At 61.2% G+C, this 55448-nt stretch carries 57 protein-coding genes and 4 pseudogenes (1 of these 61 running past the window's edge); 27 read left to right on the top strand and 34 right to left on the bottom strand.

Going from position 1 to position 55448, the window contains the following annotated elements; genetic code table 11:
* The first annotated feature begins 180 nt into the window (after nucleotides 1-180).
* Complete coding sequence (locus ACUSIJ_RS25160; RefSeq protein WP_449311175.1) at nucleotides 181-1860, top strand: AMP-binding protein; 1680 nt, start codon at nucleotides 181-183, stop codon at nucleotides 1858-1860.
* Nucleotides 1861-1962: 102 nt separating this feature from the next.
* Here ACUSIJ_RS25160 and ACUSIJ_RS25165 read toward each other — a convergent pair whose 3' ends face one another.
* A complete protein-coding gene (locus ACUSIJ_RS25165) occupies nucleotides 1963-2898 on the bottom strand; it encodes a LysR substrate-binding domain-containing protein (RefSeq protein ID WP_449311176.1) in 936 nt (311 codons plus the stop codon).
* Nucleotides 2899-3288: 390 nt separating this feature from the next.
* Between ACUSIJ_RS25165 and ACUSIJ_RS25170 the strand changes: the two genes are divergently transcribed.
* From ACUSIJ_RS25170 to ACUSIJ_RS25190, 5 genes are all read left to right on the top strand, one after another.
* Nucleotides 3289-4035, top strand: coding sequence for an ABC transporter ATP-binding protein (locus tag ACUSIJ_RS25170; protein ID WP_449311177.1), 747 nt, complete (start codon nucleotides 3289-3291; stop codon nucleotides 4033-4035).
* A 45-nt stretch (nucleotides 4036-4080) separates the two neighbouring features.
* Nucleotides 4081-5076 (top strand): ABC transporter substrate-binding protein, encoded by a 996-nt coding sequence (locus ACUSIJ_RS25175; RefSeq protein WP_449311178.1) that lies wholly within the window; start codon nucleotides 4081-4083, stop codon nucleotides 5074-5076.
* Nucleotides 5076-5885 carry an ABC transporter permease gene (locus ACUSIJ_RS25180; protein ID WP_449311179.1) on the top strand — a complete coding sequence of 270 codons (810 nt, stop codon included), beginning with the start codon at nucleotides 5076-5078 and terminating at the stop codon, nucleotides 5883-5885. The genes ACUSIJ_RS25175 and ACUSIJ_RS25180 overlap by 1 nt, the downstream gene beginning before the upstream one ends.
* Nucleotides 5878-6654, top strand: coding sequence for an ABC transporter permease (locus ACUSIJ_RS25185; RefSeq protein ID WP_449311180.1), 777 nt, complete (start codon nucleotides 5878-5880; stop codon nucleotides 6652-6654). The genes ACUSIJ_RS25180 and ACUSIJ_RS25185 overlap by 8 nt, the downstream gene beginning before the upstream one ends.
* A gap of 81 nt (nucleotides 6655-6735) precedes the next feature.
* Nucleotides 6736-8367 carry an amidohydrolase gene (locus tag ACUSIJ_RS25190; protein WP_449311181.1) on the top strand — a complete coding sequence of 544 codons (1632 nt, stop codon included), beginning with the start codon at nucleotides 6736-6738 and terminating at the stop codon, nucleotides 8365-8367.
* A 147-nt stretch (nucleotides 8368-8514) separates the two neighbouring features.
* Here ACUSIJ_RS25190 and ACUSIJ_RS25195 read toward each other — a convergent pair whose 3' ends face one another.
* The 5 genes from ACUSIJ_RS25195 to ACUSIJ_RS25215 all read right to left on the bottom strand — a co-directional run bounded on the left by ACUSIJ_RS25195 (nucleotide 8515) and on the right by ACUSIJ_RS25215 (nucleotide 12372).
* Nucleotides 8515-9513, bottom strand: coding sequence for a SphA family protein (locus ACUSIJ_RS25195; protein ID WP_449311182.1), 999 nt, complete (start codon nucleotides 9511-9513; stop codon nucleotides 8515-8517).
* 92 nt (nucleotides 9514-9605) lie between these two features.
* A complete protein-coding gene (locus tag ACUSIJ_RS25200; protein WP_449311183.1) occupies nucleotides 9606-10088 on the bottom strand; it encodes a flavin reductase family protein in 483 nt (160 codons plus the stop codon).
* Between the two features lie 109 nt (nucleotides 10089-10197).
* Complete coding sequence (locus ACUSIJ_RS25205) at nucleotides 10198-11388, bottom strand: hypothetical protein (protein WP_449311184.1); 1191 nt, start codon at nucleotides 11386-11388, stop codon at nucleotides 10198-10200.
* Nucleotides 11389-11400: 12 nt separating this feature from the next.
* Nucleotides 11401-11805: a nuclear transport factor 2 family protein gene (locus ACUSIJ_RS25210; RefSeq protein ID WP_449311185.1), complete on the bottom strand. Its 405-nt coding sequence runs from the start codon at nucleotides 11803-11805 to the stop codon at nucleotides 11401-11403.
* 138 nt (nucleotides 11806-11943) lie between these two features.
* Nucleotides 11944-12372 (bottom strand): cupin domain-containing protein, encoded by a 429-nt coding sequence (locus tag ACUSIJ_RS25215; RefSeq protein WP_449311186.1) that lies wholly within the window; start codon nucleotides 12370-12372, stop codon nucleotides 11944-11946.
* A 225-nt stretch (nucleotides 12373-12597) separates the two neighbouring features.
* Between ACUSIJ_RS25215 and ACUSIJ_RS25220 the strand changes: the two genes are divergently transcribed.
* Nucleotides 12598-13605: an AraC family transcriptional regulator gene (locus tag ACUSIJ_RS25220; protein WP_449311187.1), complete on the top strand. Its 1008-nt coding sequence runs from the start codon at nucleotides 12598-12600 to the stop codon at nucleotides 13603-13605.
* Between the two features lie 239 nt (nucleotides 13606-13844).
* On the opposite strand, the gene ACUSIJ_RS25225 is transcribed toward ACUSIJ_RS25220, so the two are convergent.
* From ACUSIJ_RS25225 to ACUSIJ_RS25235, 3 genes are all read right to left on the bottom strand, one after another.
* Complete coding sequence (locus ACUSIJ_RS25225; protein ID WP_449311188.1) at nucleotides 13845-14291, bottom strand: cupin domain-containing protein; 447 nt, start codon at nucleotides 14289-14291, stop codon at nucleotides 13845-13847.
* Nucleotides 14292-14314: 23 nt separating this feature from the next.
* Nucleotides 14315-15106, bottom strand: coding sequence for an alpha/beta fold hydrolase (locus ACUSIJ_RS25230; protein WP_449311189.1), 792 nt, complete (start codon nucleotides 15104-15106; stop codon nucleotides 14315-14317).
* Nucleotides 15107-15357: 251 nt separating this feature from the next.
* A complete protein-coding gene (locus tag ACUSIJ_RS25235) occupies nucleotides 15358-16587 on the bottom strand; it encodes an acyl-CoA dehydrogenase family protein (RefSeq protein ID WP_449311190.1) in 1230 nt (409 codons plus the stop codon).
* A gap of 239 nt (nucleotides 16588-16826) precedes the next feature.
* Here ACUSIJ_RS25235 and ACUSIJ_RS25240 point away from each other — a divergent pair, with 239 nt between their 5' ends.
* A complete protein-coding gene (locus ACUSIJ_RS25240; RefSeq protein ID WP_449311191.1) occupies nucleotides 16827-17684 on the top strand; it encodes a LuxR C-terminal-related transcriptional regulator in 858 nt (285 codons plus the stop codon).
* Nucleotides 17685-17811: 127 nt separating this feature from the next.
* Nucleotides 17812-18816 carry an NmrA family NAD(P)-binding protein gene (locus tag ACUSIJ_RS25245; protein ID WP_449311192.1) on the top strand — a complete coding sequence of 335 codons (1005 nt, stop codon included), beginning with the start codon at nucleotides 17812-17814 and terminating at the stop codon, nucleotides 18814-18816.
* A 172-nt stretch (nucleotides 18817-18988) separates the two neighbouring features.
* On the opposite strand, the gene ACUSIJ_RS25250 is transcribed toward ACUSIJ_RS25245, so the two are convergent.
* From ACUSIJ_RS25250 to ACUSIJ_RS25270, 5 genes are all read right to left on the bottom strand, one after another.
* Complete coding sequence (locus tag ACUSIJ_RS25250) at nucleotides 18989-20338, bottom strand: amidohydrolase family protein (RefSeq protein ID WP_449311193.1); 1350 nt, start codon at nucleotides 20336-20338, stop codon at nucleotides 18989-18991.
* Nucleotides 20339-20397: 59 nt separating this feature from the next.
* Entirely contained in the window at nucleotides 20398-21921 is a 1524-nt protein-coding gene (locus ACUSIJ_RS25255) for a tripartite tricarboxylate transporter permease (protein WP_449311194.1), read from the bottom strand.
* Entirely contained in the window at nucleotides 21921-22400 is a 480-nt protein-coding gene (locus ACUSIJ_RS25260; RefSeq protein WP_449311195.1) for a tripartite tricarboxylate transporter TctB family protein, read from the bottom strand. Before ACUSIJ_RS25260 ends, ACUSIJ_RS25255 begins: the two co-directional genes overlap by 1 nt.
* Nucleotides 22401-22449: 49 nt before the next feature.
* Nucleotides 22450-23250: an arylmalonate decarboxylase gene (locus tag ACUSIJ_RS25265; RefSeq protein WP_449311196.1), complete on the bottom strand. Its 801-nt coding sequence runs from the start codon at nucleotides 23248-23250 to the stop codon at nucleotides 22450-22452.
* A gap of 193 nt (nucleotides 23251-23443) precedes the next feature.
* Entirely contained in the window at nucleotides 23444-24400 is a 957-nt protein-coding gene (locus tag ACUSIJ_RS25270) for a Bug family tripartite tricarboxylate transporter substrate binding protein (protein WP_449311197.1), read from the bottom strand.
* A 297-nt stretch (nucleotides 24401-24697) separates the two neighbouring features.
* Between ACUSIJ_RS25270 and ACUSIJ_RS25275 the strand changes: the two genes are divergently transcribed.
* The 4 genes from ACUSIJ_RS25275 (at nucleotide 24698) to ACUSIJ_RS25290 (ending at nucleotide 27782) form a co-directional block, all read left to right on the top strand.
* Nucleotides 24698-25858: a mandelate racemase/muconate lactonizing enzyme family protein gene (locus ACUSIJ_RS25275; protein ID WP_449311198.1), complete on the top strand. Its 1161-nt coding sequence runs from the start codon at nucleotides 24698-24700 to the stop codon at nucleotides 25856-25858.
* 77 nt (nucleotides 25859-25935) lie between these two features.
* Entirely contained in the window at nucleotides 25936-26430 is a 495-nt protein-coding gene (locus tag ACUSIJ_RS25280) for a MarR family transcriptional regulator (RefSeq protein WP_449311199.1), read from the top strand.
* A 479-nt stretch (nucleotides 26431-26909) separates the two neighbouring features.
* Nucleotides 26910-27242 (top strand): hypothetical protein, encoded by a 333-nt coding sequence (locus tag ACUSIJ_RS25285; protein WP_449311200.1) that lies wholly within the window; start codon nucleotides 26910-26912, stop codon nucleotides 27240-27242.
* Between the two features lie 270 nt (nucleotides 27243-27512).
* Nucleotides 27513-27782, top strand: a complete 270-nt coding sequence (locus ACUSIJ_RS25290) for a hypothetical protein (protein ID WP_449311201.1) — start codon at nucleotides 27513-27515, stop codon at nucleotides 27780-27782.
* Here the strand turns inward: ACUSIJ_RS25290 and ACUSIJ_RS25295 are convergent.
* A pseudogene (locus tag ACUSIJ_RS25295) lies at nucleotides 27708-27878 on the bottom strand (hypothetical protein); the annotation flags it as partial. The gene ACUSIJ_RS25290 and the pseudogene ACUSIJ_RS25295 sit on opposite strands and share 75 nt — an antisense overlap.
* Before the next feature lie 118 nt (nucleotides 27879-27996).
* Here ACUSIJ_RS25295 and ACUSIJ_RS25300 point away from each other — a divergent pair.
* Nucleotides 27997-28759 (top strand): annotated as a pseudogene (locus tag ACUSIJ_RS25300) (IS5 family transposase).
* A 192-nt stretch (nucleotides 28760-28951) separates the two neighbouring features.
* Here the strand turns inward: ACUSIJ_RS25300 and ACUSIJ_RS25305 are convergent.
* From ACUSIJ_RS25305 to ACUSIJ_RS25355, 11 genes are all read right to left on the bottom strand, one after another.
* Nucleotides 28952-30058, bottom strand: a complete 1107-nt coding sequence (locus tag ACUSIJ_RS25305; protein ID WP_449311202.1) for a Fic family protein — start codon at nucleotides 30056-30058, stop codon at nucleotides 28952-28954.
* 264 nt (nucleotides 30059-30322) lie between these two features.
* The gene (locus tag ACUSIJ_RS25310; protein WP_449311203.1) at nucleotides 30323-30973 is read right to left on the bottom strand and encodes a hypothetical protein; all 651 of its coding nucleotides are present in this window, start codon (nucleotides 30971-30973) and stop codon (nucleotides 30323-30325) included.
* Nucleotides 30910-31923, bottom strand: a complete 1014-nt coding sequence (locus ACUSIJ_RS25315) for a recombinase family protein (RefSeq protein WP_449311204.1) — start codon at nucleotides 31921-31923, stop codon at nucleotides 30910-30912. Before ACUSIJ_RS25315 ends, ACUSIJ_RS25310 begins: the two co-directional genes overlap by 64 nt.
* 12 nt (nucleotides 31924-31935) lie before the next feature.
* On the bottom strand, nucleotides 31936-32247 hold the full coding sequence (locus ACUSIJ_RS25320) for a hypothetical protein (RefSeq protein ID WP_449311205.1): 312 nt from the start codon (nucleotides 32245-32247) through the stop codon (nucleotides 31936-31938).
* 124 nt (nucleotides 32248-32371) lie between these two features.
* Nucleotides 32372-32884, bottom strand: a complete 513-nt coding sequence (locus tag ACUSIJ_RS25325) for a GNAT family N-acetyltransferase (RefSeq protein ID WP_449311206.1) — start codon at nucleotides 32882-32884, stop codon at nucleotides 32372-32374.
* 6 nt (nucleotides 32885-32890) lie between these two features.
* Complete coding sequence (locus tag ACUSIJ_RS25330) at nucleotides 32891-33172, bottom strand: type II toxin-antitoxin system TacA family antitoxin (RefSeq protein WP_449311207.1); 282 nt, start codon at nucleotides 33170-33172, stop codon at nucleotides 32891-32893.
* A gap of 356 nt (nucleotides 33173-33528) precedes the next feature.
* Nucleotides 33529-34047 carry a hypothetical protein gene (locus ACUSIJ_RS25335; RefSeq protein WP_449311208.1) on the bottom strand — a complete coding sequence of 173 codons (519 nt, stop codon included), beginning with the start codon at nucleotides 34045-34047 and terminating at the stop codon, nucleotides 33529-33531.
* A complete protein-coding gene (locus ACUSIJ_RS25340) occupies nucleotides 33956-35296 on the bottom strand; it encodes a recombinase family protein (protein ID WP_449311209.1) in 1341 nt (446 codons plus the stop codon). Before ACUSIJ_RS25340 ends, ACUSIJ_RS25335 begins: the two co-directional genes overlap by 92 nt.
* On the bottom strand, nucleotides 35241-35468 hold the full coding sequence (locus ACUSIJ_RS25345) for a hypothetical protein (protein ID WP_449311210.1): 228 nt from the start codon (nucleotides 35466-35468) through the stop codon (nucleotides 35241-35243). The genes ACUSIJ_RS25340 and ACUSIJ_RS25345 overlap by 56 nt, the downstream gene beginning before the upstream one ends.
* A 151-nt stretch (nucleotides 35469-35619) precedes the next feature.
* On the bottom strand, nucleotides 35620-36507 hold the full coding sequence (locus ACUSIJ_RS25350; protein WP_449311211.1) for a LysR family transcriptional regulator: 888 nt from the start codon (nucleotides 36505-36507) through the stop codon (nucleotides 35620-35622).
* Nucleotides 36508-36609: 102 nt separating this feature from the next.
* Entirely contained in the window at nucleotides 36610-37206 is a 597-nt protein-coding gene (locus ACUSIJ_RS25355) for an NADPH-dependent F420 reductase (protein ID WP_449311212.1), read from the bottom strand.
* Nucleotides 37207-37281: 75 nt separating this feature from the next.
* Between ACUSIJ_RS25355 and ACUSIJ_RS25360 the strand changes: the two are divergent.
* The 4 genes and pseudogenes from ACUSIJ_RS25360 to ACUSIJ_RS25375 all read left to right on the top strand — a co-directional run.
* A pseudogene (locus tag ACUSIJ_RS25360) lies at nucleotides 37282-38176 on the top strand (dihydrodipicolinate synthase family protein); the annotation flags it as partial.
* A gap of 45 nt (nucleotides 38177-38221) precedes the next feature.
* Entirely contained in the window at nucleotides 38222-38506 is a 285-nt protein-coding gene (locus ACUSIJ_RS25365; RefSeq protein WP_449311239.1) for an antirestriction protein ArdA, read from the top strand.
* A 272-nt stretch (nucleotides 38507-38778) separates the two neighbouring features.
* On the top strand, nucleotides 38779-38994 hold the full coding sequence (locus ACUSIJ_RS25370) for a transcriptional regulator domain-containing protein (protein ID WP_449311213.1): 216 nt from the start codon (nucleotides 38779-38781) through the stop codon (nucleotides 38992-38994).
* Nucleotides 38995-39085: 91 nt separating this feature from the next.
* Nucleotides 39086-39586 carry a DUF2285 domain-containing protein gene (locus ACUSIJ_RS25375; RefSeq protein WP_449311214.1) on the top strand — a complete coding sequence of 167 codons (501 nt, stop codon included), beginning with the start codon at nucleotides 39086-39088 and terminating at the stop codon, nucleotides 39584-39586.
* Here ACUSIJ_RS25375 and pdxR read toward each other — a convergent pair.
* Nucleotides 39563-41032: a MocR-like pyridoxine biosynthesis transcription factor PdxR gene (gene pdxR, locus ACUSIJ_RS25380; protein WP_449311215.1), complete on the bottom strand. Its 1470-nt coding sequence runs from the start codon at nucleotides 41030-41032 to the stop codon at nucleotides 39563-39565. The genes ACUSIJ_RS25375 and pdxR overlap by 24 nt on opposite strands.
* 92 nt (nucleotides 41033-41124) lie before the next feature.
* Here pdxR and grxC point away from each other — a divergent pair, with 92 nt between their 5' ends.
* Both grxC and ACUSIJ_RS25390 read left to right on the top strand, forming a co-directional pair.
* Complete coding sequence (gene grxC / locus ACUSIJ_RS25385; protein WP_449311216.1) at nucleotides 41125-41976, top strand: glutaredoxin 3; 852 nt, start codon at nucleotides 41125-41127, stop codon at nucleotides 41974-41976.
* The gene (locus ACUSIJ_RS25390; protein WP_449311217.1) at nucleotides 41976-42251 is read left to right on the top strand and encodes a hypothetical protein; all 276 of its coding nucleotides are present in this window, start codon (nucleotides 41976-41978) and stop codon (nucleotides 42249-42251) included. The genes grxC and ACUSIJ_RS25390 overlap by 1 nt, the downstream gene beginning before the upstream one ends.
* Nucleotides 42252-42297: 46 nt before the next feature.
* Here ACUSIJ_RS25390 and ACUSIJ_RS25395 read toward each other — a convergent pair whose 3' ends face one another.
* The 7 genes and pseudogenes from ACUSIJ_RS25395 to ACUSIJ_RS25425 form a co-directional block, all read right to left on the bottom strand.
* Nucleotides 42298-42528: a cold-shock protein gene (locus tag ACUSIJ_RS25395; protein WP_449311218.1), complete on the bottom strand. Its 231-nt coding sequence runs from the start codon at nucleotides 42526-42528 to the stop codon at nucleotides 42298-42300.
* Between the two features lie 402 nt (nucleotides 42529-42930).
* A pseudogene (locus ACUSIJ_RS25400) lies at nucleotides 42931-43140 on the bottom strand (alpha/beta fold hydrolase); the annotation flags it as partial.
* A gap of 51 nt (nucleotides 43141-43191) precedes the next feature.
* Nucleotides 43192-44178: an amidohydrolase family protein gene (locus ACUSIJ_RS25405; protein WP_449311219.1), complete on the bottom strand. Its 987-nt coding sequence runs from the start codon at nucleotides 44176-44178 to the stop codon at nucleotides 43192-43194.
* Entirely contained in the window at nucleotides 44172-45095 is a 924-nt protein-coding gene (locus tag ACUSIJ_RS25410) for an amidohydrolase family protein (protein ID WP_449311220.1), read from the bottom strand. Before ACUSIJ_RS25410 ends, ACUSIJ_RS25405 begins: the two co-directional genes overlap by 7 nt.
* Before the next feature lie 48 nt (nucleotides 45096-45143).
* Nucleotides 45144-46109 (bottom strand): Bug family tripartite tricarboxylate transporter substrate binding protein, encoded by a 966-nt coding sequence (locus ACUSIJ_RS25415; protein ID WP_449311221.1) that lies wholly within the window; start codon nucleotides 46107-46109, stop codon nucleotides 45144-45146.
* Nucleotides 46110-46240: 131 nt separating this feature from the next.
* Complete coding sequence (locus ACUSIJ_RS25420) at nucleotides 46241-47743, bottom strand: tripartite tricarboxylate transporter permease (protein WP_449311222.1); 1503 nt, start codon at nucleotides 47741-47743, stop codon at nucleotides 46241-46243.
* Nucleotides 47743-48189: a tripartite tricarboxylate transporter TctB family protein gene (locus ACUSIJ_RS25425; protein WP_449311223.1), complete on the bottom strand. Its 447-nt coding sequence runs from the start codon at nucleotides 48187-48189 to the stop codon at nucleotides 47743-47745. The genes ACUSIJ_RS25420 and ACUSIJ_RS25425 overlap by 1 nt, the downstream gene beginning before the upstream one ends.
* A gap of 423 nt (nucleotides 48190-48612) precedes the next feature.
* On the opposite strand from ACUSIJ_RS25425, the gene ACUSIJ_RS25430 reads away from it, so the two are divergent.
* The 7 genes from ACUSIJ_RS25430 to ACUSIJ_RS25460 all read left to right on the top strand — a co-directional run.
* On the top strand, nucleotides 48613-50274 hold the full coding sequence (locus tag ACUSIJ_RS25430) for a class I adenylate-forming enzyme family protein (protein ID WP_449311224.1): 1662 nt from the start codon (nucleotides 48613-48615) through the stop codon (nucleotides 50272-50274).
* Nucleotides 50234-51049, top strand: coding sequence for a citryl-CoA lyase (locus ACUSIJ_RS25435; RefSeq protein WP_449311225.1), 816 nt, complete (start codon nucleotides 50234-50236; stop codon nucleotides 51047-51049). The genes ACUSIJ_RS25430 and ACUSIJ_RS25435 overlap by 41 nt, the downstream gene beginning before the upstream one ends.
* Entirely contained in the window at nucleotides 51021-51935 is a 915-nt protein-coding gene (locus tag ACUSIJ_RS25440) for a MaoC/PaaZ C-terminal domain-containing protein (RefSeq protein WP_449311226.1), read from the top strand. Before ACUSIJ_RS25435 ends, ACUSIJ_RS25440 begins: the two co-directional genes overlap by 29 nt.
* A gap of 59 nt (nucleotides 51936-51994) precedes the next feature.
* Nucleotides 51995-52633 carry a TetR/AcrR family transcriptional regulator gene (locus ACUSIJ_RS25445; RefSeq protein WP_449311227.1) on the top strand — a complete coding sequence of 213 codons (639 nt, stop codon included), beginning with the start codon at nucleotides 51995-51997 and terminating at the stop codon, nucleotides 52631-52633.
* A gap of 249 nt (nucleotides 52634-52882) precedes the next feature.
* On the top strand, nucleotides 52883-53884 hold the full coding sequence (locus ACUSIJ_RS25450; RefSeq protein WP_449311228.1) for an amidohydrolase family protein: 1002 nt from the start codon (nucleotides 52883-52885) through the stop codon (nucleotides 53882-53884).
* Between the two features lie 24 nt (nucleotides 53885-53908).
* Nucleotides 53909-54772, top strand: coding sequence for an ABC transporter permease (locus ACUSIJ_RS25455; protein ID WP_449311229.1), 864 nt, complete (start codon nucleotides 53909-53911; stop codon nucleotides 54770-54772).
* 26 nt (nucleotides 54773-54798) lie between these two features.
* Nucleotides 54799-55448, top strand: partial view of an ABC transporter substrate-binding protein gene (locus tag ACUSIJ_RS25460; RefSeq protein ID WP_449311230.1) — the 5' portion only. Its footprint extends 370 nt past the window's final position; 650 of the gene's 1020 nt are visible here — the first part of the coding sequence; its start codon is at nucleotides 54799-54801; its stop codon lies off the right edge, out of view.

Here is a 55448-nt window from a genome sequence, read left to right on the forward strand (position 1 = left end):
CCTGGGGGCGCCTGTATCGATAAACTTCAACCATAAAAATAAGTTGATCCATGCAACGGAGGAAGGGTGTGAATGCACCATGGTCGAAATGAAGCCGCAGTCGGCGTCAGACCAGCGGGAACGGCAAGGTCGAACCGGCGTCGGATATGCGGAAAGGATGCGAAAACGGTGGAGATTGACATGTCACAATCAGACATTGCGCCGGGCGGGCGCCTGACTTCCCGTCCTACTTCTCATGTCGATACGTTCGTCCTCGACAGGCTGCCGCCGCCGCATCTCCTGCCAGCCTTCGTCAACCTCGACAAGCTGAACTATCCTGAGCGTCTGAACGCCACCGTCGAATTCGTCGACAGGCATGTGCGCGAAGGCCGGGGAGAGCGGCTGGCCATCCGGGGGCCCGACGTGCGCTGGAGCTATGAGGATCTGGCGCGGATCATCAACCGTCTCGCCAACGTGCTCGTCGGCACGCTCGGCCTCGTGCCGGGCAACCGGGTGCTGCTGCGCTCGGCCAATACGCCGACCATGGTGGCATTGTATCTCGCGGTGATCAAGGCCGGTGGCATCGTCGTCGCCACCATGCCGTTGCTGCGCGCGAAAGAATTGGGGCCGATGATCGACAAGGCCGAGATTTCGCTGGCGTTCGCCGACGAGACCTTGGCTGCCGAACTGGAGGAGGCGGCGCGAGGCAATGCCTTCCTCAAGCGGGTAGTGACGTGGTCGGGCAATCTCGGCGGCGAACTCAGTCAGTTGCTCAACGGCGCACCGGATACGTTCGAGGCCGTTGACACCTACTCGAACGATCCATGTCTGCTCGGCTTCACGTCCGGCACGACCGGCCTGCCGAAGGCCACCATTCACTATCACCGTGACCTGCTGACCATCTGCGACTGCTATGCGAAGGAAGTCTTGCGTCCCGACACGCAAGACAGCTTCATCGGTTCTCCGCCATTGGCATTCACCTTTGGTCTCGGCGGGCTGGTATTGTTTCCCTTCCGCGTCGGCGCCTCAACGGTGCTGCCGGCGAAAACTGCTCCCGACGACCTGGCACGCGCCATCGGTGAATACCGGCCGACCGTCTGCTTCACTGCTCCCACGGCCTACCGGGCGATCCTCAGCCGGATCGGGGAATACGACCTGTCGTCGCTGTGCAAGTGCGTCTCGGCGGGTGAGGCGCTACCCCTGCCGACCTTCAACGCCTGGAAGGAAGCGACCGGTCTCACTCTGCTGGACGGCATCGGCAGCACCGAAATGCTGCACATCTTCATCGCAGCGCCGGAGGAGACGGTTCGTCCCGGCGCCACCGGCAAGCCGGTGCAGAACTATGAGGCGGAAGTCATCGACGAAAATGGCAATCCCCTACCGGCCGGCACCGCCGGGCATCTCGCTGTGCGTGGCCCCACGGGCTGTCGCTATCTCGACGATCCGCGCCAGACGGTCTATGTCCGACACGGTTGGAATATTACCGGCGATACCTACATCCGCGATGCGGACGGTTACTTCTGGTATCAGGCGCGCAGCGACGACATGATCGTTTCCGCCGGTTACAACATCGGTGGACCTGAAGTCGAGGCGAGCCTGCTGTCGCATGAAGCCGTGCTGGAATGCGGCGTCGTAGCTGCGCCCGATCCCGACCGGGGCAATATCGTCAAGGCTTACGTGGTGCTGCGCGACGGCTTCAACGGCGATGATGCCTTGCGCAAGGCATTGCAGGACCACGTCAAGCGGGACCTCGCGCCCTACAAGTATCCGCGCGCCATCGAATTCGTCGACGCATTGCCCAAGACCCAATCCGGCAAGTTGCAGCGCGCTGTTCTGCGCAAGCTTGCCAAGGAAGACACGACGAATTCGGACGCCTCGTGACGGTTGACCGTTCATAACGATGCGGCGAGGGGGCGTCGGCACGGGTGCCCGCCCAGCTGACGGATGTCCGTTGCTGCGGGGCCATTCGGGCCGGCCGCGCCGTCATTCCCTCGCCCCGCGCGGGAGCGCCGCCCCCGAGAGCAGGGGCTGGTAAGTCTGGAGGTGCTGGGAAAGTTCGTCCAGGAAGATCCTGCCCGCCAGCTGCAGCGACCGTCTCGTCCGGTAAATGGCATGAATCGAGATGGTCGGTGGCCGCCAGCCGCGCAGGACATGGCGCAGCCTGCCACTTTCGAGGTCCGACGCGCATTGCGTCACGGGGAGGCGGGTCATCCCCAATCCGCCGAGAGCGGCCTTGCGCGCGACCATGAGGTTGTTGGTGATCATCCGGGTCCGGACATTGATCTCGGCCACCTCGCCCGCGTGCGAGACCAGGCGCCAGATCGACGTGCGCTCCTCCTCCCACCATCCTATGGCGGGCAGGCCGATCAGGTCAGCCGGCTCCCTGATGGGGGGAACGGCTTGCAACCAGGCATCGCTGGCGACAAGCGCATATTCCGACTGCTTCAGGCGGCGGGCGATCATGTCCGTATCCGGCAATTCCCCCCGCGATGCGATCAGAGCGATGTCATAGGCATCCATCGCCGCGGGCTTGGAGCCGTCAGTGGTGTCGAGGGTAATGGTCACCAGCGGATTGCGAACAGAGAAGTCAACGCAGAAATCCGCGATGACCTGCTCGGTGATGAGCGCGGGACTCGCGATGCGCAGTGCCCCTGTCGGCTTCGACAGGCTTTCCTGGATGATTCTCAACGCATTCTCGCCCTCGGCCCGAATGATCTCGCCGCGTCGGGCCAGTTCGAGCCCAATCGGCGTTGGCGTGAAATGACGCGACGAGCGGTCGATCAGCCGCACGGCGAGCCGTTTCTCCAGTTCGTCGATACGGCGGCTGAGCCGCGACTTCGGAATGCCGGCGTGGGCGCTGGCGCGACTGAATCCGCCAGCGTCGATCACCAAGGAAAGCAAGGCGAGATCGTCATGCATACGGGCTGCCACCTGTGTTTTATTTTCAGGATAGAAAGTTCTGAATTCGAAACGATGTGTCAAGGGACAAGATGCGCGCGCCCCGGTCCGGTTCGGCAGGAAATGGGATGGTGGTCATTAATGATTGTAATCAAATAATATTTTTTAAGGATTCTCTTCGGCGGGATAGTGAAACTGAAACTCTCCGTCCGGGCGGGGGCCTCGATCCGCCTGCCAGATATTATCGAGAATCCTGCTTTACATGTTGGGGAAGCGGTCTAGGATTTGTTTCAAGATTAAAAAAACGAGAGGGGCCTCACCATGTTGCGCACTCCGCTTCCGGGGTGACGGTCTGTCGTCTCATGTCGTTCCTGCAGATCCGCGCGGCTGGCGCGATCACGGAGATGAATCATGCAGCCGATCATCAATTTTTCCAAAGTGGGGCTGAGACTGGGGGGAATGGCGATCTATGACGAGATCACCTTCAATGTCGCCAGGGGCGAGTTTCTCTGTCTTCTGGGGCCTTCGGGCTGCGGCAAGTCGACCGCCCTGCGGCTGATTGGGGATCTACTGCCGGTCCAGACCGGTGTCGTCACGGTGGCGGACAAGACACCCGCCGCCGCGGCCGATCATCTGGCCTACGTGTTTCAGCAGCCGCGTCTGCTGCCCTGGCGCAACGCGCTCGCCAACGCGGCCTTCGGCATCGAGATGCGGAGGCCAGACGTGCCACGGGCCGAGCGCGAGGAGCGCGCCCGGGTACAGCTGGAGCGCGTCGGGCTCGGCAAGGACATGGCGAAGATGCCGCTGATGCTGTCGGGAGGCGAGCGTCAGCGGGTCGCCATCGCGCGGGCGCTTGCGCTGGACCCGGAGATCATCCTGATGGATGAGCCGTTCTCGGCGCTGGACCCCAACACGCGCCTGCGGCTTCGCGACCAGATCATTGAGCTGTGGCAACAGTCCCGCAAGACGGTGATCTTCGTTACCCACGACATGGACGAAGCGCTCTATCTGGCTGACCGGATCGTGGTGTTTTCCGGCAAGCCTTCCCGTGTCGCGGCGGTGATCGAGGTCAATGAGCCGCGTCCCCGCGACATTCTGAGCGACCGCCGCCTGCTCGACAAGCGTGACGAGCTCTTGCGGCTCTTCGCCATGATGTGACCCAACGAAACAGCACGACAACATAAATTCATTCCGGAGGCATACATGATCAGACTTGTCGTCGGCGCCCTTCTGGGTGCAATGGCTGCCACTGGCGCCTTTGCGCAGCAGAAGACGATCACTTTCTCGCATCTTGCCAATCCCAGCCACGAGGCCGCGCTTTACGCGATCAAGCAGGGCATCGTGACTTCCGAACGCATCAAGGTGGAGGTGACGCCGCTCGATATCGCCGCGCTGCAACAGGCGATCGCGGCCCGCACTTTCGATGTGGTCGAGGCCGCGGCCATGGCGCTGCCGCGTGCCAATGCCCGCGGCCTGCCGCTGCAGATCATCGGCATCGCGCAGCGCAGCCACGAGGCGGGGCTGGGAGCCGGCGTCTGGGTCAAAGCCGACAGTGACATCAAGGAGCCTGGGGACCTGCGCGGGAAGCGGCTCGGGGTCTACACGCTGTCCAGCGCCGGCATGACGCTGAACCGCATCGCCCTGAACAGGGCGTGGGGCTTCAATGTCGACGCCCGCAACGGCGACTTCCAGTTCGTGGAATTACCCGAAACCGCGCTGGCAACGGCACTTGCGGCGGACAATGTCGACGCCGCGACACTGCTGCATGCGCAGGCCTACAAGGCCATGCAGTCCGGCGAGTTCCGGCCGGTGGCGCAGACGGGCAAGGCAATCGCCGAGAAATTCGGCGTGCGGCCGGTGACGTCGGTGCTGGTGGGATACGGCGACAAGCTGGCGCAGGATCCTGACAGCTATACCGAGTTCCTGCGGCTGTTCCGCCAGTCGGTGGACTATGCGCTGGCCAATCAGGACGAGGTCTTCGCCGCGGTGGGCAAGGAGGAAAGCATCGATCCGGGCTTCTTCACCACCTGGTTCAACCAGTTCGCCACCATTCCCGTCTTCATCAGTCAGAACGATCTCGACGCGATCGACCTGCTCTGGGAGGAATCCACCGCCCTCGGCGTGCTGGACGTGCCGCACGTCGCGGCCAGGAAGGCGGTCTGGGACAAGGCGGTCTTCGAAGGGCCGATCCGCGAGTGATGACCGGGGCAGCCAATCTCGACGCGCATGATGACCTGCAGGCGCGCAAGCGCGCCCGCAGCCGTCAGAAGTGGGTGGCTAACTGGGCTACGCTGGCCTTTCTGGCCGCCTGGTGGATCTATTCGCTCTTCGTCCCGGCCTATCAGGTGCCGGGTCCCGATCTTGTCGCCCGGCTCATGCTGACCATCATCGCCGAGCCGGACACGCGCCTGCAACTCCTCTATTCGCTTTATCACGTGCTGTCGTCCATCGCGCTGTCCGTCGTGATCGGCTTTGCGCTCGCGCTGCTGTCCCATGGCTGGTGGCCGGTGAGCGGCTTCATCGACGACCGGCTGACGCCGTTCCTGAACGCCTTTTCCGGCATCGGCTGGCTGTTTCTGGCCATGATGTGGTTCGGGGTGACCTCCGGCACCGTGATCTTCGCGGTGACGCTGATCCTGATCCCCTTCGCGATCATCAACATCCGCACCGGTCTCGAGGAGCTGGATCACGAGATCGGCGAGCTCGGCCGCAGCCTGACCCGCGATCCGGTTCGGATCTTCTTCAAGCTCACGGTGCCGATGCTGGTCCCGTATCTGTTCGCGACCCTGCGCACGGCCTTCGGCGTGGCGTGGAAGGTGGTGCTGACGGCCGAGCTGTTCGGCGGCAATTCCGGCGTGGGCTACATGCTGAATGCCGCCCGGCAGGAATTCCACACCGAAATGATCTTCGCGATCATCTGCTTCATCATCCTCTTCGTCTATCTGTCCGAGGTGCTGTTCTTCGCGAAGATCCAGCGACAACTGAAACGGAGGTTCGCGCGTGAATAGCCTGCTTGCCCCCGGCCAGGCGATGACCCGGCGCCTGGTGACCGACGGCGGCGTCGTTCTGGTCATCCTCGGCTGGTGGTTGCTTTCCAGGAACATGCCCGCGTTCGTCATGCCGTCGCCGATGGCGGTATTCTCCAAGGTGCTCGAATTCGGCTACGATCCCCGGCTGATGACCCATGCTGCCATCAGCTTCCTGAGGGTGGGGACGGCGGTCGGTCTGGCCACGGTGATCGCCGTGGCGATCGGGCTGCTGACGCGACGCTTCCCCGTGCTGGAGGAGATGGTGGAGCGGCGGCTGCTGACCTTCCTCAACAGCTTCCCCTCGGTCGGCTGGGCGATCCTGGCGGTGATCTGGTTCCAGATTTCCAGCGGCACCGTGATCTTCATCCAGGTGGTCATCGTCCTGCCCTTCTGCCTGATCAACGTGCTCGAAGGCTTGCGGCAGCTCGACCCGGAACTGATGGAAATGGGCCGCAGCTATACCCGGTCGCGCCGGCGGCTGTTCCTGCGGCTCGTGCTGCCGCTGGTGATGCCCTTTCTGATAGCGGGGCTGCGGGTGGCCTACGGCATCGCCTGGAAGATCGCCCTGGTATCCGAACTGTTCGGGGCGCCGTCGGGTCTCGGGTATCTGCTGATGCAGGCGCAGGTGCGCGCGGACGCGACCCTGGTCTTCGCCTGCTGCCTGGTCATCGTGCTCATCTTCGCGTCGGTAGACCGCCTCGTCCTGCGCCCGCTGGCCCTGCGCTACTCGGTCCGGCGCGGCAGTTGATCTTGTTGTTCCCGAAATGCCATGCACCGGCCGCATCCCGTGCGGCTGGGCAGGAAAACTCAACCTGAACAGGGGGATTCCATGACACGCCAACCCGATACAATCCTGCATAACGGCAACATCCTCACCGTGGACGCGGCCTTTTCGGCGGCGCAGGCGGTATCCATCATCAATGGCCGGTTCGAGCGGATCGGAACCGACGCCGAGGTTCTGGCCACGGCGGGCGCTGATACCCGCATCATCGATCTGGGCGGCAGGACGGTGGTGCCCGGGCTGTTCGATTCCCATCTCCACCTCTACATGATGGCCATGCAGGCGCCCTGCGTTCCGTTGATCGACTGCCGGTCGATCGCGGAAGTGCAGGAGGCGATCGCCGAACGTGCCGCCGTCACACCGCCCGGCGAGTGGATCATCGCCCGGATGGGCTGGCATGAGAGCCTGCTGCGGGAAAACCGCCTGCCGGGCAGGGACGAACTCGATGCCGTGGCGCCCGATCATCCGGTCTTCGTGCCGCGGGGCGGCCATGTCGGCAGCGCCAATTCCCAAGCGCTCGCACTGGCCGGCATTTCCGAGGATACGCCCGACCCTCCGGGAGGGCTGATCGTGCGCGAGATTGGCTCGCCGCGTCCGACGGGCGTGCTGCTGGAAACCGCTTCCTACATGCTGCGCAAGGTCCTGCCACCGCCACCGCCGGCCGAAACCGAGAAGCAACTGCTGCGCGACGCGATGACGCTGCTGAACGGCTACGGCATCGTGGCCACCATGGACCCCGGGCTGAATCCGCATCAGATCGCGGTCTACGAGAGTCTACGCGAGGCCGGCCAACTGACCGTCCGCACCGATCTGATGTACCGCGCCAACAACCTGGCCGAGACGAAAATCGGTATTGGTTACACGGATTTTCGTGATGACGACATGTTGCGCTATGTCGGAGTGAAATTCATGCTCGACGGCGGCGTCGAGGGGGCGCGGCACTACGATCCCTATCGGATCGTCCCCGGCGAACAGAACGATCCCGAATACTGGGGTCTGTCGCTGCTGCCGCCGGGAGGCGAGCCGGAGTTCATCGAATGCCTCAAGCTGGTGGCCGGGGCGCGAATGCAAGCCCAGACCCATGGCGTCGGGGATGATGCGATCGACACCATCGTGCGCTGCTATCTGGCGGCGGCCGAGGAGGTACCAATCCGTGATCTGCGCTGGGTCGTCATGCATCTGCACAACCCGACCGAGGAGGTGTTTGCCAGGATCCGCGAAGGCGGAATTCTGGTCACGGTGCAGGACCAGAGCGTACTGCTGGGCGCCAACAAGGTGAAATGGTGGGGCCGCGAGCGGGCCGAATGGTCGACCCCGATACGGCGGATGATCGACGAGGGACTGCTGGTCGGCGGCGGCACCGATGCGCCGATCCTGCCGGCCGATCCCTTCATCAGCATGTGGTGGATGGTCACCCGCAAGACGCTGCAGGGCGACTGCCTGGGGCCGGATCAGGGTATCACCGCCCGCGAGGCGCTGGAGTTGTACACTGTAAACAACGCCCGCATCATGGGGGTCGAGGACGAGCGCGGCACCATCGAGCCGGGCAAACTGGCCGATCTGGTGGTGCTGAGCCAGAACATCCTGGAGGTACCCGACGATGCGATCCGTGACACGCGGGCCTTGATGACGTTGCTTGGCGGCAAGGTTGTCCACCAGGAACCAAGAATAATATTATAATCCGTATCCGAAGTGATGATGCGATGGAGCGCGTATCAACGCCGATACGCGCTTCCCCGCAAGCCGTTCATGCACGACCGACAAACGAAGACTCTCATGCCTGCAGACATGAGGGCGGGAAACTTAGGGAAGGTATCGGAATGGGTGCTATTCGAAGTGATGGACGTAACGCAGCACGTATCTCTGCCCCTCCGGCCGGTTCCGCGCGGCAAATTCATGGTAACCGTTGACGAACAGAAAATTGTTCTTGTCAAAACCGTAGACGGCGCCGGGGCCGAGCGCCCATACCCGTTCCTTGCTGCCGGACTGGCTCAGGCCGTTCACCCGGGTGTTTGTGGTCTGCTGGAGCCAGTAGCCGTTCAGCCCGATCCGCAACTTGTCCATCACCGCGTACTCGGTGGCGAAGTTCGCATGCACGGCCTGCCCGGCGCGCGTCTTGAACACGCCCGGGCCATGCGAGAGCGCCGGATCGTTGTTGGTGGCGTTCCACAGGTAATGCAGCCGGGCGGAAAGCGTCCATTTCGGCGTGATGAAGAAGGTGCCGGCGATATGGGGATTGAAGGACCAGAAGTTCGCCCCGGGATTAACGGCCGCGCTCCGGTCGTAGTGCCCGGTCGGGGCAATGACCGAGGCTTCGATGCGCGCGATGAAACGCGGGCCGTTTGGTCCCATGACCGGGTCGAACTGGTAGAACGGGCCGATGACGATGTCCGCCAGTCCCCGTTCCGCCCTGAGTGCCGCTCCGCCGAGACCGTCATCGACATCCGCCCCCAGCACATAAGGGACGAGGAGGCTGATGCCGAATGAACCCGGCCCGAGCCTCGCCGGTGACAGGTAAAGGAACTGGGTGAGCCCGGCGAAGACTGAAAGGTCCTGTTTGGGGAGGCCGAGGCGATTCCCTTGGCTGTCGGCAAGCCTGCTCGCCGTGTAATATTGAAAATACTGTGCCGCGTACCATCCCGGCCCGGAGGGCGGCGCGCCGTCCAGAAAGCTCGTCAGGCCGAGGTTGACGGTCGGCAGGTCATAGGCGCGAAGCTCGGTTGCCGCAAGAACCGAAAAGGCGCAGGTCAGGCCAACGAAAAGCCTATGCCGGGGATTCCCTGTGGACCCGATCTGTTTCGCTTCGCGTCTGACATCCAATATCATGGCTTTCCCCTTTTTGATTGATAATTGCTCGCTGATATTGAGAACTTGCGCCGGAAAGGCGCTTGCCGGCCGCGGGCCGTGCCGACTTGCCGTCAGCCCAGGCAGTGCCAGCGCCGGTCCAGATAAACGAGCGCATCGATCCCGGTGCTTTCCGTCTCGGAGGCCACGTTTCCTTCCAGGAGAATGGCGGTGACCAGCGTCGCGCCTTCAACAGGCGTCGTGCTCTGCAATCGGGCGCGGAACCAGGTCTCGACACTCCGGTAGCGCGGCTCTCCGGTGGGCAGACGCTCCCAGTCGATCCCTGGGCCGAAGCGATCGGCGCCGCTGGCGGAGCAGAGCCGGGCCAGATCCTGATCGGCATAGCGCAGGAAGTGGATGACCATCGTCCCTGCCTTCACGATCGCCACCGAGGCGCGCGAAGACGACGACAGTGAAAAGGCGACCACCGGAGGCGAGGCGCTGACCGAAATCAGCGAACTGACGGTCAGCGCGACCGGACCGTTCTCCGTGTCAGCGGTAATGATCGCCACCCCCGCCGGGTGGCGGCGGAACGCGTCGCGGAAGGCATTGGCCATCGGATGTGCATTTGTCATCGGATGTGTCTGGGTCATCGTGGAGGTCCCCGATCATGTGTTGTCCGATCCTGCGTCGGCCCGTCGCCCTCACCATGGGACCTGACGGCCTCTAGACCAGCGGCGTCGGCGGATCGATGCCGAGGACCGCCGCGCCGCCGATTTCGTAGCAGAGGGGGCTCGCGGCGATGGCATGGCGAACGCCCGTGTTCACGTCGCGCCAGAGACGGCCGAGCGGGTTGGCCTCGGCAAACAGCGCGGTGCCGTGCAGCCAGGCGATGTCGTTCATCGCATCGGCCAGGTTGTGGGTGGCGTGGGCGCAGCAGTTGCGGACCAGCGCCCGGTCCTGAAGCGACAGCGGCGTCGTTCCTTGGGCGGCGGCGTCGATGAGGTCGGCGGCGCGCTGCAGGAACATCTCGGCGGTGTCGATCTTCGCCGCCGCTGCGCCGATCCCCTGAACGAACGCGCCGGAGGTGTTCTGCGGCTGGTATTTCGAATAGGTCACCGGCCGTCTGGACGATGCCTGCGCCGTCAGTTCGAGCGCCGCTTTCGCCGCGCCGAGCGGGCCCGAGATGATGACCGTCGGAAACATCGAGACCGGGGCGAGCCGCTGCAGGAAATGCGAGTCCGCGGCCGCCTCGAAACCCGGCCCCAGCAGGACCTCGGCCCGCATGACCTGATCCGCGGGAATCCACTGATCCTCGGCGACGAAATTGTTGCTGCCGGTGCCGCGCATCCCGATCGTGAACCAGGTATCCTTGATGGCGTACTGATCCTTGTGCAGTAGCACGTAGCCGGGCTCGTGCGGCGCATCCGGGCTCTCGCGGATCTGGACGACGCCGATGGCCCATTCCGAGTTCAGGATGTTGGAACCGAACGGCCACTCACCCGTCACGCGATAGCCGTTGCGGTCGCGCACCGCGGTATTGCTCGATCCGACGATGACCGAGGCCATGCGCACCGGCCGGCCGTCGCGAAAGACCCGCTCGCGCACCGGCTGCGGAAAACGCAGCGTCAGCAGCGACGAAACGCTGGAGATGACCGAAATCCAGGCCGCGTTGGTGCAATATCGGCCGATAGCGCTCGTCACGTCGAGCAGCATCCGCGCCCCGCCCTCCTGCCCGCCGTTTGCCATCAGCGTGTTGATGCCGAAGACCCCGGTCGTTTCAAGCGCCGCGAGCGACGCTTCGGGAACGCGCCGCTCCCGGTCCGCCCGTGCCGCATTGTCGCGCAGGAGCGGGCCGATCTCATGCACGCGGGCGATGATCTGGGCCGTCAGTTCGTTCTTGTAAGCACCTGACATCCTGTCCTCCCCTCAGAATCCGAAGGCCTTGTTGACGGCAGCAAGGTCCATGACCTCGCGCACCTCGACGACCTTGCCGTCGCGCACGGTCATCACGTCGACGATCTCGATCGCGATCGTATTGCCGTTCCGCAGCGTGGCGGATTCCTCGATATGCAGGACGCCGACGCCCTTTTCCTCGTCGGCATAAAGCCCCTTGAGCTGCATATCGAGCGTGCCCGGCTCGAAGGCCCGTGCCAGCCCGTCGAGCAGTTCACCGAAGAATCCGTCCCACCCCCGATAGGTTTTCGCGATCGGGCTTGTTCCTCCCACCACGATCCAGGTTAGGTCTTTCGAGACGATTTGCTTCAGCGCATCGCGGTCATCGGTGCTGTGACCTTTCCAGAAGTCCTCGACCGTCTCCCTTACGCTTATCATGCGTTCTCCTCAGCGATTTTTATTATTTCAAGGCACGTGAGGCCGAGACCCGACCATGAGGCTGGACTCGTATCAACGTGCTGTTCCTGTTGGAAACGATTGCGGCGCCCTCGCGGGGGCGCTCCGCCCGAACGGGGTTCAGACGAACCGGATTTCGTGCTCGGCACCCAGCCGGACGACCTCGGCGGGATCGTTCAATCCGCTGATCGCGATCATGTAGTCATACATCCTGCCGCTCGGGGAAACGACCACCAGCGCCCGTGCCACCGCATCCGACCGGTTGTAGAGCGCGTGCGCGATGTCCATCGGCAGGGAGACGGTATCACCGGCGCCTGCCTTGATGGTCCGGCCCTCCAGCTCAAATTCCATCACGCCTTCAAGAATATGGAGGATTTCGTCCTGCGTCTCGTGGATATGCGTCGGCACGAAGCTGCCCGGCCCGAATTCCGCATGCATGAGCAGCGAGGATGGCGCCAGATGCAGGGGCCGATAGGGCTGGCCCAGGATGGTCCATTTCTGACCATTGAGGCCGTCGCCGTGGACAATGATGCCTTTGCTGAAATTCATGACCTTTCCCCTTGTTGATTGTCTTGCGCTGAATCACTTCTGCTCGGGGAACGGGACGCATAAGTCCTCCCGCATCAGGAATTGCTTTCCCGATGTTCCCGATGGCCTGTTTTTTTAGCTTCTTGTCCCCTTGACGAATGTCGCGTTTGAACGTTTCTATATGTTTTAAGCTGAAACTATCTGCTCCCGGCCGTCTATCCGTTCTCCGCAGGGAATGTACGAATTATGCGGGAAAATGTCTCAACATCCCATGGCAGGAATTCAACGCCGATCGCCCGCCATCTCCTCTTCCAGACCACGGATATCGACGAGGCCCGTGAGAAGGTGGGCAGCGTCTTCTGCCGCCACGACATTGATTACGCAGGCCGGAGGCGGCAACTGTCGTGCAGGCAGAATTTTGTGCCCATGGGGCGGCTGGCGCTGAGCTACATCACCTACGGCGAAGACGTGGCGATCGACGCTGGCGAGCCGGAAAACTGGTTCATGGTGCATTCCATCGACCGCAGCCCCTGCGAGATGCGGGTGGGCCGGCGGGACCTCATTGCTGCGCCCGGCATGGATGTCGTCAGTTCCGCGACGCTGGGCCTGAAGATGAAATGGGCCGCCTCTTCGGCACAGCTCGTCCTCAAGGTCGAGCGCCCGGCGCTGGAGCAACACCTCGCATCGTTGCTGAACGATCGTGTGAGGCTGCCGATCGAGTTCCTGCCCGATCCGACCGTCGCCGCGGGACGCGACCCGGGATATCGGCGGTTGCTCGACTTCATCATCACGGAAGCCGAGCAGGACGATACGTTCTTCCGGTCGCAGTGGGGCGGACGGTGTCTTGAAGAAACGATCATGACCCTGCTGCTGACCAGATTTCCGAACAATTATTCGGATGCGCTGGCAGCACCGGCCAGTCCGGCTGCGCCGCGGCATGTCCGTCTGGCCGAGGAGTTCATGGCGGCACGCGCCGGGGACGCCATTTCCGTGGGCGATATCGCCGCTGCCGCCGGCGTGAGCATACGCACTCTGTTCGAGGGGTTCCGGCATTTCCGCGGCACAACTCCCATGGCTTCGCTGCGGACCATCAGGCTGGAGGCCGTCCGGGACGACCTGCTGTCTGCATCGGGCGCGGCGTCCGTCACGGACATCGCTCTGAGATGGGGGTTCACGAACCTTGGCCGTTTCGCCGAGGTCTATCGAAGACGCTACGGTGAGCTGCCATCGCAGACGCTGCGGCGTCTTCCCTGAAGTCTGCGGAATGGACTCATTCTCTCCCGTCATCAGGCCGAGCGCGGCGTCCCAGCATCCGAACTCCTCCAAGGGCTGCGTCAGGAGGTGCTCAAGTACACCCGGCACATCCTTCGCCCGGCGTAGGAGTGACGTATTCACAAGGGCGTCTTCGGCAAGACTTGAGGTGGGTGAGCGGTTCTTTCCGGGTTGGCTGGCCGGAGGTGCCTTTGCTGGGGGCTTCATGACGGCGCAACGGCTCATGACTCGGGCAATGGTAGGAAATCGACTTCGTACTTAGCGGCGATCCGCACGACTTCTTGCGGGTCGGGAACTTGATGGATGTGCTTGAACAGTTCCTTCAGGCTTCTTGTTGGCGAGACCCAGAAAAGGCTCGTGGCGGTGACGTCGCCCTTGTTGAAGATGGCGTGTGGCACTCCCTCCGACATGCGCACCAAATCGCCGGGATTGGCAACCAGTTCGCGTCCATCAAGCCAAATGGTGTACTGTCCACCCAGCACATAAACGAATTCGTCCTGCGTGGGATGGACATGCGGCGGCACAAAAGTGCCGGGAGGGAACTCGGCATGCCATGCCATTGAATGCTCGGAGATCTGTTTGAGCGTATAGGTCTGTCCGAGAATACTCCAGACGACGCCGTTCAGGGCTTCCGACGAGCCGGTAATCCCTGCTGATATCAATGTCATAGTATATTCCTTTATCGTTGTTGTCAGTTTGCGAGAAACGAGGTCACCATGTGGGCACAATCCGGCCGCTCCTCGAACATCAGATGACCGGCGCCCATCACGTATTCCAGTCTGCAGTCGGGTAGCAGCCTCTGCCAGTGCGCTGCGTGCGCCACGGGCATGAGGCGATCATGCTCTCCCCACATAAGCAGCGTTGGCATGCGGATGCGATGGGCCCACGTCGCTAGCCGGGGATTGCCATGCGGGGCTGGCACCAGCGCACGTGCCAGACCCTGCATTTCACGGCCGAGCTTGGCGTTGAACTGTGGATCAGGTTGCTTCGGAAAGAAGCGAAGCGCGATGTCGGGGTCGTGGGTCAGGTACTTCGGCACTTCGTGGATTGACAGATTGAACAGGTCAGGCGCTGGCGCCTCCTCCACCACCAGTCCGGCCGGCGCCGCAAGAACAAGCCTCGTCAAGCGGTCTGGCTGGCGGATGGCGAACTCTGCTGCGATCCATCCACCGAACGAGAAGCCGGCCAGCGCGAAGCCGTCGAGCTTGAGCAGATCGAACAGATCCATATAGTGGAGAACGTGGTCCTCGACGGTCACAACCGTTTCGTTGTCACCGGATTCGCCAAAATTGGCATGGAACGGAATGACAACCCGGTGCGTACGAGCCCATTCCAAAGCCATGTCGAAGCCGGGAAATGTACCTGTTCCATGGAGGAACACCAGCGCGGGCCCCTTTCCGGCTGTCAGCGCGACGACATTCGTCCCGTTGACCTGGTAAGCTATCTTGTCGAAGGGCGAGACTAAGGTGTCGTGATGGTCCATTATCGGAAGCCTCTCATTACGTCGCTGTCGCGATCGGGTTACGGATCAGGGTGGCGAATTGCTCAGCTGCATTGGCCACGCGCGCTCGCAGCAGCTCCGACATGGCCGTGTCCGGTGCCAATTCGTCCGCACTGGCGCAGAAGGCGTCGCTGGAGTATTTTTCGATCACTTTGGATCAGAAGATGCTCTGCGATCCTTAATTCTGAGCGATTTCCTGTCGATCAAATGATTCCATTTGATCGGAAATCGCTCTAACCGTCGATACCGAAGACTGTCCACTTCGCACTTTCCCCGGGCAGGCCAAGAAGAGCACGCCCGCATTCCTCGACAATCTGGTCAGCGAGCAATATGTGCTGGGTGCCCGCATGAATGTCGCGGTAAAAGCGCTGCATGACCGTGTTATGCAGGGAGGCACCGCGAGCTGCGCGGTGCGCGAAGGTGCCTACTTCCGAAATGATGTCGTGCACATGGCGGAGAGCCAGCTTGACAATTGTCATCTGGTCCAGAGACGGGGCATGGCCTTGTGCAACGCTGTCCGAAACCGCATTCCAGCTCTCGTAGACGAGGGCGCGCGCAGCACGATATTTCGCCTGTGCCTGTGCGAACTGGAACTTGAGGCTGGCGCTTTCCGACGATTTCCCGAACGGATCCTGGCGCTGGCGGACCACAAGCGTCAGTTCGTCGAGCACACGTCGCCCGACGCCGGTCGCCCAGGCAGTGTGGACAAGCGCACTATAGCCGGCAAGGCCCAGATTTCCCTGCACGGTGCCGCGGCGCGGCGCAGTAACGTTAAAATCGTAGACCATATAGTCTGGAACGAAAAGTTCTTCGTCAGTCGCTAAGGTATAGTCAAAGCTTCCAGTCGCTCTCAGGCCGATCACGTCCCAGTTCCCAAGTAGTCGTATCGTTGAGCGCGGGTGATGGGCGACGATGATTTTTGGCGATCCGTTTTCCTGGATCAGCTTCTCCTTGCCCCCGGCATCAGTGACGAAGCAGCCGGAATGGATCCATTCGGCATGGAAGATGGAGCTTCCATACGCCCAGTTGCCTTTGATCATGTAGCCCCCGTCAACCGGACGGGCGAAGCCACGCGGCACACCGTTACCGGCAATCGTGATGTCGGGGCGTTCGCGGAAAACCTGGTCGATGCCCTTCTGGTCAAGGTAAATTGCCATTGCGGCACCTTCCATGTTGTTGACCATAGTGCACCAGCCGGCGGACGCGTGGACGTAGGAGATCCTCTCCAGCAGAGAAGCAACGTCGACCGGCTTCAGTTCAGCTCCGCCAACTTCGCGCGGAAACAGCATCGAATAAAAACCGCCGGCACGAAGGGCCGATACAACCTCGTCCGCCATCCTGCCGAGTTGCTCGGACTCTTCCGCCTTGGCTTCGATCAAGGGCAGTATATCAGCGAGCCGCGCATGGAAGGACGTCGCTTCAACGAGATCCGGAGTACTTTTTCGGGCAGTGGAGATGTTCATATTGTCCTCTCTGGTATCGCCATTGCGGCGAAATTCTTCTATTTGGACAATAAGTGGACATACCTTCTGTACCCAAGCCCCCCGCATGGGGGGATAGCCGCAGCGTTCGGAGAGGCCCGCCTGCAACCTTGAATGCGCCGACACGATGGCGCTATACTTTACTCTTAACTCAGCCGGGGGAGGCTAGGATCCATTGCAAGCTTGCGGCCTGCGTCTCAAACAAGAACCGGGAGGGAGCGATGCCCGCTATTGACCCTCCGGACGCGCACCTGTTCAGCTTGGTCATAGCGATTGCCGAAAGCAGCACGCTCGACGAACTGGGTGCGGCTTGTCACCGTGCGGTCAAAGAACTGATTCACGCGCCGGTACTAGGCCTATATCTGATCCGCGACAGTAAACCCTATCTGCTTTACAGCCACAACGCGCCACGCGGGTTCCTTGACGAGTATCGCATAAAACTGGCTTCTCACGACCCAATGATCGAGATGCTGATGCGACACAGGCGCTCGGTTGCTGGCTCCATTCTGCGCTCCTCCCGGAGCTGGAACGTGCGACTCATGGAAGATCTGCTGCATCGCTGGGGCTTCCAGGCGAATATGTGTGGCCCGGTCTTTATCGATTCATGCTTGGCTGGCTTGATCTATACCGCTGATATCGACGAGGCGGAGCCTGATCCCGTGCGCGAGGAGCGCCTCGATTTCATCTGCCGGGCGGCGGCTATCGCTTTACGCAGGATTACCTCTGACTATGGGTTACAAGTAACCTTCGATGTGTGTGACTGTTCGGACATAAACACCGCCACACTCTCCGAATTGCCACCAAGGCTGTCGCAGGTAGCCGAGCTTGTGTGTCGAGGGCAGACCAACAAGGAGATTGCTCGCACACTGGCGATTTCACACCACACCGTGAAGGAACATGTCGCTGCACTGTGCAGGCGCTTCCAGGCCCAAAATCGAACCGAACTCGCCACTGCGATGCTTAAGATGGCACAAGTTGGAAGAAGTGTCCGAAACACCAGCCCCCTCGACATGGAAGGACTGACAGTCGCTCCTTCGCCCAAGTTCCAGCTTTCTGAAGCCTGCCCGGATTACTTCTAAGATTGATGTTCGATGCATCCAGCACGCAACGAGGGCCGCGAGCCTAGAGATGAGTCATGGAGCCGCGCAATGCCGGCCAGACCGGGGCGGGGATGCGGCTCCGGAGCATTGTTAGCGAGGTGAGCGCATGACCTATATCATCCATGGCGCGACCGGCGCCCAGGGCAATCCCGTCCTCTCCACGCTCAGGGCGGCGGGCAAGCCCGTCGTGGCCGTGACCCGTAGCCGTCGCGACCGCGATCTGGGTGACGTCCCCATCACAGTTGCCGAGTACACTTCTGTGGACCAGCTCACCGATGCCTATCGCGGCGCAGCGGGGGTGTTCGTGCATCTGCCGCTCGGGTCGGAAGAGGCTCGCAAGGTCTATGCGCAGAATATGGTTGCGGCGCTGGCGAAGGCGCGGCCGGATCGGGTCGTGATCTCGACCAGCGGCCAGATCGTCGACGATCCCGGATTATCCCTGCAACAGCCGGATGGTTCGGCCATCCAGACCCCTGTGCGCGGTGTGAAGGAGTCCGGCCTTTCCCATGCCGTGATTTCCGCACGTCTGTTCCTCGAAAACCTGCTCCTGCCGCCGGTGATCGAAGGCGCCCGGTCGGCCGGCGTGCTGCGCTATCCGTTGCGCGCCGACTTTCCGGTCTCGTGGTCGTCGCATCTCGACAACGCGGACGTGGCGGCGGCGCTGTTCGAACGGACCGATGTCGGCGGCGTGGTGGCTGTCGGCCAGCTTCCGCCCATCACCGGCCGGGAGCTGGCCGACGCCTTCGCCGCCCGTTTCGGCAAGGAGGTGCGCTACGAGGCTGTCACGCCACAGCAATTCGGCGAGACGATCAAGCTGCTGATCGGGGTCGCTGCCGCCGGGGTCGTGGGACTTTACACGGGTTTAGCGTCGGTGGCCGGCTATACTTCCGACCTCAGACAGGGCGCACAGAAACGTCTCGGCCTGACCCACGGGCGACGCGCCAGTGGCTCGACGATATCGGCCTGTGAGGGGTTAGCGCGGACAGATCACCGGGCGCGGCGGCCGGTAAAGCAGATAGTAGACAGGCTCGGATGCTCGCAAACGACGATCTACCGCTACCTGACGCGCGTCGCCGAGGAGAAGCCCGCTCCTGACGCACGGGCTGGATGAACCCATAGCCGAAGATGTCCTTCCCGGCCTCGATCAGCTTATAGTAGGATGAGGTGCTCACATGATGCCAGCCCACTGGTCCTGGCTCGTCGCGTTGGCTCCTGGATCGGTTAGAAGATCGATGTAGTAATCCTCACCCTTCTGGAGAGTAGCCGGCACGACAGAGCTTCAGCTAAGGCGTCCCTACAGAGACCAACTCGCCTTGCTGCCAGACTGAGTGGATTTTCCGCGTATTGGTGATATCCTCAAGCGGGTCGGCGTCCAGAACGATCAGATCGGCGCGTTGACCCTCTGCGATCCTGCCCCGGTCGGTCAGTTTCAGCAATGCGGCGGCGTGTTCGGTCGCGGTGCTTAGCGCTTGGCCGGGTGTCATACCAGCGGCAACGAAGTGTTCCAGTTCGCGATGTTCGGCAAAACCGGGAAGGCGTTCGGGAAACGCACCGGCATCCGCACCGAAGCCGAATTTCACCCTGCCCGCCTCGATCAATTTCGACAAGTTTCGCCGGTTCATCTCAACATCACGGCGGGCTTTCTTGGCCCGTTCGCTGGCAACCGTCTTGCTCCGCCAATCGGTATTTTCGAACTGCGCCTTCAGTTCCGGACTCAAAGCGGATTGCAGAAACGGGTCGTCGAGCATCGAAGGTTCGTCGGCGAAGATATAAGTCGCTTCGTCCAAATGAACCGTTGGAATATACCATGTTTCGCTGTCGCGGAGGGCGTCGATAAAATCCTGATCAACCTCCGTATCCCGCACGCCGTGGGCCAGAACGTCCACTCCTGCGGCGACCAGTTTTTTCGCGTGATCGAGCGTGTAGACATGCGCGGCGACGGCAAAGCCCAGTTGATGCGCTTCATCGATGGCCGCTCGGAAACATTCCTCGCTCATTGGTTCGATCGGGCCAAATTTATCGACCCACAATTTGATGATATCGATAGGTTGTTGTGCCGTCTCGCGAACAACCTGCCGTGCTTCCTCCGGGAGTTTCGGACGCGGAGACAGGCCGTCAGGCGCGAAAATTCCCGCGCCAGCCGTCATGAAAGATGCGCCATGTCGCGGATCATTGCGCATTTTCTCGTGTGTTTCGGGTTCGGGTGTTGGGGACATGCCCAGCGAGACCACGGTCCCGATGCCATAGGCCTGAAACTGGCGCAGCGCCGCGTAGGCGTTTTCCGGGGTGAAATTGTGCCGGCCGGCAGTCCTGCCTTTGATAAGCCCGACATGCGCATGATTGCTAGTGAAGGCGGGGATCAGGTAGCGGCCTTGATAGTCAATGACCTGCGCATTTTTCAGGGCGTTTGTCGTTCCATCCTCTTCAGCATGAATCGAGGTAATGATGCCGTTTTCGATTATGAGAGTCCCGGGAGCGGACATCTTCTCGTCAAGTAACATGCGCACATTGGTCATTGCCAGTTTGGTGCCGCCACTGCCGTAGTTCCGTGCATGCGCACCTTTTGGTGCAATTCCGCTGACGATGAGGGCACCGATCAGATTATTGACATTGCGTCGGGTCAATTTGGTCATCGCTATACTCCTTGGCTTTCTCGCGGGATAGAATTGCAAGACCTGCGATATTGCGGATATCAGCGCGTCGTCGGATGTTGACCCTTCTGTCTGTGCAACCGCGCCGTGGCACGGGCATAGGCGATAACAGGTGCAAGCAGGATAACCAGCGCGATCATCAGACAGATGAGGCTGACGGGCCGCGACAGGAACAGCATCGGATCGCCCCGGCCTAGCTGCATGGCGCGGCGCAGATTTTCCTCCATCATGGGACCGAGGATGAAGCCCATGAGGAACGGGGCGGCCTCGAATCCCGCCAGAGCCATTCCGCAGCCGAGAACGCCGATCGCGAGGACGAGATAGACGTCGAACGTATTGAGCGTCGAACTGTAGACCCCCACGGCGATCAGGCAGATGATCGCCGGAAAGAGAAAGCGGTGCGGGATGTTGGCCAGCTTGGCCCACAGGCCGACCAGCGGAATGTTGAGCACCAGCAGCAGGATGTTGCCGATCCAGAAGCTGGCGATCAGCGCCCAGAAAAGGTCGGCATGGCGGGTCATCATTTCCGGACCGGGCGGAATCCCCTGGATCATCAGCGCGCCCAGCATCAGGGCCATCGTTGGCGTGCCCGGAATACCGACGGCCAGGGTCGGGATGAAGCTCGTCTGGGCTGCAGCGTTGTTCGCCGCTTCCGGCCCGACGACACCTTCGATCGCACCCTTGCCGAACCGCTGCGGCTCGCGCGAGATGCGCCGCTCGGTAGTGTAGGAAATGAAGGAGGCGATTGTCGCGCCGGTGCCGGGCAGAATGCCGAGAATGCTGCCGAGCACGCTGCCGCGGCCGACCGGGGCGACGCTCCGCCGGACATCCTCGCGCGTCGGCAGCATGTCGCGCAGCCGGAGTGAAAAGCGCGCCCTATTGACCCTGAGCTCGGCCGTCGCCGTGACGATCTCGGGAATGCCGAACAGCGCCATCGCCACCAGGGCGATGTCGAGACCCCCGACGAGGTCGGGAACATCGAGGGTGTAGCGCTGCACGCCGGTGCTGAGATCGGTGCCGATCATGCCGAACAGGGTACCGGCCACCACCGCTATCAGCGCCTTGAGGAGCGATCCCTTGGCGACGAAGGCACCGGCGACGAGCCCCAGCACCATGATGGAGAAATAGTCCGCCGAGTTCAGCGACAGGGCGAAGCGGCTGATCGCCGGCGAGAACAGGATCATCAGCACGATGCCGAACGATCCGCCGATGAACGAGGCGATGGCCGACACGAACAGCGCCACCGCCGCGCGGCCCTGCTTGGCCATCTTGTTGCCCTCGAGGGCCGTGATGGCGGACGAGGTCGAGCCCGGGACGTTAATCAGGATCGAGGTGATCGCGCCGCCGTATTCGCCGCCGTAGTAAATGCCGGCGAGCATGATGATCGCAGTCTCGGGCGGAAGGTAGAACGTTGCCGGCAACAGGAGCGCGATGCCCAGCATGGCGCCCACCCCCGGCAGCACGCCGATGAACGTGCCGACGGTGACGCCGAGAAGACAGTAGAACAGGTTCGTCGGCGTGAACGCCGTCGCAAACCCATCCGCGAGGAGCGCCAGGATATCCATCAGAAGCCTCCGGGCCAGACACGGACGGGCAGTCCGAGCAGGACGACGAAGATCAGCCAGATCGCGAGGGCCACCCCGATGCCCAAGGCGACGCTTTCGACGAACTTGGCGTCGCGGTGGGCGAACGAGGCCACTAGGGTGGTGATGATGATCGTCAGGAGCAGGCCGGCCGGCCGGATGGCGAGCGCAAAGACCACGAAGGCGGCGCAGACGAACAGAAAACGCCGAAGGTCAAACGTCTCGTCGGTCGGGGACGGTGCGACGACCGCCACGACGAGAGAGATCCCGCCAAGGATGGCGCCGGTGATGGAGAGAAGGAGAGGGAAGTAACCCGCTCCCATCTGGCGGGCGGATCCGATCCCGTATCCCATGGCCAGATAACCGAAGCCAAGTGAAACGACGATGATGACGAGGCTTGCGATGATGTCGTTCCAGCCCGTCCGGTGCCCGTCGACCTTTGGATCCAGACTTGTTGTCATTGTTCCCATCCTCTGTGTGGACGTCCTACAGTTCTATGTCGAGCGAGCCCTATCGATCAGGTGCCTCCATTGGGTCGGAAAGCGTCTCAGTCGCAGGGCCACGGCCGAGCCGACCGAGAGCGGGGCTTTCTCCGCTTATGCCCAGCAGGCGAACCGCCGCCCACACACCCGCTGTCGCGCTGGCGACGACGGGTTTGCCCAGGCGAGGCTCGACAGCGGCGGTGAGATCGAGCGCCGGCAGGCCGCCGCACGAAATCAGGATGGCATCGGCCTCGCCCGAGGCCTTGCGATCGGCTTCGAATGCAAGATCGATGACATCATCGGCCCTGATCGCCTGGACCGACTCGACGGTGGTCAGGTCGAGGCCGCCGATGTGGAGGACGTCGAAACCCGCATCTGTCAGGAATTCTTCCAGCTTGCGGTTGACGGTCTCGGAATAGGCTGTCCCCACCGAGACTTTCCGCGCGCCGACCACCCGCAAGGCATCGCGGACGGCGTTGCTCATCGTCGTTGCCGGCACGCCGGCGGCCTGTTCGATCACCTCGACCAGGCTGTCGTTGAAGCCGGGACCCGCATAGAAGCTCAGCGACGTCCCCATGAGCGCGATCGCGTCGGCGCCGTCTCTTTCGCGAAGATCCCGCGCGAGCGCGGCCACGCGATCGATGACCGCGCTGTAACCTTCCAAGGTCAGTTCCCTGAGGACAAGACTGCGGGCAACGAACCGCACGCCCTCCGGATAGAGTCCGTAGGCCTCGCGCGGAACTGCATCGCCGGCTGGTGGTACGATCATGCCAATGGTCACGCTCATGATAGTCCCGTCATTGAAGTGGTTTGCGTTGAATTCGAGCATCAAATTGAACGCAAGCTACGGAAAATTATAGAAATTTGAGTTGGTCGCTGGTCGCTATTCAACAATTGTGCAACCCGCTCCAGTCTGGAGTTGCGTTCCGCGCATGCGGTGGCCGTCCACGCCCGGACAGGAGCGGAAGGAGTGGCCCGCTCGGGCGGGCCGATACGGTACAGGAGCTTTGCGGGATCCGCGTTTACGGGTTCGCGTCGCGAATGCCGATGGCGACTTCAGTCAGTTTTTCGGCGATCGCGGGGAATTCCGCAGCCACTTCCTCACCGGTCTGGAAAGCGGGGATCAGTCCGGAATTCCGCAGCTGTTCAGGAAGCTTGTCGTTCTTGTAGGCGAGGGCGACGGCGTCGGTGAGCCGGCCGGCGACCTCTGGCGGGGTGCCCGCGGGGGCCATGATGAACTGGCTCGGCATGGCCTCGAAACCTTCGATGGTCTCGGCGATAGGAGCCACGTCCTCGAAGCCCTCGATGCGTTCCGGACCGGTGTGGCCGAGGATGATGAGGTTCCCGCCCTTGGCCTGGGCGACAGCCGCGCTGAGGCTCACGATACCGAAGGGCACTTCACCCGAGACGACAGCCGTTACAGAAGGCGAGCCACCCTGGAAGTGAACGGCCTCGATGTCGAGCTTGGCAGCATCCTTGAGCATCTCGCCGGCCAGATACTGAAGCGTTGCAATGCCGGGTGAGGCGTAGAAATACTTCCCCGGGTTCGCCGCGACCAGATCGATGAACTCCGCGACTGTCGACACGCCCACCCCGGGATTGGCAACCAGCGCATGCGGCGCCACGGCGATGCGGGCGATCGGCGTAAAGCTCTTGACCGGGTCGTAACCAACGTTCTTCTGGAAAACCGGCCCCAGGACGGCGGACGTTTCGCCGGCATAGATCGTGTACCCGTCGGGCTTGGCGGACGCGACATAGGTCGGGGCCAGGGTGCCGGCGGCACCGGGCCGGTTCTCGACGATGATCGGCTGGCCGAGTTCGGGCGAAATCGCACCGCCGACAAGGCGGGCCATCGTATCCATGCCGCCGCCGGGGGCGAAGCCGACCACCATGGTGACCGGCTGGCTGGGGAAAGCTTGGGCCAGGGCACTGCCCGTGAGCAGCGACAGGGCCAGACCGGTTGAGATGAAAAGACGCATTGTTCCGCTCCGTGCATTTCTGATTATGCAATTAAGCTGCGATGAAATCATCTACTAGTCAACCATATATTTTGAGCCTATAATAATTACCCATGGTGCTCAACGTGCCTGAGGAAGGTCAGGATGGGGTACGGGCAAAGGCTTCCAATAGGTTTCCGGGAGGGAGCCGGACGCAGTCGACACCGGAAACATCGGGGGAGGGCGGTGTCGGCAGCCGGAATCCGCCGACAGCCCGCAATGTGAGGTTTTTCCAGTAACAGACTCTGGTAGCAGCGACAAAAAGAAGGAGCAGCTTGCGTGAATCTTACCATCAAGAATGTCAGGATCTGGCCTGCGTATATCCCCAACACAATGACAGTTGGTTCGGTATCGGCATCGGCGTCGATCTCCTGTGTCGTGGTCGAGGTGACGACGGAAGAGGGCATTACCGGCCATGGCATGACGTCGATCACGGATGAGGAAGCCGTTGTCGCCGTGCTCAGGGAACTCGTGGCACCCAACATTGTCGGCCTTTACGCCCTCGATCGCGAAAAAATCGCCGAGACGCTCTACTGGATCCTGACCCCGCGTGGGCAGACTGGCTACGCGAGTCATGCCATTTCGGCCATAGACTTGGCCCTCTGGGACATCTTGGGCAAGGCGACCGGGCTGCCGTGCTGGCAGTTGCTTGGCGGCGCCCGGCAGAGCGTTCCGCTCTATGTCACCTTCGGCTTCGGTGCATTTGACCGTGACCAGCTGGTGGAGGCTGCCCAACACCTGCGTTCGGAAGGAATCACGCGCTTCAAGATGGTAGTCGGACACCACGCGCTCGCCAAGCGCAACCGCGGCGTGGACATCGACACCATCCTGCGGGAAGATCTGATCCGAGTCCGTCTCGTAAGGGATGCGATCGGCGACGACAGCGACATCTATATCGACGCTAACTGCAGCCTCACCGAAGGCGGTGCCCGCAGGCTGATCGATTCCTTGCGCGACATCGACATCACCTTCTTCGAGGAACCGGTGCGCGACAACGATCCCCGGCGGATGCGGGAACTGCGCCATCGCACGAACATCCGAATCGCCGCCGGCCAGAACGAGGGGCAACTCTGGCGTTTTGCATCGCTGATCCGCGAGGAAGCAGTCGACGTGCTGCAGCCGAATGCGGTGATCTGCGGCGGGTTCACAGCTGCCGCAAAGGTGGCCGCCCTGGCGCATGCCAATAATATCGATTTGGCCAATGGCGGCGCCTTCCCGTTCCACAACGGACACCTGCATGCTGGCCTCGTCAACGGCGGCCTGGTCGAATGGCACCTCGCCTCAGTGGAGATGTGCCGCACGCTGTTCCACGGGCTTCCCGAGAAGGAGGGACAGACTCTTATGCTGTCGAACAGGCCAGGGCTGGGCTTCGATCTCAACTATGACGCGCTCGAAGATCTCGCCAGCCGCGCGTCGGCTCGTGGACACGGAAAGGGTTGAAAGACGCCCCGTTTCCTATCAGTCTCTGCGAGAAGGGAATTGCGGCAGCCCATGGGACAGGACATAAGGTGTAACAGATGGATGTTGTGGCTACCCCGGTCAGAAGCCGTGCGGACGTCAATGAAACTGCGGCCGACGATAAGATCAACTATGGGCTGCTTGATAGCTTTATCGGCTTCCACCTAAGGCTGGCGAACGATCGCGTATACGAGAATTTTGTCAACAGCCTCGGTGACGACCGTTTGCGACCGCGATGCTTCACCATGCTGACATTGATCGCCAACAACCCCGGCATCACACAGATCGCCATATCGAGGGCGGCTGGACTCGATAAATCGACCGTTGCCAAAGGATTGCGATATATGGAAGATAGAGGTCTCATCCGGCGTGTGCGGCTTGATGACGACCGGCGCTCTTATGCAAGCTACGTCACCAAGGCGGGTTCCGAACTCAGCCAGCACCTCGCGGAAAGGGCGCACAGTCAAAGCGCATACCTGATATCGCTCATTGGAGCTGAAAACAAGAAGGCGCTGCTCAAGATACTCAAGAAACTGATCGACACCCTACCTTAGCCCGCCGCAAATTCTTCGAACTTGCGGATGTCGAAGGCAACATCCGCAAGGACGATTCATCTGGAAACTTCTCCCCTGTCGCCTTTGAAGCGGCGCGGTGGATCGATGCCTTGTTCGAGATCGAGCGTACGATCAATGGCCAGCCTGCCTCTGTCGTGCGGGCGCTCCCGTGCAGAATTTGTCCCATAGTGCATCCTGCCATTCCTGGCTGAATAATGCACCATCAAACGCCGGGATAAAACATCTAGACCACTCTGATGATTGGGTATCTGGCCTTCTTGGGCCGGACTTTGCCAAGACCCGCACCTGGTACGAGAAAGCCGCGGCTGCGGGTAGTCATGCTGCTATGTTCAAGCTACTCGAAGCGGACATCCGCCGGATCAGATACGGTGGTCCACTGAGCCGGAAGTAAACAAATTTCGTAGAGATTTCTTTAATCACTCTATATTGCATATGCCACCTCTTTCGACAGCCTAGACATGGCCATCCATCTTCTCTTTTTGGCAGCTAGCCACTCTTACCCGGTATCGAGGGCAATCGCCGCTGCAGCAGTGCAGGGTGGCTTCGACGGGATTCTCTTTCCGTCGTATTTCAGCCTTCTGCGCACCGACCAACCGTTCCTGGAAACTGCCTTTGGCCTCTCGACGCGTATATTTCGTGGTGCGGCCAAGTATGAAAGCCTAAAGATCGTTGAGAACATCGGCCTGTTTGGGCGACCTATAGCTGATGGACGAGTGAGCGTCACCTGCATCAACAGTCTTTACCTGCGTAAAGCAAATTACGATATAGGCTTTGGGCCGGCGACAACTTAAGTGGGCATGACGGGATTCGTCCCCGTTCCGGTCGCTCCCAGTTGATCTGCAAAATACCAAAAGCAGCCTTGGTCCCGGCAAGTCTGTCCTGTAGGGAGGTGCCGACCTCGCTAGGATCGATAGCTTGATGCTGAGCGGAACAACTTCACCCCACGGTGCCCATACCGGGTCAGAGGATAGAAGGCGTTTTCCTATCCCGTTGCTATTGCTCGGGCCGAACCAGAGCTCATAGATTGCTACATTGTCGACTCGCTGCAAGGGAATGTCGACATGGGCAACGATCGACGACCCGGCGGCGCGGAAATGCACCGGTTCGCCTTCGACCTTGTCACCATTCGCGATCCCGCCATCATCGATGAGTTCCCAACCGTCGTCGGACAGGTCAACGCGAAGCTCGTGAAGCGCGCGGACTTCTTGCTCTTCCTGAAACGAAGGATGCTTGTAGGCATGGATGAAACTGGCAAGCAGCGCGGCGTCTCGGCCTACCGCATCTTGAAATTCGCTGCCCTTCTCGCGCCAAATCGTGTACATCGCAGCTAGAAAATTACGCATTTCCGCGACTTGCTGGTCGGGATCATAAACGACCTCGAGCAGCGAAATCGGCATAGCATCGATCGCCCGCCCGCTGCACCCGATCGACCAGCCCCGCGCATTATCGGCATATCCGCGCCACTGACTTACGGCGTAAACTCATAAAATTGCTTGTCGTTTATGGCGTTCTCTGATTCAAGGCTTCCAACTAAGGATGCCTTTGATGACGCGTCGTCGCTACGAACTAACCGACCACGAATGGTCGATTATCTCGCCGCTTTTGCCCAACAAGCCCCGTGGCGTTCCCCGGGCGATGACCGGCGGGTGCTGAATGGTATCCTCTGGCGGTTTCGAACGGGCTCGCCCTGGGTGGAAATCCCGGAGCGTTATGGCCCGCCGACCACCTGCTACAACCGCTTCGTGCGCTGGCGCCGGGCCGGGGTATGGGATCGGCTTCTTGCAGCAGTCTCGGCAGCCTACGATGGTGACATCGTCATGATCGACTCGACCTGTGTCCGCGTTCATCAGCATGCGGCCACGGGAAAAAAGGGGATGGAGATGATGGCGGCATGGGACGTTCCCGCGGCGGACTGACGAGCAAAATCCACGCGCTCGTCGACGCCGAAGGTCGCCCCGTTAACCTGCGTCTGACCGGCGGACAGGTCGCCGACTGCACGCAGGCCGACGCGTTGACAGACGAACTCGGTGCAGGAGATATCCTGCTGGTCGACAAGGGATATGACAGCAATGCCATCCGGGCCAAGGCTGCAGAGCGAAAGGCCTGGGCCAATATCCCGTCGAAGACAAACCGCAAGGGCTCCTTCGTGTTCTCGCGCTGGGTCTATCGGCAACGCAATCTCGTGGAACGGTTCTTCAACAGGATCAAACAGTTTCGAGGCATCGCAACCCGATATGACAAGCGCCCGGAAAACTACCTCGCCGCCGTAAAGCTCGTCGCCGCAAGAATATGGTGCCAGAGTTTATGAGTCGACGCCGTAGCTCGTAGCGACGACGCGTCATCAAAGGCATCCTTAGTTGGAAGCCTTGAATCAGAGAATGCCATAAACGACAAGCAATTTTATGAGTTTACGCCGTAGTGGAGGAATGGCTGGTTTTGGGATTGTCAGCCGGTATCTCAAATGATGACAATTGGGGGCGCAAAGCGGTCTCTGAAGCGTTTATGGCCCGATAAGCGCATAGCTTGTGCTGCGCCCACCGGCGGGCTCCTTCCGCAGGATATCACGGCCGACGAGATCGTCGATGTCTCGCAGCGCCGTGTCCTGCGAGCATTTCTCGATCGCAGTCCATTTCGATGTCGTGAGCTTGCCCTCGAAGCCGTTCAGCAACCGATTGAGCATGTCGCGTTGCCGGTCGTTGAAGGCCGCCCCGGCGTGGCGCTCCCAGAAGCGAGCCTTCCCGAACACTTTGGCGAGCGTCGTCTCCGCGCCGTCGAAAGCCCGGTCCAGGCAGCCGATGAACCACTCCAGCCACGGCGTGATGTCGAGATCGGCTTTCTGCGTGCGTTCAAGGATGTCGTAGTAGGCGTTCCGCTCCTGCCGAATTTGCGCCGACATGCTATAGAACCGCTGTGCCGTCTGCTCCGGCCGTGCGAGCGCCATGTCGGCGATGGTGCGGGCGATGCGTCCGTTGCCATCGTCAAACGGATGGATAGTGACGAACCAGAGATGCGCCACGGCGGCCTTGAGCACTGGATCGATGGCAGTCTCACTGTTGAACCAGTCGAGAAAGGTTTTCGTCTCTTTCGGCAGGAGTGATGCGCACGGCGCTTCGTAGTGAACTCGCTCGCGGCCTATCGGTCCGGAAACGACCTGCATCGGCCCTGAAGTGTCGTCACGCCAAATGCCGACCTTGATGCGCGTCATGCCGCTACGGCCAGTGGGGAACATGGCTGCGTGCCAATCGTATAGCCTCTCCTCGGTCAGCGGCTCGGCAAATTTCTGCGTGGCGTCGAGCATCATCTCGACCACGCCCTCGACATGCCGATCCGCAGCGGTAAGGCCACCGATATCCATGCCAAGGCGGCGGGCGATCGAGGAACGCACCTGTTCGCGATCGAGGACCTCCCCCTCGATTTCGCTGGATTTCAGGATCTCCTGTGTGAGGTTCTCCAGCGTTGCTTCGCTGCGCAGCGGAAAGCCCAACGCTTCCATACGGCCGATCAGCCGGCCTTGCCGATGGCGAACCGCCGCCAGGGACTCAACCAGACGGCTCCCGTGCCAGCGGAACTTGGGCCAATCCGACAATTCATGGATATAGGACGTCATTCTCCGTACTCCTTGCAGAGAATATGGCTATCATTCTCCGCAGGCGCAACACTATTTGCCGCATGCTGTGCGGAGAATAGAGCGTGCATTCACCGCCTCCGACCCGACCCGACGCGCCGGCCGCTGGCTCATCGCACAATAAATGCGGAAGCTTGCTCGGCTTAGCTGACGACTGCCAAGCCAAGCGAAAGATCTTCTCCATATTGGCAGCAAGCACCGACGACAGGAAAACAAAGCTTTCCATAAGAAAGACAATGGATTACGCTACGCGGCAAGTTTGGAGATTTGGCGTTCAACCAATCGCAGGAATCGGGTGTTGCAAGCCCTCGCAACCACCGATCCCTGCGAAAGCAGGTCATCCATAACCCCGACTTCCGAAAGGACGTCGGGGTTTTTCTTGCCCGCCGCAAACCGCAGGATCGCCTCGAGATCGCCTCGCAGCACGATCTGAAGCTCGTTGCCGTCCGGCACGAGGTCGATCCGCTCCACCAGCGAGCGGAACGTCTGCGCGGCCTGCGCCGTGGTCTCCTCGTTCTGGAGATCGCCATACAGCGCCGAAATCCGCTGATGGTAGATCTCGGCCATGTTGGGATGCAGCAGGGGAGGCGGTTCCTCGGTGCACGTCAGCATCCCGGTCAGCTCGGCTTTATGGGCCTCGAGCTTTTCCATCCGTTCCTTCAACTGCAAAGGCGGCGCACCGGCCAGGATGGCATCGATGGCCTTGTCGAGATCGCGGACCGTCTTGTCCAGTTCGCGCCTGGCCGCTTCGAGGCCCGAGCTGCGCTCGATGCGCCGGCGATTCACCTCGCGGGTGAATTCGGCGCAGAACTCCCTGAACAGCCCAGGCTCCATCAGATGCGTGTGGAGGCCCTGCAGGACCGACTTCTCCAGCGCATCGCGCCGCAGCAGCCGCATTTGACAAGGGCGGTGAACAGGTGCTTTGGCCGGCGACGGTCGTTCAGCGTGTTCTCGCCGGGCAGGGTGGCCGGCTCATAGGCGAGGGCCTTCTGACGCTCTTTGGCAGCGTCCCACACGTCCTGATCCACGATGCGCAACTCGGGCACATCCTGAACGACCCACTCACTTTCCGGGTTCAGGCGCGAGACGCCCTTGCCGGTGTCCGGGTCTTTCAGATAGCGCAGCCGGTTCCAGACCAGCTTGCCGACATAAAGCTCGTTGTTGAGAATGCCGACGCCGCGCTTCGGGTTGCCGTGGATCGTCGTCGGTCCCCACTCGCTGCCTTGCGGGCCGGGAATGCCCTCGTGGTTCAGAGCCATCGCGATCGTGCGGGAGGACTGCCCGGCGAGATAGTCCGCGAAGATGCGGCGCACCACGGCCGCTTCCGCCTCGTTGATCTTCCGTTCGCTGCGGATCGCCTCGCCGTTGGCGTTGAACTGCTTGACGACGTCATAGCCGAAGCACAGGCCGCCGCCCGACTTGCCGTCCTCGACGCGGCCGCGCAGCCCGCGCCGCGTCTTGTCGGCCAGGTCCTTGAGATAGAGCGCACCCATCGTGCCCTTGAGGCCGATATGCAGTTCGCTGATCTCGCCTTCCGACAGCGTGATGATGGCGATGCCGGCGAAGCGCATGCGCTTGTAGAAGCCGGCGATATCCTCCTGATCGCGGGACAGCCGGTCGAGCGATTCCGTGAGGATCACATCGAACCGACGCTTGAGGCCATCGGCGATCAACTCTTGAATGCCCGGCCGGATCAGGGAAGCGCCGGAGACGGCGCGGTCCATGTAGCTGTCGACGATCTGCCAGCCTTCATGCTCGGCGCGAGCGCGGCAGATGCGAAGCTGGTCTTCGATGGAAGCATCGCGCTGGTTGTCGGAGGAATAGCGGGCGTAGAGCGCGACCTTCATGAGACGGCCTCCCTATCTGGGGAGGCGTTCGTCGGATTCGCGCTTCCCTTCGGCTTCAACGAAGTCCTTTGCGGCCTGCCGTGCAAGCACGTGGACAAGTTCGACAAGGCGTGGATCGGGCTTCGCCGGATCGTGGACGACAGCGCGCGGCGATGGTTCGAGAACCAGTCGCACCCTTTCCGCTGTCGTTCGCCTCGGCCTTGCCACAACACTATCCTCGCCGTCGAGCAGACCATTCCGCTCGCGGCCAAGACTGGGCTGGAAACCGTCCACCGTGAATGCGAAATCGCGCGCATTGCAGCGTTCTCCGTCGTCGAGCGCCATCCCTTTGAGGGCCGCGTCGTAGTCGATCGCACGTCATGCGGCGGGAACAGAGGGCATTGGCGTAAAAATACTTGAATCTTGCGGTGGGCGAATCCCCTTCACGAGTAGAATATATTTGCGATTCTCAGCCGAGCGATCGTTCGAGCGCCGCTATGGCAACCGACTTCAGGATAAACAGACGATTCGGCCGCGTCGGAAACGGTCGAAAACCATAACTGGCATAGAACGCCGCGGCCTTGTCGTCCTTGGCGTCCACGATGATGGCGAACAATTGCAAAGTCTTGCTCGCATCCAGAATGCGCCGCAGAGCATCGGTCAAAAGCAGTTCGCCCAGTCCCTTGCCGCGAACCCGTTCGTCGCGCGCCAGCCGTCCGATAAGCGCGGCCGGGATCTCGTCATATCGCGGCAGCTTGCGCGAAATCTCCGGCGGGACCGCGTCGAAAGCGACCGAGAGCGTGCTGATCGAATAGAAGCCGACGACGCCCAGTTCGTCATCCACCGCAACGAATGTATGCGCGAGATTCCGCTTCTCATCCTGGCTTGCGCGCTTGCGGAACCAGTCGTCGAGCGCCGGTTGCCCGCTCGAAAACCCCGCCCGGTCATGCTGTTTGCCAAGGGCCTCGAATACGATTCCCACGGCCGGTCAGCCGGCGATCTGGCGGTGGCGCCTGAAGGCGGCAACGAGTTTGTCCGCGGGTTCCGGCGGATTGAGCAGCGCATCGAGGAACGCCTGCTTGTCCTCGCCGCTCAGGACGATGCGCTCGTGCTCGTCGAGCACACGGCGCGCGCCCTCGAAGGCGAGATCGCCTGCAGTCAGCCCGGACACGGCCATCGCGCGCTGGATGAGCTGCTTGGCGGACGGCGAAACCCGCAGTTCGATGCGGTCGGTCTTCAGTTCGTGCTTGCTCTTGGATACCGCTGGCATGGCTTTTCCTTTCTTTTAAAGAGTACGGGAAAAAACCGTGCAATGCAAGCGATAATATTAATCGGACCTCGCACGCTGGCTTGCGGCAAGATCGCGCAAGTCCGGCATGCCTTTGGGCGGGCTTCCGTCCGGGTTGCGCATTTGCCTGATCGGTTGCGGGAAGCATGAGGCCATCACAGAAGACCGGCCCCGGCCAAGGCCGGGAGAGATTCCATAATATTCAAGAAGAGGCTATGGGCTCCGGCCTCGCGCGGCCCAAGAAAACTCTTCGGCCTTTCGCGGCATAAACGGCCCGCTCCCCGCAAGCGGGTCCCCTCCATTTATTCCACGGTGCCAAAGACTTTCCTGGCGCCTTGCTACCCCGGTCTCGCCCATGTTTTGACCGGGATGGACAATCGAGATGAGGCGATGTCGGGGACGGGCCTGTAGCCGGGTTTTCCGGTGCGCTCGATCCAGTCGAGGATAGCGCCAAGCTCGCCTTGCAGGGTGACGGCGTAGCTGCCGCGCCTCTTGCCGGGTGTGATGATGATGTGGTCGATGACCTCGCGGATGGCGTCGGTGGCTTGGAGCGCGTCGTCAGGATGATCGAGTGCGGCGGTCAGCCGTTCGATCCTGCGCCGGAAGGTTTCCGCAATACCGGGATGAATGTCGGGAACGTCCTGCGGGGCGTCCGACAGACGGGCGGTGAGGCTGTCCTGTTTTGCCTCAAGCTCGGTCAGGCGGTCGGACAGGGCGCGGTGCCAGCCGCCTTGCTCGATGACGCGCACGATTTCGGCAATAGCCTTAGCGGTGTCGGTAAGCTCGCGACGGGTGGTTTCCCCCGTGGCGCGGCGCTCGCGGTTGAGCCGGTTGGTTTCTTCGGCATAGACGCGCATCGCTTCCACCGCCATTTCCGGGGTCATCATGCGCTCGCGCAGGCCGGTGAGGACTCGCGCCTCCAACGCCTCGCGCGGGACGGTGCGGCCATTGTCGCAGCCGTTTCCGAGCGCATGGTTGGTAGCAGGTGTAGCGGTCATGGCCGCGCCGTCTATAGGTGCCGCCGCAGCAGCCGTAGAACACGAGGCCGGACAGCATGGTGCGTGGCCGGTGGGTGGCGTTCAGCCCGCCGTTCTTCGCCATCATGCTGCGCATGGCCGCGCGGGAATGGTCGATCTGTCTTTCATAAAGCCCCGTCAATTGGTCCTGTCGAACCTTGGCCGCATCCCATAGCGCCTGCGGGATGATGCGCAGTTCCGGCGCTTCACCGAAAACCCATTCGGATTTGGGATTGAGGCGATACGCATAGCGGCCGGTGTCGGGGTTCTTGACCTTGCGCTGACGGTTCCAGACTAGGCGGTCGACATAAAGCTCGCAATTGAGAATGCCGGAACCAAGCAGCCGATTGCCCCGGATGACGGTATCGCCCCAACGTTTGCCAGTCGGGCTGGGAATGCCATCGCGGTTGAGGTCGGCGGCGATGCGCTGTGGTCCCTTTCCGGCGACGTATTCGCGGAAGATGCGCCGCACGATTTCGGCCTGCTCCTCGATGATGGTGCGGTCGCCACGGATCGGCTCGCCACGCGCGTCGAGCTGGTGGACGACGCGGTAGCCATAGGAATTGCCGCCGCCGATCTTTCCGGCTTCCACACGGCTTCGGATTCCGCGATGGGTCTTGAGAGCAAGGTCTTTCAAGAACAGCGCGTTCATGGTGCCTTTGAGGCCGACATGAAGCTCGTTGATCTCGCCTTCCGACAAGGTGAAGATGCTGACGCCCGCTAAGCGAAGGCGCTTGAAGACGCCCGCCACATCTTCCTGATCGCGGCTGATGCGGTCCAGCGCCTCGGACAGCACCATGTCGAATCGGCCCGCCTGCGCGTCGGCAAGAAGCGTCTGGATGCCGGAACGCATGAGCGATGCGCCGGAGATGGCGCGGTCGGAATAGGTCTCCGCGACAGTCCAGCCCTCGCGGGCGACGCGCTCTCGGCACTGACGCAACTGATCTTCTATGGAAGCGTCCCGCTGGTTGTCGGAGGAATAGCGGGCGTAAAGGGCGACACGGAGCGGCTTTGAGGTCATCGGGACGATCCTTTCAATCGGTGTCGGCCCCATCCTCCGTGTTGCCGGTTTCCAAGGGCCGGTTGTCATTTGCGGCGGTCAACCGCTCGAAATCCTCCCGCGCCATGCGGCGGGCGATGATGCGCACCAGTGTCAGGGCCGCGCGGTCGATTCTGTGCCACGTCTCGGCGTCCGGCTCGCCCTGCGGGCCGGTATTGTCGTTGGCCGGTCTGAACCGTTCCGGTTCGGTGTCGTCTTCCATGCCGATGCCTGTCGTTCGTTGGACTCAAACAGGCATGAAGCAGCACGCAGAGTAGAACCGGAAACGAAATCGCAGGCTATGCGGCCATAGCGTAGCATCGGCGGCAAATAGGATGGGTCACTATACCCGTTCATCTTCCCTTTTTCACCGATCATTGCCGCGCTTCTCGCTCCATCTGGCCTGCAAGGTCCAGTAGATTGCGAAGGGTCTGGCTCTGGCTGTGCGGGGACCAGACGGCCGAAAAGGGGATGCTTTCCGGTTCGTCGGAAATCTCTCGAATGGCAATGCCGGGTGGAACCAGCGCGAGGTTTTCCGCAACGAACAGGGAAATGCCTTGTCTTGCAGCAATCATCGACAGCAGCGTGTCACGCCCGACAGCGAGGCGCTGGATGGTGGGAACAGGCCATTTCCCTGCCGCTCGCACCACGATCAGGTCATGAACCTGCGGCCCGGTGCCGCCCTCGCGCACGAGGAAGGTTTCCGCCACGAGGTCTTTCCACGAGATGCGGTCCAGCCCTGCCAGCGGGTGGGCATCCGACACTGCGGCCATCAGGCGGTCGCGCCAGATCACGCGGGAATGCAGGTCGGGGATTTCATGGGCGCAGGCTATGAAGGCCACATCCAGCCTGTCTTCGCGCACTTGTATCTGCGCTTCGCGTGCCATGCTTTCGGTGATGTGCAGGCCAACCTCGGCATGAAGGCTGCGGAAACGATCCAACAGTCGGTTTAGGAAACCGCCCGCGACAAGACCATGAACGCCGATACGAAGCGCGCCGTGCTTACCGCGCGCCACCATACTGGCGGTCTTCACGGCGCGGTCCAGCGTGTCCGGCGCGCTACCGGCCTGTGCAACGAACAGGTATCCGGCCTCGGTCAGCCGAACGCCACGCGTATTGCGCTTGAACAGAAGGATGCTAATTTCTTCCTCAAGAGCCTTCACGCGGGTACTGACGCTCGACTGGCTGGTGCCGAGCGCCTGCGCCGCACGGCGGAAACTGAGATATTCCGCAACCGCAAGCGTCTGGACCAATGCGGTCATGGGGATGCGACCGCTAGAAACAGCGACGACCTTTTCTGCGTGCTGACTCTTGCTCCGTCGTCTGCGCATTCCCACGCCCCGATAGCGCTCATGCATGATTCATCAGTCGAACTTGACCAAGTCCTTGAAGATCAGATGACCCCAGCTATTTCCGCGCGCATGCACAAGCAGTCCACCTTCCGAAAGCCTGCCAAGTTTGATAGGCGCGAAACCCAGATTTTCCGCAAGCGCAGCAATCTCCGCTGCGGCATCGTCATCGTCGCTCGCGAGGAACACGACTCTCCTGCCACCATGAACGGCCGGGTCTTGGTCAAGGACAGCAGCGACCAAATGATTGAAGCCTTTCACCAGCTTGGCTCCGGTGAACACCTTCGCGACGACGGCGGACGACGGGAGACTGTCCAATTCCTCAAGCGGGGCCTGCGTGTTCGTCGCGTCGATGATTGTCTTTCCCTTCCAACTCGGCAGCGCCTTCGCTACCTCCGGGTGCGACTCGAAGCGGACAGCCAAAAAGATGATGTCCGCCTTGACGGCTTCCGCCAGTGTTGTGGGAATGATCGTGGGACCGATTGCGGCTGCATCGGATGCAAAGCTTTCCGGGTCGCGCGTGGTTGCAACGGATACTTCGATGCCCTTGCGGGCAAACGCCTTGGCGAGAGCGTGACCGACCTTGCCGAAGCCGATAATTGCGTAGCTCATTATATTCTCCTTCTATTTTTCGACGCGGTCAGAGCTTGTACCCCATCACCAGTCCGAGGCTGTACGGATATCCACATGACGTTTCTTCGCGGCCTTTCGGCCTTTCCGATCACCCCTACCGATGCAAGCGGAAACGTCGATACTGCCGCGCTGCGCCGGCTGATCGCACGGTCACGTCAGGCAAGGGTCGATTCCATCGGCCTGCTGGGCAGCACCGGGACCTATGCCTATCTAACGCGCGAGGAACGTCGCCGCGCGCTGTATGCAGCACTTGCAGAGGCTGGAGGCGAAATCCCGCTCATCGTCGGAATCGGCGCGCTCAGGACCGACGATGCGATAAGGCTCGCCCAGGATGCGAAGGCGGCCGGCGCTTCGGGAGGACTGCTCGCCCCGATTTCCTATACGCCGCTGACCGAGGAAGAGGTTTTTGAGCACTTCGTCGCCGTCTCGCGGAACAGCGGCTTGCCGATCTGCATCTACGACAATCCCGGCACTACGCATTTCAGTTTTTCGCCCGAGCTGGTTGCCCGCCTCAGCCGAGTCCCTGGAATCGTCGCTGTCAAGCGCCCGACTGGCGATGGTCAAGGCATTGTCACCGACCTCGCAGTCCTGCGAGGCAGAACCGAAACAGGCTTCTCAGTCGGCTATAGTGGCGACTGGCATTGCACCGGGGCGATGATCGCCCGCGCCGACACTTGGTATAGTGTGCTCGGTATAGTGTGCTCGCCGGGCTGTTCCCCTCGGTTTGCCTGAAGATCGTCCGGGCGGCACAGACGGGAGATGTTGCTGAAGCCCGCCGGCTCGACACGGCACTTGCACCGCTTTGAGAGCTATCAAGTCTTTTTCCAGCCTTCGCGTCATCTATGCGATCGCGGCCTTGCGCGACATCGTTGATGCTGAACCGCCCCGGCCGATCCTTCCTTTAGACAAGGGAGCGCACCGGAAAATCATTGACACCCTCGACCAACTACCGGCCGAGATCATACAATACGCCAGCATCGAGAGCTTGGCACGGATGGGAGCTTTCATCGCGGAGCACGGCGCATTAGGCGCGGGCTTGTTGGAGCAGTTTGTCGGAGACATCGACCAGGCCGAAACCGCCTTGCAGGACTGCTATCATGGACAGCACACCAGTCTTGCCGACTACATGGAGGAACTGACCTCCGAGAGCATCACAATCCCCAAAGCCCTGCGCTACTATATTGATTGGGATGCAATGGCACGCGACGCCGAGATGAGCGGTGAGTTCTTCACGGTAGAGACTGCACGCGATGAGGTGCATATCTTTTCCAATTGCTAAGGGTTGGGTTGCTTTGACTGACAAAGCAGTCAAAGCAACTCTCCACTTTTGTAGAGAGGTCACAGGATATGCTTACCAACGGCAAAGAGCTAGCAAGCACGATTTGCACAACTAGCCGAATCGAGAAAACATCGTTAAGAATAAACTAACAACAAGATTCCAGCGGGTGCGAACAACGTTTCGCATAACTCCGGCTACTTCTCGCTTCTACAGTTTCGCAAACTTTCTATCCGGGCGCTGTCTTGTTTGCCCGCGAGTAGAGAGGGTGCGCCATGCTTCACGTAGATTGGCGTGCGCCGGGGGCTTACGGGCACGCGAAAGCCATTCCCCCCGCCGGTTTCGCCTGGGAATATATTCGTCGCCATGAGGACTACCATCGCGACTTCCAGACCATTTCGAATATGAAAGAGCCGGCAGCGAACGAGCTGGAGGCATTCTCGCAACGTTGGAGGTTGCGATTTCCCATGCGACCCCGAAACCCCACCTGATCGGCAATCCCTGTTCTGGATTCCACGGCTTCAGCCGCAAGCGGTTCTCCTTTCACCCGTAGAGCATCGCGATGGGGCGACGAAGCCTATCGTGACGCTGGCGCATTTGTCCGGCCTCGACCTACGGCACGCAGCGGATGGATGGCATGGCATCTGGCATCTCGATGGCGTCATGCATCAATTCTGGCTGCCCCAGGCGGTTCCCGACGCAGCCGCCTTCTATGCCGTATCCCTTCCGATGGATTCTTTCATGGAGCTTCGCGCCCATGCTGCCCGCCGTCTTTGGCGATCCCTAAACGGCCGAGCGCCTGGCGCGGACTTCCGCACCATGCCGGCGCAACTCCGGCGGTTTCATATCCTGTCGCTGCGCGCGCTTGACGCCCGCTTGCGAGGCGAGAGCTATCGAACTATCGCCGAAGTCCTGCTCGGCTTTCGCGGGATCAAGGAAGATTGGGAAGTTGATCCCCGCAAGAACCAAACCCGGCGATTGGTCGCGCACGGCCTGAAAATGATGCGAGGCGGTTATCGGCTCCTACTCCACTATCCGATTAAGCCCACCGAGGGTGGACTACCGCAGAATTTGAGAGAATGAAGCTACTGCCTCACGCAGTTGGTCGGGTGGAAAGCCGCCGAACCCCAACATGAGTCCAGGCCGGCCCTGTGCGCCGGAATACATTGTTGAAATCGGCCGAGTGACTAACCCAACAGCTTGTGCCTGCCCGGCTACTTGCACGTCATCGACGCTATCGGGCAACCAAAGCAATATATGCATTCCTTGATCGCTGGGCTGGATTGAATATCCGACTGGCAGCACGGGCTCCAATGCCGACAGCAAAGCCTCACGCCGTTCTGCATAAAGGGCGCGAATACGCCGAACGTGCGATTCAAAGAACCCCTCGCGCATATAGGCCGCAAGAACGTGCTGATCGGCGGTCGGAGAATGGCGGTCTAGGATCGCCCGCGCTCCTGCGAACGCATCGACCAGACTTGCGGGGGCGACGGCATAGCCAAGCCGCAGCGAGGGAAACAGCACTTTGCTGAATGTGCCGAGATAGACGACGCGCGACGGATTTAGGCCCTGCATGGCCGGGAACGGATGGCCAGCATAGCGCAGCTCGCTATCGTAGTCGTCTTCAACGATCCATGTATTGTTTCGTTCGGCCCAAGCCACCAATGCTTGACGGCGAGCCATGCTTAACGGCATTCCGAGCGGGTATTGATGCGAGGGGGTGACGAAGGCCGCGCGCGCGGTTGGGCAGATTGCCATGCCTTGCTCGATGCTGAAACCTTGTTCGTCAACGGGAATCCGGTGGGTGTGCATCCCAAGATCGTCAAGCACCGCCGTTAGACCATGATAGGCGGGATTCTCGGCCCAAACAGCATCGCCTCGTGACAGTAGCACGCGGCCCGCCACATAGAGGCCTTGTTGGGTGCCGGACGTGACGATAATATTTTCCATCGTGCAGTTGACGGCCCGCGCGCGCCTTATGTGCTCGGCAATCGCCGCTCGCAGTTGGGGCAGTCCAAGCGGATCGGCGTAGCCGGACGGCGCGGCTAGAGTCGTGGCCCGAACGCGGTTGCCGAGCCGTCGCCAAGTATCATCAGGGGCAATACCGGCTTCCGGCACCGCTATGGCGAATGGGGCAATAGGCTGAGGTGCCAATGCGTGCGCAATAGCTGCTAGGCGGGGAGCGGATGGTGGCAAAGGTGAGGTGGGCGCCCTTGCTTGATTTGATCTTTCCGCAGGCGGCTCCGGCACCATTTCTACGAGGGCCGGAACGACGCGGGTGCCTGCTCCAATTTTTGTGTCGAGATAGCCTTCCGCTCTCAACTGATCGAACGCCTCGACTACCGTTCCCCTGGCGATGCCCAAGGAGGACGCCAACATCCGCGTCGATGGAAGACGCTCGCCCGGTTTCAGTGCGCCGCTCGCAATCGCATCCCGAAGGTATTGAGTGAGCTGCCGCCCAATCGGGCCGGTATCGGGATCAACTGCCTTCAAGGAAGGGATAGCAATCGTAGCGCGCCGTTTCGACATCTAAGTGGACCAACGAGAAACCTACATAATGGCGCTACAAAGTAGTCCATTTCAGACGCATAAGAAAGGGCATATCAATGGAGAGCTAACCCGTGACCAATGCGCAGCATACCACTAACCCCCTCTCGCTTCCCGACAACCTGCCGCGTCCACTGGACGATGGTGCAGCCGACCACTTAACTGGCCTTCGGGTGCCAAGCCTGCCGCTTCGCTCGACTTCCGGTGAACTGGCGGACCTTTCCACTCTGTCGGGCCGAGCCGTCGTTTACGCCTACCCCATGACCGGCGTTCCCGGCGTCGAGCTGCCGCCGGGCTGGAACGACATTCCCGGCGCGCGCGGATGCACCCCGCAAACCCTGTCGTTTCAAGCCGAAAAGGATGTGTTTGCCGCCTTCGGCGTGACGGTTTTCGGATTGAGCACGCAAACCCCGGACTACCAGAAAGAGCTATCCAACCGGCTCGGCCTTTCCTTCCCGATCCTGAGCGATGCCGATTTCAAGCTGACCGAGGCCCTGCGCCTTCCGACCATGACCGTGGAAGGGATGCGGCTGATTAAGCGCATAACCCTTATCATCAAGGACGGCGTGATTGAGCACGTTTTCTATCCCGTGTTCCCGCCGAATAGGTCGGCCGCCGATGTGGTCGCTTGGCTCCAAGACAACACAACGCCGATGCATGGCTCAGGTGTGCTGATCTACACGACGCCGGAATGCCCCTATTGCAAAGCCGCCAAGGCGCTGCTGACGGAGAAGGGCGTGGCGTTCATCGAGGTGGACGTTGAACGCGACCCGGAAGCTGCAAACGTGATGGTTGCCCGCAGCGGCGGCCGCCGCACGGTCCCGCAGATTTTCATCGGCTCCACCCATTTAGGCGGGAGCGACGACCTGCAAGCACTCGACCTGGCCGGCCGCTTGGATGCGATGCTTGCCGAGAAGGCGCATTGATGGTGCCGGCGATTGTTCCTCTGGCCCTCGCGATTTTCGCGGGGGCAGTCTCGTTATACAGCAGGTACTCAACACCAAATTTGCGCACGGCGCTCAACTCGGCCGCGTGGTCGGGCTTCATGAGCTATTTCCTCGGTGGCGTCATCTTCATGGTGGTGCTTGCCATCGCTCTGCGCGATCCGCTGCCCGCTGCCACGTTCGCCGCCCGAGCTTGTTTCAACGTAGGTGCCAAGTCTCAGGTTCTGTCTGTCTGTCTGTCACGCACGATCCTTTAATTAGATGTCCCTGTCATCCTTACGATCCGTGCCAGCACATCCGTGGTCACTGATGGAGGGGGAATCCTTTCACCACCTGGAGATTCCCGGCAGCGCTCCTGCCGGATTTGGCGTCGCGCACGAGCTCATAGCTGAGCTTCTGGCCTTCCACGATGGCGTGCAGGCCGGCGCGCTCGACGGCGGAGATATGGACGAAGACGTCCTGATTGCCCTTCTCCGGCGTAATGAAGCCGAATCCCTTGAAGGCATTGAAGAACTTTACAGTTCCGATGTTCACGACCGATTCCTTTCAATCGATCATGGAGCGTTGTCCGCCACGCCTCCGGCGCGACGAACGGTTCACGTCGATTTGAGAGAGGAAGATTGTCGCAAGCGCTGACCGCGCAAAAACAAAGTTCAAAAAACAAGATCAGTCTCTATAACATAGGGATCAAACGCATTTGAATCAAGGCGCTGTTCGAAAAGAATTATCGCGCCGTCCGCCTGAAGACGCCGGCCTCGAACCGGGTGCGGACGTCGTCAGGGCCAGGTACCGCGATGCATCAGGGACCCGGGAGACCTGCCGATCGTGGCGGTTGAAGGCGGGGCGGGGATATTGACGCGGCGATGGCGGCGGCCCGGATCTTCGACCGAGGCCGAACGGATGCCGCTCATCGGGTTCTTCCTTTCGGGCGTGCGGTCAGAAGTCATCGACGTCTACGACCGCCTCGACAAAGGCCTGTGGCGCCTCCTGCGGCAGGTTGTGTCCCACGCCGCCGGCGGCGGCCCGGTGTGCGTACCTGCCGGAAAATTTTCCGGCATAGACACTGGCGTCCGGATGCGGCGCGCACCCGGCCAGTCCCAGCCGCCAGCGATAGCTGTGGATCGCGATGTCGACGGGGTCCGGGTTACGGCGTCACGCTCCGACTGCGGGGCCGGTTCTGATGGCAACATTCGAATCTTATCCGAACAGGCTTTGGGCCGTCTTCCACTGAATGGCGTCGCCATAGGGTGAACCAAGGGCTCCGGTCTCGCTAACAGGGCCGGGAAAGCCGACGGTTCCCATATCGGCCGGTGCGTCCGATCCGAGAAAGATATGCTGCGGATCGGCGCAACTGAGAAGCAACTCGATCGATGCAGCGGAATGCGCCACGGTGTCGAAGTAGAGATCACGAAAGACCGATGACGGAGGGCGGGCGCATCTCTCGCGCAGTTGCGCATCGCCTCGCCAGCGCCGGTCCCACCTTTCGAGAAGCATGCAACTCACGCCGCCACCATGGGCGAAACCGAGCTTGAGTTGGGGCATCTCATCCATCATGCCGCTGAAGATCACGGACTCGATGGCGAAGGCGGTGCTTACCGGCAGGCCGACGAGATTGCGCAGATAGGCGAACTCCAAGGCTTCTTCCCCCACCTGCTGCTGCGTTAGCGGGTGGACGAAAACAAATGTTCCAGTGCGCTCGGCCTCCCGAAAGAATGGCCGAAGTTGCGGTGCGTCCAGGCTCAGTCCATTCACGAATGTACCAATTTCGACCGCCCTCATGCCCATCCCCACCAGGCGGTACAGTTCCTCGATCGCCATATCCACCGCCTGAAGCGGCACAGTCCCCATGCCATGGAAGCGGCCGGGAAACCGCCGGGCAAAATCCGCATAGGTATCGTTGATGATGCGGCTGAGTTCGAGCGCGCGGTCACCGGGGTCCGTGTAATGAAACAGGAACGTCGGTGGAGAAATTACTTGTGCCGAAATCCCTGTCGCATCCATGTGCTCGATGATTTCCGCCGGATCAAACCATATGGGCGAGAGCGAAAAGGTGACGCCTGCCGTATCGATCGCCGGGGTCCTGGTGGCGGCATCGCGCACTTGCAGCGATGCGACACCGGACCGATGCTCAAGCTCGATCAGGTAGGGCCGGGGAATGACGTGCGTATGCGCATCGATCAGCATGGTTGGCGGCGTCTCTCGAAAAGCGTTGCGGCGTTGCCGTGAAAGTACCGGCGGTGTATCGCATGCTGTGCGTCGCGACGGCGCCGGTTGGTTTCGAAGTCGATTGCCTCCGCGAGGGAGGCGCGGCCGCTTGCAAAAACAAGTCGGTCGTAGCCAAGCACCTTCCCCGCCAGCGCGAATGCCGCATCGTCGAGCTCCGGGCCCTCGATATAAAGGTTTCTGATATGGGCTGAAGGCGGGGCGAGGATCATGGCCCGGCATTCCCGGCGGATAGTGTAACCGTGATCCCAGCGTGCGATGAGCGCCGGAACGGTTCCCCCGCCCTCCGGAAGGAGAAGCTTCAGCGCCGGCATGTCGGTGAAATGGCGCTTGAAGATCATGCGCGAGATACAGACAGCATAGTCCGCCGGCATGCCGACATGGGTCTGCTGCCGGACGTTCGTGGGCGGGCCGCCATCGGCCAGGCCGCTCGATTGCAGGATGACCGGAAGCCCCAATTCCTGCGCGGCCTGGAGGACCGGCCGGAATTGGTCTTCGTCAACACGAGATCCGCGATACCGGGTAGGCAATGCGATTCCGCAAAATCCCCGGTCGAACGCCCGTTCGACAGAGGCAACGCCCGCATCGCCTTGATTCAGATCCACCAGTGCGATAGCCGTCAGCCGGCCATCGGACCGGTGCATTACGGCTTCCAGACCGCGATTGACGTGTGCGATCTGGTCTGAAGAGCCGATGATGTCGAAGGCTCGCTCGGACGATACGCAGAGCACCTGCCCCGTCACGCCTGATTCATCCAGTTCCCTCAGGCGCTGGGACACGGCATCGGCGATTGTCATTTGCTCTGCTGCAGCGGCGCGCGAGCCAAGGTCGATACCTGGGATATCGGCGGACCGCCCATCGAGAATAAGTCTTGCCACGGCGTCACGATCCTACATTCGTGTGTTTCTCAATGCGTGCGGGCAGGGTCATTGAACCTCGATCTTCGCGGTCTTGATCATGTCGGCCCACCGCCCGATTTCCGTCTGGATGAATGCTTTGAATTCATCCGGCGAGGAAAACGTGGCTTCGATGCCGTGCGGGGCATAGAAGGCGCGCGTCTCCTGCGTATCGTACTGCTGCTTCAGGGCGTCGGAGATCTTCCGGATGATCGCCTCGTCCGTCCCGGCCGGCGCCGCGAGCCCGAACCAGGCTGCAACGTCATAGTTCTCGAAGCCCGCCTCCATCATGGTCGGGTATTCCGGCGCACTGGACATGCGGGTGGCGCTGGTGACAGCGAGAGCGCGAACCTTGCCTTCCCTGGCCTGTGCGATGCCGTTGGAGTAATCGGCGAACATATAGGAGACCGTCCCCGCGACGAGATCGGTCAGCGCCGGCGGAACCGTCTTGTAGGGAATGTCCACGACATTGATGCCGGACTGGTCTGCCATCAGGGCCGACGCCACCTGCAGCGAACTGCCGGAATAGGCGGCGTTCAGCTTGCCAGGATTGGCCTTTGCATAGCTGATGAGCTCGCTCACGCTGTTCACGGGCACGCTCGGGTGAACGACGAGGAGCAGGGGGATCGAGGCGATCTTCCCGATCGGTGCAAAATCTGTCACGGGATCATAGGGGATAGTCTTGAACAGGGAAGCATTCGCCGCATGGGTCGAATTCGTTACGAGAAGGAGCGTATAGCCGTCACCGGGAGCATGCGCCACGATCTCGGTTGCGACGATGCCGCTCGCGCCGGGGCGGTTCTCGACCACGAACTGCTTGCCAAGCGCGGCGCTCAACATCTGAGCCGCCCGGCGCGCGATCGTATCCGCGGCGCTGCCGGCGCCGAAGGGGCACACGACCTTGACGGGTCGGGACGGATAGTCATCCGCTTGGGCGGGGGGTGCAATCCCGAGACATGCTGCAAGGGCAGCTACCGCTACAATCCAGGCTTTCATTGCGCACTCCTTACGATGGCAGGAATATTCAATACACAAAGGCATAGAATGAGTATGCCAGGCCATGCTCCAGCTTACTGATTTTGAGCGAATTCTGATCGATCGACGATTCCGTCCGATCGGAACGCGCTCTAGTCCTCGACAAAGACGATCTCCCTCTTTTTTCGTATCGCCGGAAGAACGGAGAAGATGACGATAACAAGGGCCGCGATCAGGCAGGACGCGCTGATCGGACTGGAGAGGAAGACCGCCGGATCGCCGCGCGAGAGGAGCATCGCGCGCCGAAAATATTCTTCCATCATGGGGCCGAGGATAAATCCGAGTATCAGTGGCGCCGGCTCGCAACCGACCAATTTGAATGCGACGCCGAGAATGCTGAAGATGACCGCGCAGTAGATCTCGAACGTGTTGTTGGAAAGCGAATAGGCGCCGATGCAGGAGAAGATGACGATGGCCGGAAACATCATGCGATAGGGGATTTGGAGGATCTTCACCCAAATGCCGATCAGCGGCAGGTTCAGAAGCACCAGCATGAGATTGCCGACAAGCATGCTGACGATGAGGCCCCAGACGAGGTCCGGCTGTTTGAGCATGATGCCTGGCCCCGGCTGAATTTCGTGGATGATCATGGCGCCGGCCATCAGCGCCATCAGGGCATTGCTCGGAATCCCGAGCGTGAGAAGCGGAATGAAGGAGGTTTGCGCCGCCGCGTTGTTCGCGGACTCAGGCCCCGCGACGCCCGCGATCGCACCCTGGCCGAAGCGTGAAGGATCTTTGGCAACCTTCTTTTCAACCCCGTAAGCGGCGAATGACGCCAGGAGCGCGCCGCCCCCGGGCAGTATTCCAAGCAGCGATCCGATCAAGCTTCCACGCGCCACCGCCGGGATCGCGGCTCGCCATTCTTTACGGCTTGGAAACAGCGAGCCGATCTCGCGCTTGTCGATGATCGTCGGCGTCTTCTCGCCGACGTTCAGGAACATCTCGGCGATGGCAAAGAGCCCGATCGCCGCGGACACGAAGTCGAGTCCGTCCGACAGTTCGTAGAAGCCAAACGTAAACCGCTGCACGCCGGAGGTTGGGTCCGTGCCAACGATCCCCAGCAGGAGACCGAACAGCGCCATGCCGATCGCGTTGATGACGGACCCCCGGGCAATCACGACGGCGAGGATGAGGCCCAGCACCGTCAGGGCGAAGTAGTCGACCGGTCCAAACGAGAGGGCGACGTCCGACAGCGCCGGGGCGGCGAAGGCGATGACCAGGGTGGAGAAAATGCCCGCCGCGAACGAGCCGATCGCTGCGATGCTCAACGCGGCGCCGGCCCGCCCCTTTTTCGCCATCTGATAGCCATCGAGGGTCGTGACCACCGACGACGATTCGCCGGGGAGGTTGACGAGAATAGCCGTCGTGGAGCCCCCGTACTGGGATCCGTAGTAGATGCCGGCGAGCATGATCAGCGCGGTCACCGGCTCCAGCGCATAGGTCGCCGGCAACAGGAGGGCCATCGTCGCAATGGGCCCGATACCGGGAAGAACGCCGATCAGCGTACCGAGCAAGGCGCCGATGAAGCAGAACAGCAGGTTCTGCAGGGACAGCGAGACGGCCGCGCCGAGCGCGAGGTGATGAAGGGCGTCCATCAGAATGGCCCGATCTGGACAGGCAGGTGAAGACCCAGGCCGAACAGCAGGGCACAGAACACGGCCAGGCCGGCGGCGAGCACCAGGGTCTCGACGAGGCGGAATGGCGACGCGGCCAGGCTTGCGATGATCATGCTGACCATGACGGTCACCACGAGGCCGATCCGGTCGATCAATATCGCGAACGCTGCAATCGACACGAGCACGAGCGACGGGCGGAGGAGCGGAATCCGGATCACGGGGGCCGATCGGTCAATCAAGCCGCGCCCCATGACGACGAGCCCGACCAGGGAAAGCAGGCCGGCCAGAAGCGACGGGAAGTAGCCCGGTCCCATCTGGCGCGCCGTGCCTGGGCTGTAGCCAAGTGCCACGCCAAGGAAACACAGGCCGGCTATCAGAAACAGAGCCCCTGCGAGAAAGTTCTTGTCGGAAAGGATTTTCGACATGTGCTGCACCTCCGCATCGACGCTCGCGCATGTGCGCGGCCCGACTCAGGCTTCGACCGCGTCAGCCGGAGCATAAGCCGCCGCCCGTTTCGGGGCGTGCGTGACAGGTGCTTCAGCTTGCGCCCTAACTGCTGGCAGTCCTCCCGGCGGCGGTCTCCGTGACGCATCGGCTGAATGAGCCGGGCACTTGGCCATGACCGAACGAGTGGTCTGCGATCCCCATATTGCGTTTTATTATATGAACGGTGACTCATTATTCACATTGTGTCAATGCGCTTCGTAAAATCACCGCAATAAAGAATAATTAATAATGATAACAATTAGTTATAAAAATTGATGCGGGCCGTCCGCAAGTTTCCCCTTGCAAAAAATGAATCATGACTCATAATTCACCAACGAGATGAGCAGAGGGCGCTTCGGCTGATGGCGAATAGCTGGCAACCGCGAACCGTGTGGCAAGTCGTCGAGGCCGGCGCGCGGGACAATCCGGATAAAGAGATTGCCGTGATTGAACGGGAGCGGCTGACCTTCGGCCGGCTCGCCGAGAGGGCGAAGCGGCTCTCCGCGCATCTGGCGGCGCTGGGCCTGAAGCCGGGCGACAGGGTCGCCCTCTGGCTCGAGAATTCGGCGGCTTGGATCGTCGTCTTCTGCGCGGTGGCGCGGCTTGGGGCGGTCCTGGTTCCCGTCAACACGCGCAGTCGCCCGGCGGAACTCGACTATCTGCTGGCTGCCTCCGAGCCGTCCATCCTCGTTCTCGGCCACGATCTCGCCGGCAAGACGAACGGGCTCGACGTTCTGCAGGGCCTCTGCCCCGGAAGGGATGTGGCAAGGGCCGGCGAGCGATGGCCCTCCCTTCGGCACGTCATCGGGGTTGCGGCACAGACCGTGGACGCCGAGCTCAGCTATGAGCATCTGCTTGCGGACGGGTCGGCCGGCGGATGCCCGGCGCCCGAGGTGCGGCCCGACGATCCGGCGATCATCCAGTTTACCTCAGGCACGACGGGGCGGCCGAAGGGTGCCGTCCTGACTCATAACGGCATGGTGCGCAACGCCTTCGAGGTCGGCGTGCGGATTGGGCTCGGCCCGGACGACAGGCTGTTCAGTCCGCTGCCGTTCTTTCATGTCGGTGGCCTGGTCCTTGCCGTTCTCGCGTGCATTGTGCATCGGGCCACGGTGGTGAGCGCAGCGTCCTTCGTGCCGGAGGGGGCGCTTGCCGTCATGGAGGACGAGCAATGTACATTGATCGGCGCGTTGGAGACCCTGTGCCTCGGCCTGCTCGACTGCCCGAGACTGCCGGATTTCAAGCTCAGGATCAGGGGTGGCTTCGCGCCCGGGCCGGCGTTGATTGCGCGACGGATGCGCGACGAGCTCGGCGCGGAGCATATCGTCAACATCTTCGGACTTTCGGAGGCATCGTCGACCTGCGCGGCGCCAAGCTGGGCGGACGAGCCCGAAATCCGCACCGACACCGTTGGGGACGCTTTGCCGGGCATCGAGATCGGTATCTTCGACGAGAAGAGCGGGGAGCGCATCCTTGACGGCCGCGCCGGTGAGATCCGCGTCAAGGGATTCAACGTCATGCTGGGTTACTTCCGGGATCCCGAGAGCACCGCAAGGGTTCTTCTCCCGGACGGGTGGCTTCGCACGGGCGATCTGGGCGCCGTGGGGGCGGACGGCAAGCTACGGATATCCGGGCGCCTGAAGGAAATCATCCGCAGCGGTGGTGAAAATTATAGTCCCGTGGAGGTGGAGGAGGCCCTTATGGCGCACCCGTCCGTTTCCATGGCGGCTGTCGCTCCCGTTGCCGATGCGCACTGGGGGGAGGTGGGGTGGGCCTTCGTCAAGCTGCGTGGGGGGCATGAGCACACGAAGGACGTCGAGCTGCTTGAATACTGCAGGGAGCGTCTGTCCAACTTCAAGGTGCCGCGAAGGGTGATCTTCGTGGACACGGTTCCATTGAGCGCCAGCGGGAAGATCCAGAAATCCGTTCTGCTCGACGGCGTTGCCGAGCGGGGTAGGTCTTCTGCGCCGGCTGCCAAGCCTGGTGCAACAGGCGGAGATACGAGGAATATCCATGGACGGTAATATCAGCACTAACATAGCTTGGGCGACGCCAGACAAGATTACGGTGTTCGGGCTTGACCTGTGTGAGGAGGTGATCGGCAAGGTCGATCTCGGCCAAATGGCTTTTCTGGAAATCTTTGCCCGTCTTCCCAATGAACGCGAGCAGCGCATGTTCAATGCGCTTCTTGTCATTCTCGTGGAACATGGCATCACGCCGTCGTCGCTGGCGACGCGCATGACTTATTGTGGCGCGCCGGAGGCCGTCCAGGCCGCCGTCGCGGCCGGGTTGCTGGGCCTGGGTTCGGTGTTCGCCGGCTCTCTCGACGGCGCGGCCCGGATGCTCCAGGAGGCGATACCGGATCCCGCCCAGCCCGGCGACCTCGATGCGATCGCCAAGACGATCGTCGCGACTTTCAAGGCGAAGAAAGAGATCATCCCTGGCCTTGGACATCCGTTTCACAAGCCGATCGACCCACGAACCCCCAAGCTCTTCGAGGTCGCCGAGCAGACGGGCTTCTCGGGGCCCTATGTCGAGCTGATGAAGAATATTGGGGCAGAAGCCGAGACAGTCTATCGCCGGCCGCTCCCCCTCAATGTGACGGGGGCGATGGGCGCGGTCGCGAGCGAGTTCGGGATCTCCTGGCGCATCTGTCGAGGGCTCGCCGTGATGGGGCGCGCCATCGGACTGGTCGGGCATATCCTTGAGGAAAGCCGCAATCCCATGGCCGATGAGATCTACGCGAGGGTTGAGGAAGAGGCGACGCGCCATGCCCATGACAATCATGCCAGAGGTTAAGGCGAAGGTTGCTGACAGGGTCAAGTCCGACATCGTCGGTCGGCACGCAGGCGAGGCCCATACCGTCGCGACGCTCAGGCGGATTCTCGCCTACGCAGCGGCCATCGATGCCAGCGATCACTGCTATACCGACGATCTAAGGCCTGAGGGTGTCGTTGCGCCGCCGCCATTCGCCATCTGTCTCGAATGGCCCGTCGTCAGCGGCTGGTGGGGCACGCTGGGCGGCTTCTCGAATCCCGAGCGAGCCTTCGAGTCCGTTCATGTCTTCCAGGACTCGCATTTTCATGGCCTGATCAAACCCGGGCAGGAACTGCGGACGACGGGGCATATCGCGGCGGTGCGCCCGACAAGTGCCGGCGCATATGTGGCCGTGAAGCTCGAGACGGTGGACGTAGCCTCGCTCAAAACCATGGTGACCAGCTGGTGGGGCGGCATCTTCCTCGGCATGTCGGTCGAGGGGCCCGCGCGCGAGACCGAGGCCCTGCCCCGGCTTCGACAGGAGCCCGGCCTGCCTGCCGGCCCCGCCGAGCGGGAAATCATTCCGATCGATCGCCTGTATCCGCATATCTATACCGAGTGCTCGCAGATATGGAACCCGATCCACACGGAACAAAGCTTCGCGCGCAGGAGCGGCCTGGAGGACATCATCCTTCATGGCTCGGCTACCTGGGCCATGTCCGCTCTGAGGCTCGTCAGGCGCTATGCCGGAAGCGATCCGGCGCGCCTCAAGCGCATAGCCGTCAACTTCAAGGGAGCGGTGGTTCCCGGCAAGCCGATCGTTCTGGAGCACCGGAGCGATCCGGATCTGGCCGGCGCGGTCGTTTTCGCAGTGCGCAATGCCGCCGGGGAATTGGCGATCACCCACGGAATTGCCGAATTCGAATAGCCATGCCGGCCATGGCCTGTATGCTGACCTCCAACTCGAACCAAACGATGAATCAGGTAATGTCAAAGACCGTATCGCCAGTGAGCCGCCGAACCCGTGTCGAAAAATCCAACCAGGTGCGGGCCGCATTGTTGGACGCAGCTATCGATGTGGTCGGGAAATATGGATACGCGGGCGCGTCGATCTCGCGGATCACCGCGCGCGCTAAAGTGGGGCAAGGAACGTTCTACAATTACTTCGAATCCCGGAACGCCATCTTGGATGAGCTTCTGCCCACCATGGGCGAGATGATGCTCGATTTCATTCGCAAGGAGGTCTCGCCCCCAGGCAGTGAGCTCGATCGTGAGATGCAACGGTTCGACGCCTTCTTCAAGTTTCTGGTCGCCAAACCCCAATTCTACCGCGTGCTCAATGAAGCGGAGCTGTTCGCGCCTGCCGGCTACCAGAAGCACTTCGCCAACCTGACAAACAACTACAACCTCGCCTTTGCGAAGGCCCACGCCCGCGGTGAGATGCCCGATTACGACGACCAGGAACTGGAAGTGCTTGTTGCAATCCTCATGGCAATCAAGGGAAATCTTGGACAGCGCTACGCCTATGCCAATGGCAAGGTTTCGCCGATCCCGGATTTCGTTCGCCGCACCTATGAAAAGCTTATCAAGAGGGGAATATTCGGACCGATATCGTCAGCCGATTGATATCGTATTTCAGCACATACCATTCCAGAGGTATTGTGTTCGCCATTGAAATAGTAAACTGAAAATAATTTGGTTGCCGTGTTAGTTAAATACGGCAACTGAATATCTTATTGTATTGCATTTATCTATCTTTTTGGATCTTTTTTATTTATATATACGATTTATAGTATGAAGTATGCTTGACGTCGCAAAAAATCTGACATAAGATAACATTCAATATGTCGTATCGTATTATGATATGAGGTCGTTATGCTCATTGACGTTCATGGACACGCTCTCTCCGAACGTTTCATTCGCGATCTGACGCGCAAGCCGATCAGCGGGTTGACGTGCGATATTGCAGACGATGGGGCGGTCACGGTTCGCCATCCAGGCGATGATCGCAACAAGAGCACGCTGGACCCCCATCTTTTCGACATGCCGCATCGGCTCGACAGCCTGAGGCGCCGCAAGGTCGAGAAGCAGTTCTTTGCGCCTCAGCCGTTTCTTCTCGCCTGGAATGGAAGCGCTGCGGACGTGGAGCTCTCGCGTGCACTGAACCGGCAGTCGATGGATGTCCAGGAGGCGGGCGACGGCCTGCTCGAAGCCATGGCCGTTCTGGCGCTCGGAGAGCCCGAACGGGCAGCTGACGAGTTGCAGAGGGCAGTCGATGAATACGGGATGCGCTCGGCGATGATCCCGTCGACGGCCGGCGGCGTGCCCCTGGACGAAGCGCAATTCACGCCGCTGTTCTCAGCCGTCGAGCGTCTGGGCGTGATGCTCTTCATGCATCCTACCGCCATGCATTCCCCTCGCTACGGGCACTATCTCAACCATGTGCTCGTCGGCTTTCCCCACGAGACGACGCTCGCGGTTACGCGCATGATCTTCGAGGGATTCTTTGAGCGGCACCCCGGGATCAAGCTGATCCTGGCTCATGGCGGAGGCGATCTCGCATTCCTCAGCGGCCGGCTCGACTCCGCCTATCTCGCCTCTGGCTGGGAGGCGGACCCTTACTGTCGGCGCCATATTTCCAAGCCGCCGAGCGCCTACTTACGCGATCTGTACTACGACACCTGTACGTTGAGCGAAGACAGCAATCGCTTCCTGGTCGCGAAGATGGGAGCCGAGCGGATCGTGTTCGGCACGGACTATCCTTTCGACATCGGCGACCCCGAAGGCATGCGGACCGTGCCCGTGCTCGACGAGCTTCCATCCGATCAGCGGGAGATGATCTCGCGGTCGAACGTGCTCACGTTGCTTGCGCGCTGAATGCGGATGGACCGGAATTCTGTCATGCCGAACTCGAATCTTTCCGGATCACTCCAGGAGGCGACGGAACCCGGCTGGCACTCTGCCGCCGCCCCCCGTTCGCAGCGGGCCGCACGCAGCCTTTCGCGGGCAGCGAGCGCGTTGCTTCCGATCGGCGTCGTCGTCATCATCATTTCAGCGTGGTCGCTCGCCATCGTTCTCTTTCGGATTCCAAGCTATATTCTTCCTGCGCCGTCCAGCGTGCTTACGACAATCCTCGACAACAAGCTCCTGATCGTCAGGCACAGCCTGTCGACTTTGACGGTGATTGCCCTCGGCTTCCTCATCAGCGTGGTGGTCGGCATCACGGCTGCTGTTCTGGTCGTCATGAACCGCACGATCGAACGTGCATTGATGCCGATCATCATCGGCTCCCAGACCATTCCCAAGGTCGCCATCGCGCCGCTGCTGGTCGTCTGGCTCGGCTTCGGGATCGAGCCCAAGGTGGCCGTGACTTTCCTGATCTCGTTCTTTCCGATCGTGGTCTCGACGATCACCGGGCTCAAGGCGGTCGAGAGCGAGATGCTGGAACTGGTCCGCTCGATGGGTGCGGGCAGTCTCAGGACGGTGTTCCTCCTGCGGATACCCACCGCGCTTCCACAGGTGCTCAGCGGCCTGAAGCTCGGCATCACTGCGGCCGTCGTCGGCGCGGTCGTCGCTGAATTCGTCGGGTCGGACAGCGGCCTGGGTTACCTGCTGCTCACGTCGACCGCCGTTCTCGACGGCCCGATGGTCTGGGCGGCCCTGCTCGTTCTAGTCGCGATCGGCGTGCTCCTGTTCGCAGCAATCATACAGCTGGAGCGGCTGCTTATCCCATGGCACGTCTCGATACGCACCGAAAATCAATAATCAAGACGGGGAAGAGGAGAAGTATTATGGCGGGAAATGCAACCTTCGGTCTGACCAGACGCAGCCTGTCGGCCTGTCTCGCAGCCGGTCTGGTCGTGCCCTTCTTGGCGCGTCGCGCCCGGGCTGCCGATCGAGTCGATCTGCGTCTCGATTGGGTGCTGAGCGGATATCATGTTCCATTCTATTGGGCCAAGGAAAAGGGATATTATCGCGATGCCGGGATCGACATCGATATCAAGCTCGGCACAGGTTCCGGCACCGCGCTGAACCTGCTTGCGGCGCGGGAGGCTACCTTCGCCATGGCGGATTCCATGGTCGCCGCCAATTCCATCGCCAGGGGCATGCCGATCAAGTCGATTTTCGTCCACGAGCAGGTTGGGGGCTGGGCGATCGCCTCCTGGGCGGATAAGCCGATCCGGCAGCCGCAGGATATGATCGGCCGCAGCATTGCGGCCGCCGCCGATCAGAAGGCGATCGTCGATCTCTTCATCGCCGTCAACAAGCTTCCCAAGGATGAGGTGACGATTCGCGTGGTGAGCGCCGCTACCCGAAACACCGTCTTTCTGCAGCGGCAGGTCGATGCGATCGTGAGCGCTCCGGTAGGCTCGCTCATGGACATGATCGTGGCCGCTCAGGCGGGGACGGCGCCCCCCGTCCACGTAATGTCATTTTCGGA

This window comes from Pseudochelatococcus sp. B33 (assembly GCF_053570585.1).

Excerpts from the sequence above, each read along its gene's own strand:
- ACUSIJ_RS25160 (WP_449311175.1), top strand. The coding sequence starts at position 181 with ATGTCACAATCAGACATTGCGCCGGGCGGGCGCCTGACTTCCCGTCCT.
- ACUSIJ_RS25165 (WP_449311176.1), bottom strand. The coding sequence starts at position 2,898 with ATGCATGACGATCTCGCCTTGCTTTCCTTGGTGATCGACGCTGGCGGA.
- ACUSIJ_RS25170 (WP_449311177.1), top strand. The coding sequence starts at position 3,289 with ATGCAGCCGATCATCAATTTTTCCAAAGTGGGGCTGAGACTGGGGGGA.
- ACUSIJ_RS25175 (WP_449311178.1), top strand. The coding sequence starts at position 4,081 with ATGATCAGACTTGTCGTCGGCGCCCTTCTGGGTGCAATGGCTGCCACT.
- ACUSIJ_RS25180 (WP_449311179.1), top strand. The coding sequence starts at position 5,076 with ATGACCGGGGCAGCCAATCTCGACGCGCATGATGACCTGCAGGCGCGC.
- ACUSIJ_RS25190 (WP_449311181.1), top strand. The coding sequence starts at position 6,736 with ATGACACGCCAACCCGATACAATCCTGCATAACGGCAACATCCTCACC.
- ACUSIJ_RS25195 (WP_449311182.1), bottom strand. The coding sequence starts at position 9,513 with ATGATATTGGATGTCAGACGCGAAGCGAAACAGATCGGGTCCACAGGG.
- ACUSIJ_RS25200 (WP_449311183.1), bottom strand. The coding sequence starts at position 10,088 with ATGGCCAATGCCTTCCGCGACGCGTTCCGCCGCCACCCGGCGGGGGTG.
- ACUSIJ_RS25205 (WP_449311184.1), bottom strand. The coding sequence starts at position 11,388 with ATGTCAGGTGCTTACAAGAACGAACTGACGGCCCAGATCATCGCCCGC.
- ACUSIJ_RS25210 (WP_449311185.1), bottom strand. The coding sequence starts at position 11,805 with ATGATAAGCGTAAGGGAGACGGTCGAGGACTTCTGGAAAGGTCACAGC.
- ACUSIJ_RS25215 (WP_449311186.1), bottom strand. The coding sequence starts at position 12,372 with ATGAATTTCAGCAAAGGCATCATTGTCCACGGCGACGGCCTCAATGGT.
- ACUSIJ_RS25220 (WP_449311187.1), top strand. The coding sequence starts at position 12,598 with ATGCGGGAAAATGTCTCAACATCCCATGGCAGGAATTCAACGCCGATC.
- ACUSIJ_RS25225 (WP_449311188.1), bottom strand. The coding sequence starts at position 14,291 with ATGACATTGATATCAGCAGGGATTACCGGCTCGTCGGAAGCCCTGAAC.
- ACUSIJ_RS25230 (WP_449311189.1), bottom strand. The coding sequence starts at position 15,106 with ATGGACCATCACGACACCTTAGTCTCGCCCTTCGACAAGATAGCTTAC.
- ACUSIJ_RS25235 (WP_449311190.1), bottom strand. The coding sequence starts at position 16,587 with ATGAACATCTCCACTGCCCGAAAAAGTACTCCGGATCTCGTTGAAGCG.
- ACUSIJ_RS25240 (WP_449311191.1), top strand. The coding sequence starts at position 16,827 with ATGCCCGCTATTGACCCTCCGGACGCGCACCTGTTCAGCTTGGTCATA.
- ACUSIJ_RS25245 (WP_449311192.1), top strand. The coding sequence starts at position 17,812 with ATGACCTATATCATCCATGGCGCGACCGGCGCCCAGGGCAATCCCGTC.
- ACUSIJ_RS25250 (WP_449311193.1), bottom strand. The coding sequence starts at position 20,338 with ATGACCAAATTGACCCGACGCAATGTCAATAATCTGATCGGTGCCCTC.
- ACUSIJ_RS25255 (WP_449311194.1), bottom strand. The coding sequence starts at position 21,921 with ATGGATATCCTGGCGCTCCTCGCGGATGGGTTTGCGACGGCGTTCACG.
- ACUSIJ_RS25260 (WP_449311195.1), bottom strand. The coding sequence starts at position 22,400 with ATGACAACAAGTCTGGATCCAAAGGTCGACGGGCACCGGACGGGCTGG.
- ACUSIJ_RS25265 (WP_449311196.1), bottom strand. The coding sequence starts at position 23,250 with ATGCTCGAATTCAACGCAAACCACTTCAATGACGGGACTATCATGAGC.
- ACUSIJ_RS25270 (WP_449311197.1), bottom strand. The coding sequence starts at position 24,400 with ATGCGTCTTTTCATCTCAACCGGTCTGGCCCTGTCGCTGCTCACGGGC.
- ACUSIJ_RS25280 (WP_449311199.1), top strand. The coding sequence starts at position 25,936 with ATGGATGTTGTGGCTACCCCGGTCAGAAGCCGTGCGGACGTCAATGAA.
- ACUSIJ_RS25285 (WP_449311200.1), top strand. The coding sequence starts at position 26,910 with ATGGCCATCCATCTTCTCTTTTTGGCAGCTAGCCACTCTTACCCGGTA.
- ACUSIJ_RS25290 (WP_449311201.1), top strand. The coding sequence starts at position 27,513 with ATGGGCAACGATCGACGACCCGGCGGCGCGGAAATGCACCGGTTCGCC.
- ACUSIJ_RS25305 (WP_449311202.1), bottom strand. The coding sequence starts at position 30,058 with ATGACGTCCTATATCCATGAATTGTCGGATTGGCCCAAGTTCCGCTGG.
- ACUSIJ_RS25310 (WP_449311203.1), bottom strand. The coding sequence starts at position 30,973 with ATGCGGCTGCTGCGGCGCGATGCGCTGGAGAAGTCGGTCCTGCAGGGC.
- ACUSIJ_RS25315 (WP_449311204.1), bottom strand. The coding sequence starts at position 31,923 with ATGAAGGTCGCGCTCTACGCCCGCTATTCCTCCGACAACCAGCGCGAT.
- ACUSIJ_RS25320 (WP_449311205.1), bottom strand. The coding sequence starts at position 32,247 with ATGGCGCTCGACGACGGAGAACGCTGCAATGCGCGCGATTTCGCATTC.
- ACUSIJ_RS25330 (WP_449311207.1), bottom strand. The coding sequence starts at position 33,172 with ATGCCAGCGGTATCCAAGAGCAAGCACGAACTGAAGACCGACCGCATC.
- ACUSIJ_RS25335 (WP_449311208.1), bottom strand. The coding sequence starts at position 34,047 with ATGCGCGTCTATGCCGAAGAAACCAACCGGCTCAACCGCGAGCGCCGC.
- ACUSIJ_RS25340 (WP_449311209.1), bottom strand. The coding sequence starts at position 35,296 with ATGACAACCGGCCCTTGGAAACCGGCAACACGGAGGATGGGGCCGACA.
- ACUSIJ_RS25345 (WP_449311210.1), bottom strand. The coding sequence starts at position 35,468 with ATGGAAGACGACACCGAACCGGAACGGTTCAGACCGGCCAACGACAAT.
- ACUSIJ_RS25350 (WP_449311211.1), bottom strand. The coding sequence starts at position 36,507 with ATGACCGCATTGGTCCAGACGCTTGCGGTTGCGGAATATCTCAGTTTC.
- ACUSIJ_RS25355 (WP_449311212.1), bottom strand. The coding sequence starts at position 37,206 with ATGAGCTACGCAATTATCGGCTTCGGCAAGGTCGGTCACGCTCTCGCC.
- ACUSIJ_RS25365 (WP_449311239.1), top strand. The coding sequence starts at position 38,222 with ATGGGAGCTTTCATCGCGGAGCACGGCGCATTAGGCGCGGGCTTGTTG.
- ACUSIJ_RS25370 (WP_449311213.1), top strand. The coding sequence starts at position 38,779 with ATGCTTCACGTAGATTGGCGTGCGCCGGGGGCTTACGGGCACGCGAAA.
- pdxR (WP_449311215.1), bottom strand. The coding sequence starts at position 41,032 with ATGTCGAAACGGCGCGCTACGATTGCTATCCCTTCCTTGAAGGCAGTT.
- ACUSIJ_RS25390 (WP_449311217.1), top strand. The coding sequence starts at position 41,976 with ATGGTGCCGGCGATTGTTCCTCTGGCCCTCGCGATTTTCGCGGGGGCA.
- ACUSIJ_RS25405 (WP_449311219.1), bottom strand. The coding sequence starts at position 44,178 with ATGCTGATCGATGCGCATACGCACGTCATTCCCCGGCCCTACCTGATC.
- ACUSIJ_RS25415 (WP_449311221.1), bottom strand. The coding sequence starts at position 46,109 with ATGAAAGCCTGGATTGTAGCGGTAGCTGCCCTTGCAGCATGTCTCGGG.
- ACUSIJ_RS25420 (WP_449311222.1), bottom strand. The coding sequence starts at position 47,743 with ATGGACGCCCTTCATCACCTCGCGCTCGGCGCGGCCGTCTCGCTGTCC.
- ACUSIJ_RS25425 (WP_449311223.1), bottom strand. The coding sequence starts at position 48,189 with ATGTCGAAAATCCTTTCCGACAAGAACTTTCTCGCAGGGGCTCTGTTT.
- ACUSIJ_RS25430 (WP_449311224.1), top strand. The coding sequence starts at position 48,613 with ATGGCGAATAGCTGGCAACCGCGAACCGTGTGGCAAGTCGTCGAGGCC.
- ACUSIJ_RS25440 (WP_449311226.1), top strand. The coding sequence starts at position 51,021 with ATGCCCATGACAATCATGCCAGAGGTTAAGGCGAAGGTTGCTGACAGG.
- ACUSIJ_RS25445 (WP_449311227.1), top strand. The coding sequence starts at position 51,995 with ATGTCAAAGACCGTATCGCCAGTGAGCCGCCGAACCCGTGTCGAAAAA.
- ACUSIJ_RS25450 (WP_449311228.1), top strand. The coding sequence starts at position 52,883 with ATGCTCATTGACGTTCATGGACACGCTCTCTCCGAACGTTTCATTCGC.
- ACUSIJ_RS25455 (WP_449311229.1), top strand. The coding sequence starts at position 53,909 with ATGCCGAACTCGAATCTTTCCGGATCACTCCAGGAGGCGACGGAACCC.